Source organism: Limnohabitans sp. Hippo4 (assembly GCF_003063605.1).
In the GTDB taxonomy this organism is placed as follows: Bacteria; Pseudomonadota; Gammaproteobacteria; order Burkholderiales; family Burkholderiaceae_C; genus Limnohabitans_A.
Map to the genome: position 1 here is coordinate 114,671 of NZ_NESE01000004.1, position 55,455 is coordinate 170,125.

At 55.0% G+C, this 55,455-nt stretch carries 54 protein-coding genes and 1 pseudogene (2 of these 55 only partly in view); 27 read left to right on the plus strand and 28 right to left on the minus strand.

Annotated features, from left to right (window positions below; genetic code table 11):
• Positions 1-206: pseudogene (locus B9Z46_RS11530) on the plus strand (barstar family protein) (its annotated part extends 214 nt beyond the left edge of the window); the annotation flags it as partial.
• A gap of 253 nt (positions 207-459) precedes the next feature.
• On the opposite strand, the gene rsmA reads toward B9Z46_RS11530, so the two are convergent.
• Genes rsmA through B9Z46_RS11545 form a run of 3 tightly spaced genes read right to left on the minus strand, consistent with a single transcriptional unit; the run spans position 460 to position 5,043 of the window.
• On the minus strand, positions 460-1,227 hold the full coding sequence (gene rsmA / locus B9Z46_RS11535; RefSeq protein WP_108256631.1) for a 16S rRNA (adenine(1518)-N(6)/adenine(1519)-N(6))-dimethyltransferase RsmA: 768 nt from the start codon (positions 1,225-1,227) through the stop codon (positions 460-462).
• Positions 1,224-2,624: a peptidylprolyl isomerase gene (locus B9Z46_RS11540; RefSeq protein ID WP_108256633.1), complete on the minus strand. Its 1,401-nt coding sequence runs from the start codon at positions 2,622-2,624 to the stop codon at positions 1,224-1,226. The genes rsmA and B9Z46_RS11540 overlap by 4 nt, the downstream gene beginning before the upstream one ends.
• Positions 2,617-5,043 (minus strand): LPS-assembly protein LptD, encoded by a 2,427-nt coding sequence (locus tag B9Z46_RS11545; RefSeq protein WP_233245995.1) that lies wholly within the window; start codon positions 5,041-5,043, stop codon positions 2,617-2,619. Before B9Z46_RS11545 ends, B9Z46_RS11540 begins: the two co-directional genes overlap by 8 nt.
• A gap of 120 nt (positions 5,044-5,163) precedes the next feature.
• Here B9Z46_RS11545 and B9Z46_RS11550 point away from each other — a divergent pair, with 120 nt between their 5' ends.
• Genes B9Z46_RS11550 through B9Z46_RS11560 form a run of 3 tightly spaced genes read left to right on the plus strand, consistent with a single transcriptional unit; the run spans position 5,164 to position 8,193 of the window.
• The gene (locus B9Z46_RS11550; RefSeq protein ID WP_199220598.1) at positions 5,164-6,252 is read left to right on the plus strand and encodes an aminoglycoside phosphotransferase family protein; all 1,089 of its coding nucleotides are present in this window, start codon (positions 5,164-5,166) and stop codon (positions 6,250-6,252) included.
• Positions 6,253-6,265: 13 nt separating this feature from the next.
• A complete protein-coding gene (locus B9Z46_RS11555) occupies positions 6,266-7,012 on the plus strand; it encodes a 16S rRNA (uracil(1498)-N(3))-methyltransferase (RefSeq protein ID WP_108256878.1) in 747 nt (248 codons plus the stop codon).
• Positions 7,013-7,026: 14 nt separating this feature from the next.
• The gene (locus tag B9Z46_RS11560; protein ID WP_108256637.1) at positions 7,027-8,193 is read left to right on the plus strand and encodes an MFS transporter; all 1,167 of its coding nucleotides are present in this window, start codon (positions 7,027-7,029) and stop codon (positions 8,191-8,193) included.
• A gap of 1 nt (position 8,194) precedes the next feature.
• On the opposite strand, the gene B9Z46_RS11565 is transcribed toward B9Z46_RS11560, so the two are convergent.
• From B9Z46_RS11565 to B9Z46_RS11605, 9 genes are all read right to left on the minus strand, one after another.
• A complete protein-coding gene (locus B9Z46_RS11565) occupies positions 8,195-9,676 on the minus strand; it encodes a M20 family metallopeptidase (RefSeq protein WP_108256639.1) in 1,482 nt (493 codons plus the stop codon).
• A 16-nt stretch (positions 9,677-9,692) separates the two neighbouring features.
• Complete coding sequence (otnI, locus tag B9Z46_RS11570; protein ID WP_108256641.1) at positions 9,693-10,523, minus strand: 2-oxo-tetronate isomerase; 831 nt, start codon at positions 10,521-10,523, stop codon at positions 9,693-9,695.
• A 68-nt stretch (positions 10,524-10,591) separates the two neighbouring features.
• Positions 10,592-11,263 carry an aldolase gene (locus B9Z46_RS11575; protein ID WP_108256880.1) on the minus strand — a complete coding sequence of 224 codons (672 nt, stop codon included), beginning with the start codon at positions 11,261-11,263 and terminating at the stop codon, positions 10,592-10,594.
• 14 nt (positions 11,264-11,277) lie between these two features.
• Positions 11,278-12,558, minus strand: a complete 1,281-nt coding sequence (gene otnK / locus B9Z46_RS11580; RefSeq protein ID WP_108256643.1) for a 3-oxo-tetronate kinase — start codon at positions 12,556-12,558, stop codon at positions 11,278-11,280.
• A 24-nt stretch (positions 12,559-12,582) separates the two neighbouring features.
• Positions 12,583-13,491 carry an L-threonate dehydrogenase gene (ltnD, locus tag B9Z46_RS11585; RefSeq protein WP_108256645.1) on the minus strand — a complete coding sequence of 303 codons (909 nt, stop codon included), beginning with the start codon at positions 13,489-13,491 and terminating at the stop codon, positions 12,583-12,585.
• Between the two features lie 3 nt (positions 13,492-13,494).
• Positions 13,495-14,481, minus strand: coding sequence for an NAD(P)H-quinone oxidoreductase (locus B9Z46_RS11590; protein WP_199220605.1), 987 nt, complete (start codon positions 14,479-14,481; stop codon positions 13,495-13,497).
• Between the two features lie 49 nt (positions 14,482-14,530).
• On the minus strand, positions 14,531-15,112 hold the full coding sequence (metW, locus tag B9Z46_RS11595) for a methionine biosynthesis protein MetW (RefSeq protein ID WP_108256649.1): 582 nt from the start codon (positions 15,110-15,112) through the stop codon (positions 14,531-14,533).
• Positions 15,109-16,266 (minus strand): homoserine O-acetyltransferase, encoded by a 1,158-nt coding sequence (locus B9Z46_RS11600; protein WP_108256882.1) that lies wholly within the window; start codon positions 16,264-16,266, stop codon positions 15,109-15,111. Before B9Z46_RS11600 ends, metW begins: the two co-directional genes overlap by 4 nt.
• A gap of 183 nt (positions 16,267-16,449) precedes the next feature.
• Positions 16,450-17,070, minus strand: coding sequence for a TMEM165/GDT1 family protein (locus tag B9Z46_RS11605; RefSeq protein ID WP_108256884.1), 621 nt, complete (start codon positions 17,068-17,070; stop codon positions 16,450-16,452).
• Positions 17,071-17,191: 121 nt separating this feature from the next.
• On the opposite strand from B9Z46_RS11605, the gene B9Z46_RS11610 reads away from it, so the two are divergent.
• Positions 17,192-18,394 (plus strand): ammonium transporter, encoded by a 1,203-nt coding sequence (locus B9Z46_RS11610; protein ID WP_108256651.1) that lies wholly within the window; start codon positions 17,192-17,194, stop codon positions 18,392-18,394.
• A gap of 228 nt (positions 18,395-18,622) precedes the next feature.
• Positions 18,623-19,099, plus strand: a complete 477-nt coding sequence (locus tag B9Z46_RS11615; RefSeq protein ID WP_108256653.1) for an RNA-binding protein — start codon at positions 18,623-18,625, stop codon at positions 19,097-19,099.
• A gap of 69 nt (positions 19,100-19,168) precedes the next feature.
• Here the strand turns inward: B9Z46_RS11615 and B9Z46_RS11620 are convergent, their stop codons facing one another.
• Genes B9Z46_RS11620 through B9Z46_RS11635 form a run of 4 tightly spaced genes read right to left on the minus strand, consistent with a single transcriptional unit; the run spans position 19,169 to position 22,151 of the window.
• Complete coding sequence (locus B9Z46_RS11620) at positions 19,169-19,963, minus strand: SDR family oxidoreductase (RefSeq protein WP_108256655.1); 795 nt, start codon at positions 19,961-19,963, stop codon at positions 19,169-19,171.
• A 32-nt stretch (positions 19,964-19,995) separates the two neighbouring features.
• Complete coding sequence (gene lptC, locus B9Z46_RS11625) at positions 19,996-20,604, minus strand: LPS export ABC transporter periplasmic protein LptC (RefSeq protein WP_158268433.1); 609 nt, start codon at positions 20,602-20,604, stop codon at positions 19,996-19,998.
• Positions 20,604-21,170, minus strand: a complete 567-nt coding sequence (locus B9Z46_RS11630; protein WP_055359382.1) for an HAD family hydrolase — start codon at positions 21,168-21,170, stop codon at positions 20,604-20,606. The genes lptC and B9Z46_RS11630 overlap by 1 nt, the downstream gene beginning before the upstream one ends.
• 3 nt (positions 21,171-21,173) lie before the next feature.
• Positions 21,174-22,151: an SIS domain-containing protein gene (locus tag B9Z46_RS11635; protein ID WP_055359381.1), complete on the minus strand. Its 978-nt coding sequence runs from the start codon at positions 22,149-22,151 to the stop codon at positions 21,174-21,176.
• A gap of 81 nt (positions 22,152-22,232) precedes the next feature.
• On the opposite strand from B9Z46_RS11635, the gene B9Z46_RS11640 reads away from it, so the two are divergent.
• Positions 22,233-22,793, plus strand: coding sequence for an adenine phosphoribosyltransferase (locus B9Z46_RS11640; protein ID WP_108256659.1), 561 nt, complete (start codon positions 22,233-22,235; stop codon positions 22,791-22,793).
• A 19-nt stretch (positions 22,794-22,812) separates the two neighbouring features.
• Here the strand turns inward: B9Z46_RS11640 and B9Z46_RS11645 are convergent, their stop codons facing one another.
• From B9Z46_RS11645 to rpmH, 6 genes are all read right to left on the minus strand, one after another.
• Positions 22,813-24,600 carry an ABC transporter transmembrane domain-containing protein gene (locus B9Z46_RS11645; protein ID WP_108256661.1) on the minus strand — a complete coding sequence of 596 codons (1,788 nt, stop codon included), beginning with the start codon at positions 24,598-24,600 and terminating at the stop codon, positions 22,813-22,815.
• Between the two features lie 4 nt (positions 24,601-24,604).
• Entirely contained in the window at positions 24,605-26,062 is a 1,458-nt protein-coding gene (gene mnmE, locus B9Z46_RS11650) for a tRNA uridine-5-carboxymethylaminomethyl(34) synthesis GTPase MnmE (protein ID WP_108256663.1), read from the minus strand.
• Positions 26,063-26,157: 95 nt separating this feature from the next.
• Positions 26,158-27,843: a membrane protein insertase YidC gene (yidC, locus tag B9Z46_RS11655; RefSeq protein ID WP_108256665.1), complete on the minus strand. Its 1,686-nt coding sequence runs from the start codon at positions 27,841-27,843 to the stop codon at positions 26,158-26,160.
• Positions 27,840-28,124 (minus strand): membrane protein insertion efficiency factor YidD, encoded by a 285-nt coding sequence (gene yidD, locus B9Z46_RS11660; protein WP_108256667.1) that lies wholly within the window; start codon positions 28,122-28,124, stop codon positions 27,840-27,842. The genes yidC and yidD overlap by 4 nt, the downstream gene beginning before the upstream one ends.
• Complete coding sequence (locus B9Z46_RS11665) at positions 28,121-28,528, minus strand: ribonuclease P protein component (protein ID WP_108256669.1); 408 nt, start codon at positions 28,526-28,528, stop codon at positions 28,121-28,123. The genes yidD and B9Z46_RS11665 overlap by 4 nt, the downstream gene beginning before the upstream one ends.
• A gap of 76 nt (positions 28,529-28,604) precedes the next feature.
• On the minus strand, positions 28,605-28,739 hold the full coding sequence (gene rpmH, locus B9Z46_RS11670; protein WP_028820859.1) for a 50S ribosomal protein L34: 135 nt from the start codon (positions 28,737-28,739) through the stop codon (positions 28,605-28,607).
• 249 nt (positions 28,740-28,988) lie between these two features.
• On the opposite strand from rpmH, the gene dnaA reads away from it, so the two are divergent.
• The 3 genes from dnaA to gyrB all read left to right on the plus strand — a co-directional run bounded on the left by dnaA (position 28,989) and on the right by gyrB (position 34,380).
• Entirely contained in the window at positions 28,989-30,389 is a 1,401-nt protein-coding gene (gene dnaA, locus B9Z46_RS11675) for a chromosomal replication initiator protein DnaA (protein WP_108256671.1), read from the plus strand.
• Positions 30,390-30,561: 172 nt separating this feature from the next.
• Positions 30,562-31,671 (plus strand): DNA polymerase III subunit beta, encoded by a 1,110-nt coding sequence (dnaN, locus tag B9Z46_RS11680; RefSeq protein WP_055359373.1) that lies wholly within the window; start codon positions 30,562-30,564, stop codon positions 31,669-31,671.
• Positions 31,672-31,776: 105 nt separating this feature from the next.
• Positions 31,777-34,380 (plus strand): DNA topoisomerase (ATP-hydrolyzing) subunit B, encoded by a 2,604-nt coding sequence (gyrB, locus tag B9Z46_RS11685; RefSeq protein ID WP_108256673.1) that lies wholly within the window; start codon positions 31,777-31,779, stop codon positions 34,378-34,380.
• A gap of 9 nt (positions 34,381-34,389) precedes the next feature.
• Here gyrB and B9Z46_RS11690 read toward each other — a convergent pair whose 3' ends face one another.
• Entirely contained in the window at positions 34,390-35,259 is an 870-nt protein-coding gene (locus B9Z46_RS11690) for a DMT family transporter (protein WP_335337954.1), read from the minus strand.
• A gap of 63 nt (positions 35,260-35,322) precedes the next feature.
• Between B9Z46_RS11690 and B9Z46_RS11695 the strand changes: the two genes are divergently transcribed.
• On the plus strand, positions 35,323-35,733 hold the full coding sequence (locus tag B9Z46_RS11695) for a low affinity iron permease family protein (RefSeq protein WP_055359370.1): 411 nt from the start codon (positions 35,323-35,325) through the stop codon (positions 35,731-35,733).
• Here the strand turns inward: B9Z46_RS11695 and B9Z46_RS11700 are convergent.
• Genes B9Z46_RS11700 through nthA form a run of 3 tightly spaced genes read right to left on the minus strand, consistent with a single transcriptional unit; the run spans position 35,703 to position 37,424 of the window.
• Positions 35,703-36,113, minus strand: a complete 411-nt coding sequence (locus B9Z46_RS11700) for a nitrile hydratase accessory protein (RefSeq protein WP_369907446.1) — start codon at positions 36,111-36,113, stop codon at positions 35,703-35,705. The two genes, B9Z46_RS11695 and B9Z46_RS11700, sit on opposite strands and share 31 nt — an antisense overlap.
• 34 nt (positions 36,114-36,147) lie before the next feature.
• Positions 36,148-36,822 (minus strand): nitrile hydratase subunit beta, encoded by a 675-nt coding sequence (gene nthB / locus B9Z46_RS11705; protein WP_108256675.1) that lies wholly within the window; start codon positions 36,820-36,822, stop codon positions 36,148-36,150.
• Complete coding sequence (nthA, locus tag B9Z46_RS11710) at positions 36,819-37,424, minus strand: nitrile hydratase subunit alpha (RefSeq protein WP_055359367.1); 606 nt, start codon at positions 37,422-37,424, stop codon at positions 36,819-36,821. The genes nthB and nthA overlap by 4 nt, the downstream gene beginning before the upstream one ends.
• A 131-nt stretch (positions 37,425-37,555) precedes the next feature.
• Here nthA and yajC point away from each other — a divergent pair, with 131 nt between their 5' ends.
• From yajC to secF, 3 genes are all read left to right on the plus strand, one after another.
• Positions 37,556-37,891, plus strand: coding sequence for a preprotein translocase subunit YajC (gene yajC, locus B9Z46_RS11715; RefSeq protein WP_055361763.1), 336 nt, complete (start codon positions 37,556-37,558; stop codon positions 37,889-37,891).
• 77 nt (positions 37,892-37,968) lie between these two features.
• The gene (gene secD, locus B9Z46_RS11720) at positions 37,969-39,861 is read left to right on the plus strand and encodes a protein translocase subunit SecD (protein ID WP_108256677.1); all 1,893 of its coding nucleotides are present in this window, start codon (positions 37,969-37,971) and stop codon (positions 39,859-39,861) included.
• Between the two features lie 14 nt (positions 39,862-39,875).
• Entirely contained in the window at positions 39,876-40,829 is a 954-nt protein-coding gene (secF, locus tag B9Z46_RS11725; RefSeq protein WP_055359365.1) for a protein translocase subunit SecF, read from the plus strand.
• Positions 40,830-40,923: 94 nt separating this feature from the next.
• Here secF and dprA read toward each other — a convergent pair whose 3' ends face one another.
• Positions 40,924-42,168, minus strand: coding sequence for a DNA-processing protein DprA (gene dprA, locus B9Z46_RS11730; RefSeq protein ID WP_108256679.1), 1,245 nt, complete (start codon positions 42,166-42,168; stop codon positions 40,924-40,926).
• Positions 42,169-42,284: 116 nt separating this feature from the next.
• Here dprA and def point away from each other — a divergent pair, with 116 nt between their 5' ends.
• The 5 genes from def to B9Z46_RS11755 all read left to right on the plus strand — a co-directional run bounded on the left by def (position 42,285) and on the right by B9Z46_RS11755 (position 46,156).
• Positions 42,285-42,791, plus strand: a complete 507-nt coding sequence (def, locus tag B9Z46_RS11735) for a peptide deformylase (RefSeq protein ID WP_055359363.1) — start codon at positions 42,285-42,287, stop codon at positions 42,789-42,791.
• Positions 42,792-42,814: 23 nt separating this feature from the next.
• On the plus strand, positions 42,815-43,777 hold the full coding sequence (gene fmt / locus B9Z46_RS11740; RefSeq protein ID WP_108256681.1) for a methionyl-tRNA formyltransferase: 963 nt from the start codon (positions 42,815-42,817) through the stop codon (positions 43,775-43,777).
• Complete coding sequence (locus tag B9Z46_RS11745) at positions 43,761-44,495, plus strand: AzlC family ABC transporter permease (RefSeq protein ID WP_055359361.1); 735 nt, start codon at positions 43,761-43,763, stop codon at positions 44,493-44,495. Before fmt ends, B9Z46_RS11745 begins: the two co-directional genes overlap by 17 nt.
• Entirely contained in the window at positions 44,492-44,836 is a 345-nt protein-coding gene (locus tag B9Z46_RS11750) for an AzlD domain-containing protein (protein ID WP_055359360.1), read from the plus strand. The genes B9Z46_RS11745 and B9Z46_RS11750 overlap by 4 nt, the downstream gene beginning before the upstream one ends.
• Positions 44,837-44,965: 129 nt before the next feature.
• On the plus strand, positions 44,966-46,156 hold the full coding sequence (locus tag B9Z46_RS11755; RefSeq protein WP_108256683.1) for a phosphoglycerate kinase: 1,191 nt from the start codon (positions 44,966-44,968) through the stop codon (positions 46,154-46,156).
• Between the two features lie 104 nt (positions 46,157-46,260).
• On the opposite strand, the gene B9Z46_RS11760 is transcribed toward B9Z46_RS11755, so the two are convergent.
• Positions 46,261-47,367 (minus strand): fatty acid desaturase, encoded by a 1,107-nt coding sequence (locus B9Z46_RS11760; RefSeq protein WP_108256685.1) that lies wholly within the window; start codon positions 47,365-47,367, stop codon positions 46,261-46,263.
• A 288-nt stretch (positions 47,368-47,655) separates the two neighbouring features.
• Here B9Z46_RS11760 and B9Z46_RS11765 point away from each other — a divergent pair, with 288 nt between their 5' ends.
• The 8 genes from B9Z46_RS11765 to B9Z46_RS11800 form a co-directional block, all read left to right on the plus strand.
• Positions 47,656-49,032 carry an MmgE/PrpD family protein gene (locus B9Z46_RS11765; protein ID WP_108256687.1) on the plus strand — a complete coding sequence of 459 codons (1,377 nt, stop codon included), beginning with the start codon at positions 47,656-47,658 and terminating at the stop codon, positions 49,030-49,032.
• Between the two features lie 63 nt (positions 49,033-49,095).
• Positions 49,096-50,067, plus strand: a complete 972-nt coding sequence (locus B9Z46_RS11770; protein WP_233245996.1) for a tripartite tricarboxylate transporter substrate binding protein — start codon at positions 49,096-49,098, stop codon at positions 50,065-50,067.
• Positions 50,064-50,558 carry a tripartite tricarboxylate transporter TctB family protein gene (locus B9Z46_RS11775; protein ID WP_108256689.1) on the plus strand — a complete coding sequence of 165 codons (495 nt, stop codon included), beginning with the start codon at positions 50,064-50,066 and terminating at the stop codon, positions 50,556-50,558. The genes B9Z46_RS11770 and B9Z46_RS11775 overlap by 4 nt, the downstream gene beginning before the upstream one ends.
• 3 nt (positions 50,559-50,561) lie before the next feature.
• Positions 50,562-52,046, plus strand: coding sequence for a tripartite tricarboxylate transporter permease (locus B9Z46_RS11780; RefSeq protein ID WP_108256691.1), 1,485 nt, complete (start codon positions 50,562-50,564; stop codon positions 52,044-52,046).
• Entirely contained in the window at positions 52,043-53,437 is a 1,395-nt protein-coding gene (locus B9Z46_RS11785; protein ID WP_108256693.1) for an MmgE/PrpD family protein, read from the plus strand. Before B9Z46_RS11780 ends, B9Z46_RS11785 begins: the two co-directional genes overlap by 4 nt.
• A gap of 43 nt (positions 53,438-53,480) precedes the next feature.
• Positions 53,481-54,239: an SDR family NAD(P)-dependent oxidoreductase gene (locus B9Z46_RS11790; RefSeq protein ID WP_108256695.1), complete on the plus strand. Its 759-nt coding sequence runs from the start codon at positions 53,481-53,483 to the stop codon at positions 54,237-54,239.
• A complete protein-coding gene (locus B9Z46_RS11795) occupies positions 54,239-55,285 on the plus strand; it encodes an AbrB family transcriptional regulator (RefSeq protein ID WP_108256697.1) in 1,047 nt (348 codons plus the stop codon). The genes B9Z46_RS11790 and B9Z46_RS11795 overlap by 1 nt, the downstream gene beginning before the upstream one ends.
• 124 nt (positions 55,286-55,409) lie before the next feature.
• Positions 55,410-55,455, plus strand: the 5' end (the start) of a protein-coding gene (locus tag B9Z46_RS11800) for a tripartite tricarboxylate transporter substrate binding protein (protein WP_158268434.1). 962 nt of this gene lie beyond the right edge of the window; 46 of the gene's 1,008 nt are visible here — the first part of the coding sequence; the start codon lies at positions 55,410-55,412; the stop codon falls past the right edge of the window.

Consider the following 55,455-nt stretch of genomic DNA (forward strand, 5'->3'; position numbering starts at 1 on the left):
GCAAAAACTTTGATGCCTTGTACGACTGCATGACAGACCCCCTGCACAAGTCAGGCCCTCAGCCTGGTTTCATTGTGGTCTTGGAGCAAATTCCTGCCAATGCCAAGTTTGACAAAGAAGCACGCGAACAGCTTTTGGACATCTTCCGCGACACAGCCGATTACTGGGGTGACCGCAAGGTGCCATTCCGCTGCTTCTATTCTTTCTCAGTCGCTCGCGCTGCCACGGCAGGCGGCGAAAAATTGCCCGAGCCCACCCCAGAGCTCGACGCAGAAGGTGTGGAAATGCTGGCCGAAGAAGGCGAGAAAATGCCAACAGACAAGTTGGTCGACGTATCGCCTTTGGCCTTGCGCATGAGCAGCCCCTTCAATGCAGGTTACTGGTTGGCCGCGGCGTAACGTCCAAGCCTTCTGAACCTCAAGCGCTGCAGGCTTTCAAGCTTGCAGCGTTTTTTTCATTTCATGGCGACGCTTCACGCTGCAGTGCCAACGCCAAGTTGAGGTATTCCTCAACCGGTACTTCTTCGGCTCTGCGTTGGACATCAAAGGTGCCCGAAAAGTTTCTTTCAGTCAACCAAGCACCCAAGGTGTGACGCATCAATTTTCGACGTTGACTGAAGGCAACCTGTACCAATTTTTCTAAGAGTTTGGGCTCGATGGCGGCCGGCGTTGCGCGTGGCACCATTCGGACCACCGCACTGTCAACGCGTGGCGGTGGGTCAAAACTTTCGGGCGGCACAAACAACACATTTTCCATGGCGTAGCGCCATTGCAGCATGACCGACAAACGACCGTAATCTGAGGTTGCGGGAAGTGCCACCATGCGATCGATCACTTCTTTTTGCAGCATGAAGTGCTGGTCTTCTATGACGGCAACATGTTCAAGCAAGTGAAATAAGATGGGCGTGGAAATGTTGTAGGGCAAGTTGCCCACCACGCGCAGTTTTTGGCCTGCAGCCAATGCGGTGAAATCAACTTTCAAAACATCCGATTCCACCACGGTGAGTTGTTTGTGCAGACGCAGGCGCAAGGCCAGATCGCGATCTAACTCGATCACAGTGAGATGACCCAGGCGCTCTACCAAGGGCTGAGTGAGTGCTGCCAGGCCAGGGCCAATTTCAACCATGGGTTGGCCAGCTTGCGGGCCAATGGCGTCGACGATGGCATCAATGATGCCGCCGTCAGCTAAAAAATGCTGGCCAAATCGCTTGCGTGGGATGTGTTTCATTGCGGTGGATCACGCAATTCAACATAGGCGCGGCCGCGCAATTCGTCCACCCATGCCGCGTACATTTCTTCCATTTTCTTTTCGCGCAACTGGTTGCGAACCATCTCACGTTGCTCGCGCAAAGTCAGCGGCACTTCACGGCGTTCCATCACTTGTATCAAGTGAACGCCAAAGCGTGAAACCAATGGCTCGCTGACTTGTCCGGGGCGCAGGCGCGCCATCACTTCTTCAAACTCAGGGACGAATTGACCCGGGCTGGCCCAACCCAAGTCGCCCCCGGTTTGCGCACTGCCGTCTTGTGAGAACTGACGCGCCAGGTCTGCAAAATCAGAACCTGCTTGGATGCGCTGTTTGTAAGTTAGCAAGCGATTGCGCGCCGCAGTTTCATTGAGCTCGTTGGAAACGCGCAGCAATATATGACGCGCGCGTGTCTGAACAATGGTGGTGTTGCTGAGTTCGGTTTGTTTTTTATCAAGCACTTTCAAGATGTGAAAGCCAGCGCCAGAGCGAACGGGCTCCGAGATGTCACCTTTGGTCAAACTCCGTGTGCTGTCGACAAACAAGGTGGGATAACGATCGGCCGGGCGCAAACCCATCTCGCCGCCGTTGGCACCTTTGTCGCTCGCCTGAGAGAAAGTGCTTGCCAGCGTTGCAAAGTTCTCACCCGCTTTGGCACGCTTTGAAATTTGCAAGGCCTTGGCTTGTAATTCAGCGACTTCTTTGTCGGAAGCGGTTTCTGGAACCGCCACCAAGATCATGCCCAGATTCAAATCATAGGAAAGACCCGTTGAGGGCTTGCCGGCTTGCTGTGTTTGAATGAATTGCTCGACATCTGTGTCTGAGACGCGAGCGCGGTTGTCAACCTCGCGTTCGCGCAAACGACTGATCATGAGTTGACTGCGAAGCTGCTCACGGAAGGCCGTGACACTCAAACCCTCGGTCGCCACGCGTTTGTAGAGCTCTTCTTTGCTCACTTGGTTTTGTCGTGCGATGGTGGCCTCAGCTTGATCCACTTCGGTGTCGTCGATGCGAATGCCATTGTCGCGTGCCTGTTGCAATTGGGCTTTCTCGTTGATCAATTGATCGAGGGCTTGCTGGGTCAGGGTTTTGGCGTCTGGCACCGGACTGCCAGGAACAACTTGTTTTGCCAAACGGAGTTTGAGATTTTGAACTTCGTTGTTGGTGATGGGTTCAGAGTTCACAACCGCCACAATGTAATCAGCAGGGCGCACTTTGACCGGGCCTTGTGCGAGCACGTGATTGGCGTGCCCGCCTATGGCCAAGAGGCCCATGCACCATCCCACGCCAAGCAGTGCTTGTTTCAATTGGCGAAGGGTCGCGGTGAGGTGCAAGCCAGTTTGCGACTTGGTTGCGTTCAAAGAGAAAGAGTTAGTCATAAGAGGTGAATCTGCTGGTGGGCGCCAAGTCTTCTCGGAGGTATTGGTAACGAGGGATATTGTCGCGCAATGTTTTCAGTGGGCTTGAACCGACGCGCGCCAAACCCACAAATTCAAGCTGGAACAAAATTCGGCTGCGTGAGGTGCTGGTGGTACTTTGCAAGCGCTCATAAACCACGCGGCCCAACCAACAGCCAGCGTCGTACTCAAAGCCCAGCAGGGTGTCGACCATTTTGCGGTCTTTCAGGCTGAAGTTCATGCGCCCTACACTGTACCAACGGTCGGCGCCTAAGCCTTGTCCTGGCGCTAATGCTTGGCCTGCTGCTGGCGCTTCGTCAGTGCCCCAAGCAAAGTCACGCAAGGGCCATTGCCAGCCTAAGTCAATTTGCTCGCTTTGATCGCGGGTCAGGCGATAGGCGGTGTTGAACACGCGGTAAGGGCTGGGGTTGAAGCGCGTTGTGAGTGTGGTGCGTGTGGTGCGATGGGTTTGGGCATCGAATTGCAAAGTGGAGTCGAAGGTCCACCGGTTGTCCCAACGCACACCTGCCCCCAACAAAATGTCGCTAAAGCCAGAAGACACAGGCAACTCACCCGGCAGTCGAACCAATTGGTCCGAAAAACGATAGCGCTGTGCCACGCCAAACCGCGCCAATTCAGCCCCCGTGTTGTTGTCAAACAATCGGCTGTTCACACCCAAGGTAACCAAGTTGTTGTCGGCAATGCGGTCTTGACCCACGTAGGGGTTTTCGGAGTAGACCGTGGTCAGGTTGAAGTCGGTGGCACCGCTGTCGTAGCTGGGCAGTTGGCTTTGATCTTTGTAAGGTGTTCTGACAAAAAATGCGCGAGGCTCGAGCGTTTGGCGAAGTCCTCGGCCAAAGAAGGAGGCATCGCGTTCGTAAACCAAACCCGTGTCCAGGCTGAAAGTGGGCAACAAACGGTTGACTTCCGATTGGCCAGTGGCCAATGGCGTGTCCAGCTGGTAGCGCGTGCCGTGCAGTTGAATTTTAGGAATCACAAAGCCCCAAGGCTTGAGCCAAGGGTGACTGATTTGGGCGGCCGCATAACTGCGCTGGCCATTTCTCAAAATGGCACTGGTGCCACCTGGAATTTGACTGTAATCGGCCTCAAAGCGCGTGGTGTCAGCGGTGAAGCCGACATCGAAGCCCTGAACGTCCCACTTGTTGTAGCGGGCCACCATTTGAGGTGACCGGTCGTAAGGCGGCGTGATGGGTGAGCTGATGTCTTGCAGGGTTTGGAATTTCAAGACCTGGGTCATCAGGGTCCAATCGCCTTGTCCCCAATACACACTGCCCGAGGCGGGCAACAGACGTTGCGTCAAAGACAAGCCTGCACGTGGAAAATCCCGCCAATAGTTGTCATCGCTAACGCGGTTTAAATTCACATTGACACCCAATCGGCCCAACACACTGTTGCCAGTTTCAATGCCGCCGATGTGCTGTGCCGACAAACCCCAGCGCGATTGTTGGCGCAAGCTGTCGTTGGGCATCACGTTCAAACGTGCTTGTCCTTGACTGTCTGTTTCCAAATAACGAAATTCAGAATCAAGTGCCACGCCGCGTTTGCTCATGACCGTGGTGCTCAGCGTGGCATCTCGGTTTGGCGCAATGTTCCAGTAATACGGCGAGGACACCTCAATGCCGCTCACGCTGTCAATGCCAATCAACGGGGCCAAAAGGCCTGATTGTCTGGCGCTGTTCAATGGAAACGTCAGCGACGGCGCCGCCAAGATGGGCACATCTTTGAAGCGCAGTTGCATGTCTTTGGCTTGGACGGTGTTGTCCTCTTCATTCACCTGCAAGCTGGCGGCCTTGAGAACCCACTCTGGCAACCAGCTGGGGCCTGGCACACGCGAACATGTGGTGTAAGTGGCATTGCGCACCGTAGCCCGCTGTGCATCGATGAATTCAATTTCAGCCGCTTCGCCATGGCCCCCACCTTTCAGCAAAGAATAGGTGGGTTGTTGAAATTTGCCTTGAAATGAATCGGCTTGCAGCTGGAGTGAAGGGCCTTCAAACACATTGCCCTCGCGCATGATCCGCACTTGGCCCTGTGCCTTGAGGGTGTCTTGCGATTGGTCGTATTCAATGCGTTGCGCGCGAACGCTCAGGCCTTGTTTTCGCAAGCTGGCATCGCCTTCAATCACCAAGTCCAAGTCTGGCCGCGCATCGATCCGCTGACCGGAGACGAACACAGGCGACTGTTTTCTTTCTAAATCGGAGATTTTTTCTTCCAAGCGAAGGCTGTTTTGGAGAACCACGCTGGCGGACGGTTTCGCTGGGGGGGGCGATGCGGCAGGCCCCTTTTCTTGGGCGACACTGGGCAGCTGCCACAGCAACACGCCACACAAAGTCAGGGCTTGTGCAAGCTTTTGTTTCTGAAATGTGTGGGTGGTCTTCAAGGGGCGGTCATCTGCAAGGACGGGTGTTTGTAGAATGGATTATCCATGAGTGCCGCCTCTGTGGCCTCCACAATGTGAAGCGGCACCCTTTGCCGTCGTTTTTTGACTTGGAATGAGACTTTGAACTCGGATCAGACATCTACCGCTACAGTGCCTTGGGCAGACCCGCAACGCCAATTGGCCTGTGAGGCGTGGCTTCAATCCTTGGCGGCCACACACGGGGTGCTGCCGTCAAGCTTGCGCATCGCTTCTGCGGATGCCAGCTTTCGCCGGTATTTGCGGGTGGACCAGCAGCAGGGCGCCAGTTTGATCGTGATGGACGCCCCGCCCGACAAAGAAAATTGCGAGCCCTTCGTCAAAGTGGCCAAGCTCATGCAAGCGGCGGGCTTGAAAGCGCCAGAGGTTTTGGCGTGGGACGCACCTCAAGGCTTCATGTTGCTCACCGACTTGGGTGACCAAACCATGATGGCCGCCATTGACAAGCAAAACCCTCAGGCCAACCATGGCCTGTACATGCAGGCCGTCGATGCCCTGATTGCGTGGCAGTTGTCTTCCAAACCTGGTGTGTTGCCCCCCTACGATGAAGCCCTGCTTCAGCGCGAGCTGAGCTTGTTTCCCGATTGGTACCTGACACAGCACCGCGGCCTGAAAGTCGAAGGCAAAATGCGCAGCACCTTGGACAGCACCTTCCAGACTTTGGTGGCGCGCAATTTGGCCGCGCCCTCGGTGTTTGTGCACCGCGACTTCATGCCGCGTAATTTGATGATGCCCACTGGGCAGGATAGTGCCTTGGGCGTTTTGGATTTTCAAGATGCGGTCTACGGCCCCGTTACCTACGATGTGGCCAGCCTCATGCGCGACGCCTTCCTCACATGGGAAGAAGACTTTGTGCTCGATGTCACCATTCGCTATTGGGAAAAAGCCCGCAAAGCAGGCTTGCTCGATTTTGAAGATTGGCACCAAGACTTTGGCGCCTTCTACCGCGCGGTGGAGTGGATGGGCTTGCAGCGGCACCTCAAAGTGGCGGGCATCTTTGCACGCCTCACCTTGCGCGATGGCAAAGACAAGTACCTCGCTGATGCGCCGCGATTCATTGCCTACATTCGCGCTACAGCGTCTCGCTACATTGAGCTCAAGCCTTTGCTGCGTTTGATCGAAGAGGTCGAAGGCACCGACGGCGTCACTGGCTTTGCGTTTGGCCGAATGTAAAGCCATGTCGCAACTGCCCCGCTTTCACTGCCCCGCAGCCCTTCATCCTGGCGACGAATTGGACTTGCCCGCAGGCACTGCGCGGCACGTTCAAGTTCGCAGAATGCAGCCCGGTGACGAGATCACCTTGTTCAACGGTGAGGGCGGTGAATGTGTGGCCGTCATCACGCGCATGGGTCGCAGTGATGTGGGCGTTCGTGTGACGCAACGCATCGACATAGAGCGCGAGTTGGATGTGCGCATCCATTTGTGGTCGGGCATCACCGCCAACGAACGCATGGACTGGTTGCTTGAAAAAGCCACCGAATTGGGCGCCAGCACGCTCTTGCCGATCACGGCCGAGCGCAGTGTCTTGAAACTCAAAGGCGAGCGGGCCGACAAAAAATTGGCGCACTGGCAAGCCATTGCTGTGGCTGCCAGCGAACAATGTGGTCGCAACCGTGTCTTGCAAGTAGCGACGCCACTGACTTTGTCGCAAGCCATCACTGCGTCGGCGCAGCAGTCCAACTGCACACGTTGGATCTTGTCCTTGGCCGATGGTACGAAAAGCTTGCAGGAGGCGCTGCAAGCCTTGCCGACCCAAGCGGCAGGCCAAGCACTTGAGCTCATTCTTTTGAGTGGCCCCGAAGGCGGCCTCAGCCCTGATGAGGAAGCACAAGCCTTGGCTGCAGGCTTCTTGCCTGTGAGTTTGGGTCAACGGGTCTTGAGAGCCGAAACAGCCCCTGTCGCCGTTTTGTCTGCCTTGGGCTTGCTGACCTAGATACACTCGGGTGTATGAACCCCAATCTTTTCTTATTGGCTTTGTGCCAAGGCCTGTTTCTCACCAACAACGTGACCTTCATTGCCATCAATGGCTTGGTGGGCTTGAGCCTGGCGCCGGTGGGCTGGATGGCCACCTTGCCTGTGATGGGCTACGTGGTGGGCGGCGCGCTGTCCACTGGGCTGGTGGCCAAATCACAAGCCAAGTGGGGACGGCGCGTGTCGTTTCAGTTGGGGCTGCTGGTGGGCTTGTTGTCTGCGGTCTTGTGCGCCTATGCGGCCTACACCCACAACTTCGCATTGCTCACAGTCGCCACATTGATCGCCGGTTATTACAGTGCCAATGGTCAGTTGTATCGTTTTGCTGCGGCTGAGTTGGCAGAGCCCTCTTTTCGTGAGAAGGCCGTCTCGTGGGTGATGGCCGGTGGATTGATTGGCGCCATCGTGGGCCCCAATCTGGCCTCCAAAAGCAAGGGCTGGTTTGAGACGCCGTTCATGGGGGCCTATGTGGCCCTCACCGTGGTGGCGGTGTTGGGCATGGTGCTGATGCACTTTGTGAAGTTTCCCCCTGTGGTTGAAAAGGCCAAAGGCAGCTCAGACGGTCGACCCTTGTCCGAGATCATGAAGCAACCGGTCTTCATCGTGGCGGCGGTGTCCTCGGCCATGAGTTATGGCGTGATGAACTTGTTGATGGCCGCCACACCTTTGGCCATGCAAGTGTGCGGTTACCAATTCAGTGACGCTGCGCTGGTGCTGGAATGGCATGTGATCGGCATGTTTGCGCCCGGCTTCTTCACGGGTCACTTGATCAAGAAATTTGGCACCTTGCAAATCATGGGCGTGGGCGTGCTCTTGAATTTTGTTTGCATTGCCGTGGCATTGTCGGGCACCGACTTGAATCAGTTCTTGGTGGCCCTCTTCTTGTTGGGCGTCGGTTGGAACTTTGTGTTCACGGGCAGCACCACCTTGTCGATGACGGCATGGCGCCCTGAAGAAAAAGACCGCGGTCAAGCCGCGATCAATTTCTGCGTGTTTGCCACCATGGCCGTCACGTCGTTTGCTTCAGGCGCTTTGGTGACTACACAAGGATGGACGTGGTTGAACTACGGCTCACTGATCCCCGTGGCCTTGATTGCCTTGTCTTTGGCATGGATGGTTTGGGTTCGCAAACAAAGCACCTGACTTAAGGCAACGACGCCATCACCTCGGCCACGGAGGCCGTGAGTTTTTTCGCATAGGGCACATGCAAGAACTCGTTGGGGCCGTGGGCATTGCTCTTGGGGCCCAGTACGCCACACACCATCATTTGCGCTGTTGGGAAACCTTGGCTGAGCATGTTCATCAAGGGGATGGTGCCCCCTTGACCGATGTAACCCACCGACGCACCAAAGTGCGATTGGCTGGCGGTTTGCAGGGCCTTTTCAAACCAAGGTGTGCTGCTGGGAGCGTTCCAACCCGTGGCGCCGCCATTGGATTCAAACGTGACGCGGGCTTGGTAGGGGGCGTTGTCTTCCAGCAAGGTTTTCATTTCTGCCACGGCAGAGGCTGCATCGACCAGCGGTGGCAAACGCAAGCTGAGCTTGAACGCGGTGTAGGGACGCAGAACGTTGCCTGCATTCTCCAAAGTAGGGAAACCTTCCGCACCGGTTACGCTCAAGGTGGGTGTCCATGTGCGATTGAGCAAAGCTTGCAGCGGATCGGTGGTGGTGGGCAGTGCAAAGGTGGTGGAACCACCGCAGTCGTAATGCGCCCATGGAAAACGTTTGTAAACCTCTTCGCCCAAGATGCTGGCCGTGGCTTTGGCTTGTGCCAAGCGGTCGGCTGGCACTTCGCAGTGAAAGCTGTCGGGCAGTAAGCGACCTGACTTGCTGTCTTCCAGGCGGTCAAGCACTTGGCGCATGATGCGGAAACTGGAAGGCACCAAGCCTGATGCATCGCCCGAGTGAATGCCTTCGGTCAGAATTTCAACCTTCAAGGTGCCACTGGCCATGCCGCGCAGGCTGGTGGTGAGCCACAACTGGTCATAGTTGCCTGCGCCACTGTCCAAGCAAATGACCAGACCCACATCGCCCAAACGGGGACGCAAGCTGTCGATGTAAGGCAACAAATCGTAAGAGCCAGACTCTTCGCAAGTTTCAATCAAACCCACGATGCGTGGATGGGGTGTGTTTTGATTTTTGAGCGCCTGGACGGCGGCAATGCTGGCGTAAGCAGCGTAGCCATCGTCGGCGCCGCCGCGCCCATACAACTTGCCTTCTTCGTATTTGGGTGTCCACGGACCCAAATCGTTGCGCCAGCCGCTGAACTCGGGTTGTTTATCCAAGTGGCCGTACATCAACACGGTTTGGCCAGAGCCTTTCGATTGCGCGCGTGTGGCGGGAATGTCGAAGTACAAAACCGGCGTGCGGCCTGGCAAGCGAATGATCTCCAAGGTGAGACCCGCCACCTTTTGCGCTTCAATCCATGCAGCTGTTTGGCGCAGCACCGTGTCGAGATAGCCATTGGCTTCCCAGTTGGCATCAAAGGAAGGCGACTTGGCAGGAATTTCAATGTACTGCGTGAGTTCTTTCAAAATCTTGGAATCCCAAGCCTGTGTGACGTCGCGCAAAGCGGTTTCTGCATTGAGCAAACCAGCGGGCATTTCTTTGTGAAGAGGTGCGTTCATGAGGGACTCCAAAAATTCAAACAGATTTCAACCACGACAAACCGCGTGAGGTGCCACCCTGGGTGATGTCTGCGGGCACATACTCGCAGCCCACCCAACCTTGCCAATCACATTCTGCCGACAGACGGTCAATCAGGTCAAACAGATAGGGCCAGTTCAATTCACCGGTGCCAGGTTCATGGCGCAAAGGCACATCGGCAATTTGAAAGTGACCGACCTTGCCTGTGGGCAAATAGCGCTCAATTTTGGTGGTGACGTCGCCTTCCACAATTTGGCAGTGGAACAAATCCATCTGCACTTTCAGATTGGGCTCGTTCACCTCGGCCAAGATCTCGTGGGCATGGTCTTGGCGATTGACAAAAAATCCGGGAATGCCGCGGGGGTTGATGGGTTCCAGCAAAACGTCCAAGCCAGCTGTTTTGGCCTGTTGGCAGGCCCACTTCAAATTGGCCACCAAGGTTTTTTGCGCTTGCTCACGCGAGACGCCCGTTGGCAACACGCCGGCCATGGAGTGAATGCGGGGGCAACCCAACACCTCTGCATAACGCATGGCACGGTGCACGCCGGCTTGGTACTCAGCTTCGCGACCGGGACTGCATGCTGTGCCGCGATCACCTTTGTCCCAGGCGCTCAAGGTGCTGGCGTCATCGATGCCGCCAGGCGGCATGTTGAACAAGACTTGTTGCAGGCCGTTGTTTTTGAGGCGAGCAGCCAGTTCTTCGGCGGCATACGCGTAGGGGAACAAATACTCAACCGCCTTGAAACCATCCTTGGCCGCTGCTTCGAAACGGTCCAGAAAATCCATGTCGGGGTACATCATGGACAGGTTGGCGGCAAATTGAGGCATGAGAAGCTTTCAAGAAAATCGCAGGTGCGATGTGCACTGTTTGTGTTGTGTGGGTGCTCAGTGCAAGATCACCAAGCGGCTCCAAAATTCTGACGCAATTCTTCAATCTGTGCATCCGATAAATTTTCGGGCAGATGAGGTGCCAGGTTTTGAACCAGTTTCGCGGTTTCTTCTAACTCTTCCAGGGTGGCCATGGCCTGCGTTAAATCTTGGTGCCATACATTGGGCCCCAAACGCGACAACATGACGGCGCGAATGGGTGTGTCGACTTTGGCATAGTGAAGAATGGCATCGGCCACCGCATCAGCCGCCAGCACATCACCCGGACGGAAATACGGAATCAAGGGCACGTGGCCGACCTTCATCACAAAGTAAGGCGTGATGGGGGGCAACAGCTCAGGCCCTTTGGCGCGCAAACTGAGACCCACGCAGTGGGTGCTGTGGGTGTGAATGACGCAGTGGGCTGGCCAGCTGCCGGGTGCGTGATCGGAGGCTTCGTAAATTTTGCGGTGCAAGGCAATGGTTTTGCTGGCGCGGTTGCCGCTCAGTTGGTGACCATCGTGATCCAGCAAGGCCAGATCTGCTGGATCTAAAAATCCCAAGCAGGCATCTGTGGGGGTGATTAAAAAACCGTGGTCCAAACGCACGCTGATGTTGCCAGCGGTAGCATGCACATAGCCTCGTTGAAATAGGCTTTCACCCACACGGCAAATTTCTTCTCGCGCCTGGGCTTCGCTCATGTTCAAAACGGCGGTCATGCGGCGGTCTCCGCCAACACCTTCAGGGCCTTTGTGAAAAAGTCGGGTGTGCCAAAGTTGCCAGACTTTAAAGTGAGGTGACCTGCCATGTGTTGCGGCGCAAAGCACCATGGTACGCCCGGATCAATTTGCGGGCCGATTTGCATTTGCGTGATGTTCAAAGCTTGCACACAGGCGCCCGAGGTTTCGCCTCCAGCAATCACCCATTGCTTGACCCCCATTGCTTGGAGACCGAGACAAACTTGTGCCAAGGCCGACTCCATCCATTCGCCGGCTTGTTCGCGTCCAAATTGGGCTTGCACTTGTTGCAAGGTGTCGGCATCGGTGGTGGCATACACCAGCACTGGGCCTTGCGCCAACAAAGGCTTGGCCCATGCCAATGCAGCGTCTACATCCGCTTTGATTTGTGCAGGCACATCATGCGGTGACCAATTCAGAGGCTTGAATTGCCAACTGGGCAGGCCCGTTGAAATGTAGTTCGCCACTTGCGCTTGTGTGGCCAACGAACAGCTGCCCGACACAATGGCTTGGAAGCCAGTGGGTGCCGGCAAGGCGGCCGCTTGCGCAGAAGATTCCAAGCCCCAGTTGCCAGGCAGGCCAATGGCCACGCCGGAGCCAGCTGTCAACAAGGGCATGCCTTTGAGCGCAGGGCCCAAGGTTTTCAAATCCTCGTTGCTGGTGGCGTCCACAATAGCGACACCCACACCGTCGGCTTCAAGTTGTTTGATTTTGTCGGCAATGGCCTGTGTGCCTTTGGCTAGGACGGTGTGATCGATCAAGCCCACCTTGCGTTGGGTTTGCGCTTGCATCACGCGCACCAAGTTGGCATCGGTCATGGGCGTGAGTGGATGGTTTTGCATGCCGCTTTCATTCAACAGCACCGCGCCAGCAAACAAATAGCCCTTGAACACCGTGCGACCGTTGTCGGGGAAAGCGGGTGTGGCGATGGTGAACTTGCAGTTAAGCGCGTCCATCAAAGCTTCTGTGACGGGACCAATGTTGCCTTCAGGTGTGCTGTCAAACGTCGAGCAGTATTTGAAATAAATTTGTTCAGCGCCTTGTGCTTGTAACCATTTCAAGGCATCCAAAGATTGTGCAATGGCGTCCTGTGCAGGAATGGTGCGAGACTTTAAAGCGACCACCACGGCATCAACATCGGAGGACAGTGGCGCTGTCGGCACGCCAAAGGTTTGCATCACCCGCATACCCGAGCGAACCAAGTTGTTGGCCAGGTCGGTGGCACCTGTGAAGTCGTCCGCAATGCAACCTAATTTCATGGTGAATGCTCTCAGGTTTGGGTTTTACTTTGCTTTGGGCAATTCAATGCCAGGGAAAATCTTGATCACCGCACTGTCATCTTCTTTGGCAAAGCCGGCCGTGCTGGCTTGCATGAACATTTGATGCGCGGTGCTGGAAAGCGGCAATGGAAATTTGCTGGCGCGTGCCATGTCCAAAACCAAGCCCAAATCTTTCACAAAAATATCGACAGCAGAAAGAGGTGTGTAGTCAGCTGCAAGCACATGGGCCATGCGGTTCTCAAACATCCAACTGTTGCCAGCGCTGTGCGTGATCACTTCATAAAGCGCATCGGGATCAACGCCTTCACGCAAACCCAGCGCCATGGCTTCTGCGGCCGCAGCAATGTGCACGCCTGCTAAAAGCTGGTTGATGATTTTCACTTTGCTGCCCGCGCCAGCACTGTCACCCAGTTTGTAAACCTTGGCAGCCATTGCATTCAAGAAGGGCTCGGCTTTGGCGTACGCTTCGGGCGTGCCAGCGGTCATCATCGTCATCTGACCAGAAGCTGCTTTGGCTGCACCACCAGAGATGGGGGCGTCGATGTAGAGCAAGCCTTTGGCATTGAGAGTTTTTTCTAAGCCCACAGAAAATGCGGGATCGACCGTGGAGCACATCACAAACACACTGCCAGGTTTGAGGTGATGGATACAACCAGACTGCGCAGTACCGTCGCCCATCAACACCGATTCAGTTTGTGCGGCATTGACCACCACCGACACCAAGACATCGGACGCCTTGGCAATGTCTGCCAAACTGGCGCATGCCACGCCGCCTTCAGCGGCAAATTTTTGCGCCACTTCGGCGCGCACATCAAACACATTGACCACATGGCCGGCACGTCGCAAAGACTGCGCCATGCCCATGCCCATGGCACCCAAGCCAATGACGCCTACGCTAAGTGTGTTGCTCATGAATTATTCTCCTGCGACGGTGAGCATGATCTTGCCAATGTGCTGTGAGGATTCCATCAGCGCATGGGCTTGTGCAGCCTCGTTCAAATCAAACACTTTGTAAATCACGGGGGCTACCGTGCCTGCGGCCAGTAAAGGCCAAACCTGCGCATGAAGTTCGTTGGCAATTTGCGCTTTGTCGGCGGCACTGCGTGGCCGCAATGTGGAGCCTGTAAAGGTTAGCCGCTTGGCCATCAAAGAGACCCAATCGACTTCGACCTTGGAAGGTTGCAAAAACGCAATTTGCAACAAGCGACCTTCAATGGCCAGCGCTCTCAAATTGCGCTGCATGTAACTGCCGCCCACCATGTCCAAAATGGCGTTGACACCTTTTTGATCCGTGAACTTCAAGACTTCTTCAACATAGTCTTGTGTTTTGTAATCAATGGCCACATCAGCGCCCACCTTCTTGCAAGCGGCCACTTTGTCTGCATTGCCTACTGTGCAAAAAACTTTGGCGCCAAAGGCATGCGCCAACTGAATGGCTGTCAGACCAATGCCAGAAGAGCCGCCGTGAATCAAAATGCTTTCACCTGCTTTTAACTTGCCTCGCTGAAACACATTGGTCCACACGGTGAAGTAGTTTTCTGGCAAGGCAGCTGCTTGCAACATTGAGTAGCCCGAGGGGATGGGCAGTGCTTGCCCTTCTGGCACCGTGACGTATTCGGCGTAGGCACCCCCATTGGTCAGCGCGCAAATTTTGTCGCCCAATTTCCAACGCGTCGCACCTTCACCCAAGGCCACCACTTCGCCAGAAACTTCCAAGCCCACGATGGACGACGCACCGGGCGGTGGTGGGTATTTGCCACTGCGTTGCAAACAGTCGGGTCGATTGACGCCGGCAAACGCCACCTTGACCAAGACCTCGCCTGCTTGTGGCGTCGGCAGCGCGCAGGTGCTGGGGCGTAAAACCTCTGGCCCCCCGCCAGTGCCATGGTCAACAAATTTCATGGTGGATGGAAGCGTCATGGAAGTCCTTTGAGTGGCTGATGAAACAGCGTTAACGTTGTAGCTTGAAAACCGCTGTGCCTGCCATCAGGTTAGGCCAGCCTCTGACTTCTTGACCTTCTTGCAAGCCAAAGCTGTCGATGATTTTCAATTGATTTTGTGTGGCCAGTTGCGCAAAATCTGCGTAGGTGCCGACCCGAATGTTGGGGGTGTCGTACCACTGATAAGGCAAGCGTTTGGTGACAGGCATGCGTCCTGTGAGGATGCTCAAGCGATTGGGCCAGTGTGCAAAATTGGGAAAGGCCAAAATGCCCGTGCGACCGACGCGCACCGTTTCGCGCAACATCACTTCGGCATTGCGCAAGTGCTGAAGCGTGTCAATTTGCAAGACCACGTCAAAGGACTGGTCTGCAAACATGGTGAGACCTTCATCCAAGTTAAGTTGAATGACATTCACGCCGCGTTTCACGCAAGCTTGAATGTTGGCGTCATCCAACTCAACGCCGTAGCCTGTGCAGCCTCTGTTCTTTTGCAAGTAATCTAAGAGTGCGCCATCACCACAGCCCAAGTCCAAGACGCGCGCACCTTGAGGGACCAAGCGGGCGATGGCCTGCAAGTTGACATGCTCACTCATGCGGCACCTCCCGCTGGCAAGGTCTTGGCAATGTTGTCGAAATACGAGCTCACCACATTCATATAGCGTGCGTCGTTGAGCAAAAAGGCGTCGTGCCCATGTGGCGCATCGATTTCTGCATAGCTGACATCACGTTTGTTGTCGAGCAACGCACGAACCATTTCGCGACTGCGCGCAGGTGAAAAGCGCCAGTCGGTGGTGAAACTGACCAGCAAAAATTTGCACGTAGCATGCGACAGTGCCGCAGTCAGGTCGCCGCCCAACGTGCGTGCAGGATCAAAATAATCCAAAGCCCTTGTGATCAAGAGATACGTGTTGGCATCAAAGTATTCGCTGAATTTGTCGCCTTGATATCGCAAGTAACTTTCAATTTGAAATTCAACTTCCTGAGTTGAGTAACGATAGCCCGTTGCATTGTGTGTAACCGCATCACGCAGTTCGCGGCCAAATTTTTCATTCATGACGTCATCACTGAGGTAGGTGATGTGCCCAATCATGCGTGCGATGCGCAAGCCGCGCTGGGGCACCACGCCATGCTTGTAAAAATGGCCCCCATGAAAATCAGGATCGGTGACGATGGCGCGACGCGCCACTTCGTTGAAGGCGATGTTCTCCGCCGTGAGGTTGGGTGCGCTGGCTACCACCACCGCATGCGCCACGCGGTCTGGGTAGCGCAAAGTCCAAGACAAGGCTTGCATGCCGCCCAAGCTGCCGCCCATGACAGCGGCCAGGGTTTGAATGCCCAAGGCATCTAGCAAGCGCGCTTGTGCATCGACCCAGTCTTCAACGGTGACCACTGGAAAATCAGCGCCATAGATTTCACCCGTGTCAGGGTTGGCATGCATGGGTCCAGTGGAGCCAAAGCAAGAGCCCAAGTTGTTGACGCCAATGACGAAGAAGCGGTTGGTGTCGACGGCTTTGCCTGGACCAATCATGTTGTCCCACCAGCCCTCGCTTTTGTCTTGACCTTCATAAACACCCGCCACATGGTGCGATGCATTCAATGCATGGCAAATCAGCACGGCGTTGGACTTGTCGGCATTCAAGGTGCCGTAGGTTTCATAGGCCAGGTGATAGGCGCGAATGGCGGCGCCACTTTGCAAGGCAAGCGGTGCTTCAAAAAACATCGACTGTGGCGTAGCGATCAAAGGCATGAATCCATCAAGCTGAAATGAGCCCAAATTGAACCCGAAAAAAAACCGGTTCAGCTTCAAAAGCAAAACCGGTAGACCAGGTTCTCTCTTTAGCTGAATTTACAAACCCAGAGGTTTGCGCGCCCGCAAGCTGGAGCAAATCGGCGCAGGCACAGTATAAAGGCTCTGCAATTAAAAAGTCACTCAAGTCGTCGCAGCTGTCAAGGGTTTGTCTTCAAGGGGTGCCTTGGGTGCTTCATCTTGAGGGCCGCCCCACAAAGCCAAGAGTCCCAAAATGGCAAAAATGACGGCAGAAATTCGGTGCACCCAGGTCAGTGAAATTTTGCGCGTGATGGCGTCGCCCAGCCAAACGACAGGGGCGTTGGCCAGCATCATGCCCAAGGTGGTACCAGCCACCACCCAAAACCAGCTTTGAAATTGTGCGGCCAACATCACCGTGGCAATTTGCGTCTTATCCCCCATTTCGGCCAAGAAGAAGGCGACCACGGTGGTGGCAAAGATGCCCCAGCGTGGGTTGGCTTGCTCGTCTTCATCGTCCAATTTGTCGGGGATCAAAATCCAAACCGCCATGCCGAGGAAAGAGCCGCCCAAGACCCATCGCAAAGCTTCGGGGCCGAGTTGGGTAGTGACCCAGCTGCCCACTGCACCTGCCAAGCCGTGATTGACCAGCGTGGCCACCAAGATGCCCCAAACGATGGGCCAAGGTTTGCGAAAACGTGCGGCCAACACCAAAGACAGCAGCTGGGTTTTGTCTCCCATTTCGGCGAGAGCCACAATACCTGTTGAGACGAGAAATGCTTCCATGCCCCCGATCATAGTCGGGCATGACTTGTAAATTTGGCGTGTTTTTTGCTTGCTTTTGGTGCGCAACGCCCAATGATGGATTTTGCGCACCAAATTAATTCAAAAATAAGCAGAGATAGACATGGAAGCACTAAAACAGGGCGCGGATGCGCTCTTTATTTTGTTGGGCGGCATCATGGTTTTGGCCATGCACGCGGGTTTCGCCTTCTTGGAGTTGGGTACGGTTCGCAAGAAAAACCAAGTCAATGCCTTGGTCAAAATCTTGGTGGACTTTTCCGTGTCCACTGTGGTTTATTTTGTGGTGGGCTACACCGTGGCCTATGGCACAGGATTTTTTGTCGGCGCCGAAACCTTGGCTGCCAAAAATGGTTACGACCTGGTGAAGTTTTTCTTTTTACTCACCTTTGCCGCGGCCATTCCAGCTATCGTTTCTGGCGGTATTGCCGAACGCGCCAAGTTTTGGCCTCAGCTGATCGCCACCGCGTGTATTGTGGGCTTTGTGTACCCCTTCTTTGAGGGCATTGCTTGGAACCAGCACTTTGGCGTGCAGGCTTGGATCAAAGCCACCACTGGCGAAGAGTTCCACGATTTTGCAGGTTCGGTGGTGGTCCACGCCATGGGTGGCTGGATCGCATTGCCAGCCGTCATTTTGTTGGGCGCACGTTACAACCGTTATCGCAAAGATGGCGCTGTGTCCGCACACCCACCCTCCAACATTCCCTTTTTGGCCTTAGGCGCATGGATTTTGATTGTGGGTTGGTTCGGCTTTAACGTAATGAGCGCCCAAACGCTCGACAAGATTTCTGGCTTGGTGGCCGTGAACTCTTTGATGGCCATGGTGGGCGGCACCTTGACCGCTTTGCTCTTGGGCAAGAACGACCCCGGCTTTGTGCACAACGGCCCTTTGGCGGGTTTGGTGGCCGTGTGCGCAGGTTCTGATTTGATGCATCCCTTTGGCGCCTTGGCTGTGGGTGCCGTTGCAGGCGCTTTGTTTGTGGTGATGTTTACCTTGACCCAAAACAAGTGGCAGATCGATGACGTGTTGGGTGTTTGGCCACTGCACGGTTTGTGTGGTGCCTGGGGCGGTGTTGCAGCTGGCATCTTTGGCTTGCAATCCTTCGGTGGCTTGGGTGGTGTGTCTTTCACAGCCCAACTCATTGGCACCTTCATGGGCATTGCATGGGCCTTGTTGGGCGGCATCGTGGTCTACGGCGCGTTGAAGTTGACCGTGGGTTTGAAGATGAGCCCCGAAGAAGAATACGAAGGCGCGGATCTGACAGTTCACAAAATCAGCGCAACGCCAGACCGCGAAGTCAGTTGGTAAAGAGACAAATACACGTCGAATATCAAGTATTTAAAGGGCTTTCAAAGAATTAACTTGCCAAACCCTTTGTTTTATGGCCCATAATGGCTTAACACACGTTCCAAGAGCGTGTGTTTAGTTCGCGGTGTACAGGTGTCAGTTTCGCTTCCTTCCAGAGTTTTTTAGGTTTGTTGATGCGTTTTTGGGGCTCCATCGCTTTTGTTTCTGTGTTTAGAGGAGTCCCTTTCAATGGGCAAAAAACTATACGTCGGCAACCTGCCGTACTCGGTTCGTGACGGTGATTTAGAGCAGGCTTTCGGCCAGTTCGGTTCCGTGACCAGCGCTAAAGTCATGATGGAACGCGACACAGGTCGCTCCAAAGGCTTTGGCTTTGTGGAAATGGGCACTGATGAAGAAGCTCAATCTGCCATCAACGGCATGAACGGCCAGCCTTTGGGCGGTCGCAGTGTTGTTGTGAACGAAGCACGTCCCATGGAAGAGCGTCCTCCCCGTTCCGGTGGCGGTGGCTTCGGTGGCGGCGGTCGTCGTGAAGGCGGCGGCGGTTACGGCGGCGGCGGTGGCGGCTACGGCGGTGGTGGTGGTCGTCGCGAAGGCGGTGGCGAGTCCGGTTTCCGCAGCCCTTACGGCTCTGGCCCACGTGGCGGCGGTAACGGTGGTGGCGGTCGTCGCGAAGGCGGCGGCGGTGGCTACGGCGGCGGTTATTAATCGCTTTCCCACCTCACTGGCACTCTAGGGTGTCAGTCAAAAAAGAAGCCCTGCATTGCAGGGCTTTTTTCATGGGGCGCGGTGTTTACGGGGTTGGTTCTTAAAGGCCCTGTCGAGTAAAGCATCGGGCAAGATGCGCAGCAAGCGTGTCACCCATGCCATCTGCCAGGGGATCACCTGAAAGCTGGTGCCCCTCTCAATGGCTTTCAAGGCTTGGTCTGCAAACGCATCAGCCGTCATTAAAAAGGGCATCGGAAATTTGTTCTTTTGCGTCAAAGGCGTCTTGATGTAACCCGGTGCCAAGGTCACCACTTTGAAGCCCTGCGGATTGAGTTCACCGCGCAAGCTTTCGCAATAACTGATGGTGGCCGCTTTGCTGGCGCAGTAAGCTGCGTGCCCAGGCAGACCGCGAATGCCCGCCACACTGGCAATGCCGACCAAGGTGCCCACATGGCCATTGCGCATCGACGTGATGTCGCGCGACTTCATGGCTTCAATGAAGGGATGAAAGGTGGCCGCCATGCCGATCACATTGGTGCTCATCACTTGGTCAAACACGTCCAAGTCGTTGCGCACGCTGGTGTCCATGCCAATGCTGATGCCTGCGTTGGCAATCACCACATGGGGCACACCTTGCGCGGCCATGCAGGCCTGCGCTGCTGCGATGATGCTGTTGGCCTCACTGACGTCGGCGCTGTAACACTGTGCATCATCGCTGCCAATGCCTTGCGCGGCCAGCCACGTTTGCATCTCTGCTTGTCTGCGCGCTGCCAGCGCCAAACGCCAACCAGCTTGGTGAAATTTCAAGGCCAGTGCTTGACCAATGCCACTGGAGGCACCGGTGATGAAAACCAAGGGACGCATAAAAACTTTCGAAGGTGTTGTGGCGCGAAGGTTTAACGCTTTGCAGGATTGACCACGCCGCGAACTTTGCCGCTCAACTCGTATTCACCTGTTTTGCTGTTCATCGCCATGCGCTCAGCAGTGAACACATCTTGACCTCGGCGAATTTCAACAGGCACGTGGCTGACCAAACGCTCTTCTTTGACAAAGGCCTGAATTTCTTGACTGCGCAATTCGATAGCGGCTTGAGGTTTGTCAGCCTTCATGCTGGCTGGTTGTGTGAATTGAACATTGCCGATGAACGTGACCAGCGAGCCATCGCCTTTTGCAATGGCGCGATCGGAGCGCGCTATGACGCGTTTGCCTTCTTGATTTTGTCCACGCATTTGCACTTGACTGATATCGAGCGTGTCGATGTCAGGGAAATGCTGTGCACGATCGCCACTGAGTTCGCGCGTGAGGCGGCCGGTGCTGTCGAAGGATTTCACGGAAAATCCTGAAAGAAAGTAGTCGGGTTCGTACCGAACTTGTTTGCTCTTAGGCTCTGCTAACAAACTGGGCAGGCTGCGCACCAGCCACCAACTGCCCAAGGCAAAAAGCGCCATCAACACAGCTGGCAGGTAGAGTGCCAAGCGGTCTAGCAGGCGCCGAATGCCATTCATCATGCAGCGGAAGAAGAACCAACACGAGCCAACAGTTGGCCGTAGTGGCCGCTGGCCACCACCAACAAATCGCAGAGCTCACGCGCAGCGCCGTCGCCGCCCTGGCGCGCAGTCACGTAATGTGCCAGTGCCAATGCTTGCGCATGGGCATTGCGCGGCGCGCATGCAAAAGCTGCGCGTTGCATCACAGGCAAATCGGGCCAGTCATCGCCCATGGCCGCGGCTTGATGCCAACCCAGCCCTAAGCTTTTTAAATAGTCTTCTGCCGCGGGTAACTTGTCTTCTGTGCCAAAACGCGCATGCTCTATGCCTAAGGCTTTGAGTCGCACGCGCAGAGGTGCCGAGTCACGGCCAGTGATGATGACGGGCGTGATGCCTGCATGCTTCAAGAGTTTCAAGCCGTGACCATCCAAGGTGCTGAAACGCTTGAGGGTTTCGCCCTGTTCAGAAAAGTACAAACCACCATCCGTGAGCACCCCATCAACATCCAAGAACGCCACTTTCACACCTTGCGCTTGGAGCAGCAACTCGGGTGGAAAATTCAAGGCGGGTTCAATGGGTCGCATGGCTTAAATCACTTTGGCGCGCATCAAGTCATTGCTGTTCAGTGCGCCACTCAAGAGGCCTTGCGCATTGACCACCAGCACGCTGGTAATTTTGAATTGCTCCATGAGCTCGGCGGCTTCAACTGCCAAGGCATCTTCGTTGACGGTGCGTGGATTGGCGTGCATCACATCTTTGGCCAACAAGGCGCGCAGGTCCACGCCTTTCTCAATCAGTCGGCGCAGATCGCCGTCGGTGAAGATGCCCAGAATGTGACGCTGTTCATCCACGATGGCCGAGGCGCCCAAGCCTTTGTGGCTCATCTCGCGCATCAGTTCAGAGAAGCTGGCGTTGGCAGACACGTGGGGCACTTGATCGCCTTTGCGCATCACATCGCTGACATGGGTGAGCAAACGACGGCCCAAGGAACCGCCCGGGTGCGAGCGCGCAAAGTCTTCGGCTTTGAAGCCGCGAGCATCCAGCAGGGCAACGGCCAATGCATCACCCAAGGCCAGTTGCGCCGTGGTGCTGGCCGTGGGTGCCAAGTTCAAAGGACATGCTTCTTTTTCAACACTGCTGTCGAGCACCACATCGGCATGCTTGGCCAACGCAGAACTCATGCCGCCCGTCATGGCGATGAGGGGCACACCCTGACGCTTAAGCACGGGCAAGATGGACACCAATTCATCGCTCTCGCCACTGTTGGAGATGGCCAAGACGACGTCAACCGCTTTGATCATGCCCAAATCGCCGTGGCTGGCTTCCCCTGGATGCACAAACATGGCGGGGGTGCCTGTCGACGCCAAGGTGGCGGCAATTTTGGAGCCGATGTGCCCGCTCTTGCCCATGCCGGTGACAACCACGCGGCCTTTGACGTTGAGCATCATTTGAACGGCTTGTGTGAAACGAGCGTCCAAGCGAGATTTGAGGCCCACCAGGGCAGCCGCTTCAATGTCCAAAGTCTCGCGTGCGAGTTGGAGGGCTTGTTCAGGGTTGAATGACATGGGGCTTATTTTAGCGAGGGAAGGCAGAAAGCGTGACTATGATGACGATCTAAGTCAGAAAGCCCGATGGGAGTTGTCGAAATGAGCGAAGTTGCTTTGTCCGTGAACGATTATTTGAAAAACAACATTCGCACAGTGCCCGATTGGCCCGCCGCTGGGGTTCAGTTTCGTGACATCACGCCTTTGCTGCAAAACCCCAGGGTTTTTCGTGTGCTGATTGATGCGTTTGTCCACCGCTACATGGCGCCGGAGATGCGACCAGATGTGGTGGCGGGCCTGGATGCGCGAGGCTTCATTCTGGGTGCGGTGGTCGCTTATGAATTGAATGTGGGTTTTGTGCCCATTCGCAAAAAAGGCAAACTGCCCTTCACCACGGTCGAAGAGACTTATGAACTGGAATACGGCACAGCCACCGTCGAGTTGCACACCGATGCCGTCAAACCGGGTCAAAAGGTGCTGTTGATCGATGACTTGATTGCCACGGGCGGCACCATGATGGCGGGCATGAAGCTGTTGGAAAAACTGGGCGCCCAAGTGATTGAAGGCGCCGCCATTGTTGACTTGCCCGAGTTGGGCGGCTCTGCCAAATTACGCGATGCAGGTTTGCCGCTGTTCACCTTGGTGAACTTTGACGGTCATTGAGACTTGCACCGCGGTGTGCTTAGGCGTTGAATTGCAGCGCAGCCAAACCGGCGTAGACGCCGCCCATTTGCACCAATTCGGCATGCTTGCCTTGCTCGACCAAGCGGCCGTGCTCGAGCACCAAAATTTGATCGGCTTGTTGCACGGTGGCCAAGCGGTGCGCAATGACCAGCGTGGTGCGACCGCGCATGGCCGATTCAAGCGCCGCTTGCACCATGCGCTCGCTGTGTGCATCCAGCGCACTGGTGGCCTCGTCGAGTAGCAACAAGGGAGGGTTTTTGAGCATGGCGCGCGCAATCGCAATGCGTTGACGTTGGCCGCCTGACAAGCGCACACCCCGCTCACCTAAGAAGGTGTTGTAGCCTTCCGGCAAATCCACAATGAATTCTTCTGCAAACGCAGCGCGTGCTGCTGCGCGTACTTCTTCATCGGTGGCGTCGGGCTTGCCATAGCGAATGTTGTCCATGGCGCTGCTAGAGAACAGCACGGGCTCTTGCGGCACGATGCCGATGCGTTGTCTTAAATCATGCAGGCTGAGGTTTTGGATGGGCACACCGTCCAGCACAATTTGCCCATGCTGTGGATCGTAGTAGCGCAGCAACAAGCCAAACAAGGTGGTTTTGCCAGCACCGCTGGGGCCCACCAAGGCCACTGTTTGACCCGCTTGAATTTGGACCGAGAAGTTTTCTAAAGCAGCTTGAAGCGGCCGCGAAGGGTAATGAAACTGAAGGCCTTCAAATGCCACGGTGCTGCCAGTCGCTGGTGGAACAGAAGTGACGGGATGCGCAGGCGATTGAACGGGCGATGTGCTGCCCAGCAATTCCATCAGGCGTTCGGTTGCGCCTGCCGCGCGCAGCAAGTCACCGTAGGTTTCGCCCAACACTGCCACTGCGCCTGCAAAAATAATCACGTACAAAACAGCTTGGCCCAATTGGCCGGCTGACAGCTCACCGGCGATCACGGCTTGTGTGCCTTGGTACAAGCCCCACAACAAGAATGCCGCATTGGCAATGATGATGAAAGCTACCAGTACGGAGCGCGCACGCGTGCGGCGAATGGCTGTTTGGAAACCTTGTTCTGTAGCGCTGGCAAAGCGGCCAGCTTCGCGTGCTTCGGCGGTGTAGCTTTGCACCACGGGCATGGCGTTGAGGATTTCAGTGGCGATGCTGCTGGCATCGGCCACACGGTCTTGGCTGGCGCGCGACAAGCGGCGCACGCGGCGGCCATACATCGTGGCAGGCCAAACCACCAAGACCACCGTGACGACCAATTGCAGCATGACGGTGGGATGAGCCCACACCAACATGGCCAAGGCGCCCACGCCCATCACCGCATTGCGAAGACCCATCGACAAAGAACTGCCCACCACCGTTTGAACCAGGGTGGTGTCGGCGACCAATCGGCTGATCACTTCGCCAGTGGGTGTGGTTTCAAAGAAGGCCGGGCTTTGTTGCAGGACGTGGCTGTAAACGGCATTGCGCAAGTCGGTGGTGACACGTTCACCCAGCCAACTGACCGTGTAAAAACGTGCGGCTGAAAACAAGCCCAGAGCCACCGCCACGCCAAACAGCATGAGGAAGTTGCCACGCAGTGCCATGGCTTGTGCGCCGGGATCGGGGTGCTGCAAACCGTTGTCGATCAACTGTCGCAAAGCCACTGGAAACACCAAGGTCGAGGCTGCCGCCATCACCAAAAACACAAAAGCCAAACCAATTTGCAAACGGTAAGGTTTTAAGAATGGCAACAGGCCGCTCAAAGATTTAGGGCTTTGAGGTGCAGGTCGATCGATGACAGCGGACTTGGCCATGGGTTTATTTACCGATACAAAAGCTAGAGAAAATAACGCCGAGCAAATCGTCAGCGCTGAATTCGCCGGTGATCTCGTTCAAGGCCGATTGAGACAAGCGCAACTCTTCCGCCAACAAATCAAGAGATTGTGCTTGTGCACGCAAATGTGCGTCGGCCACTTCGAGATGCGACTGCACCCGCTTGAGTGCTTGAACGTGGCGCTCACGCGCCAAGTACAAACCTTCAGTGGCAGGTTGCCAACCTGCGGCGGCCAGCAATTGTGCACGCAGCACATCAATGCCTTGCCCTGTTTTGGCTGACAAGTGAATGTCATGTTGCACCTTGCGTACATCGGATGTGGCGGCTCTGGTTTGTGCACTGATGGGCTCAGCGACTTGCGCCAGATCGCACTTGTTCCAAACGTGAATCAAGGTAACACCTGCTGGCAATTGAGTAGACAAGGCGTTTTGAATTTGTAAGTCGGCCTGCGCGTATTCAGGCAAGTGTTGCCGTGTGAGGTCGTGTAAAAACAAAACGGCATCGGCGGCGGCAATTTGGTCCCAAGCGCGTTGAATGCCGATTTTTTCCACCTCATCAATGCCATCGCCTTCGCGCAAACCAGCGGTGTCGATAACATGCACAGGCACGCCTTCAATTTGGATGGTTTGTTGCACCACATCGCGTGTGGTGCCGGCAATGGGCGTGACGATGGCCAACTCTGCGCCGGCCAAGGCATTGAGCAGCGAGCTCTTGCCAGCGTTGGGCTGGCCCGCAATCACCACTTTGATGCCTTCGCGCAGCAAGGCGCCTTGTTGTGTGCGCTCGAGTACTTTGGACAGCTGCGATTGCAAGCGCTCAAGCTGTCCTTGTGCATCGGCTTTTTGCAAGAAGTCAATTTCTTCTTCTGGAAAATCCAGCGTGGCTTCGACCAGCATGCGCAGGTGAATCAGCTTGTCGCGTAAGACGTGAATCTCTTTGGAGAAGTCTCCCGCCAAGGATCTGCTGGCGCTTCGGGCTGCAGCACCCGTAGAGGCATCGATCAAATCAGCGATGGCCTCGGCTTGGGCCAAATCAATTTTGTCGTTCAGAAATGCGCGCTGGGTGAACTCGCCCGGTGCGGCCAAACGCAAACCTTGCAACAACGGCATGCCTGTTGCGGTGTCCAGTTGACTGGCTGCTTGCATGCAACGCGCCAACAACAGTTGCAGCACCACAGGGCCACCGTGCGCTTGCAACTCGAGCACGTCTTCGCCCGTGTAGGAGTGGGGTCCTGGAAAAAAGATGGCCAAACCTTGGTCGATGGGCTCACCTTGGTCGTCCTTGAATGGCAAGTAATGGGCTTGTCGCGCTTGTAAATTTTTTCCGCACAACATGTCGGCCCATGCTTTGAGCTTAGGGCCTGAAATGCGCACGATGCCAACCGCGCCTCGGCCAGGGGCCGTCGCAATGGCAATGATGGGATCCTGGTGGCGCGACAACATGGTGGTGCAGGTTTGTTTTCAAAGCAACAGGGCCGCATGCGCGGCCCTGTTGTGGATGGTTTAACTCAGCATGGGCTCAGTTAAGTTGAATGGGCTCAATTGAATTTTGGCAGATTGAACTGCGGCGGTACACCCATGCGTGTATTGATCACCCATTGCTGTGCAATCGACAAGATGTTGTTGGTAATCCAATACAGCACCAAGCCAGATGGGAAGAAGAAGAACATCACGCTGAAGATGAGCGGCATGAACCACATCATCTTGGCCTGCAAGGGATCTGGTGGTGCGGGGTTGAGCGCCGTTTGCAGCAAGGTGGACAGTGTCATGACCACGGGCAAGATGAAGTAAGGATCGGGCGCTGACAAATCGTGAATCCAACCGATCCAAGGTGCGTTGCGCATTTCAACAGAAGACAACAGCACCCAGTACAAAGCAATGAACACTGGAATTTGAACCATGATGGGGAAGCAACCACCCATTGGGTTGACTTTCTCTTCGCGGTAAATGCGCATCATCTCTTGCTGCATTTGCTGTGGGTTGTCTTTGAGGCGTTCGCGCATCTCCATGATTTTGGGATTGATGGCTTTCATTTTGGCCATGCTCGCATAGGCCTTGGCATTGAGCCAGTAGAAGGCGAGCTTCAGCAAGACCACCAAGGCGACGATGGACCAACCCCAGTTGTGCAAGAAGCCGAACAGGCGGTCAAGCAGCCAGTACAAAGGCTTGGCCAAAACCGTGAGCCAGCCGTAATCTTTGACCAACTCAAGGCCAGGCGTGATCACTTCCAGCATTTTTTCTTCTTGAGGACCCACAAACAAAGTGGCGTCCAATGTTTTGGTTTGACCTGGGGCCACTTCGCTGAAGGGTGTGATCATGCCAACGGCGTACAAGTTGTTGTCGACTTTGCGTGCAAAGTTTTCTCGAGCTGTGTTGGCAGGCAAGACCCATGCAGATGCAAAGTAATGCTGAACCATGGCCACATAGCCTTGTTGCGTGGTTTTCTCGAAGTCAGCTTTGTTCTTTTCGATGTCAGTGAATTCGATTTTTTGATACTTCTTGGCATCGGTGTAAATCGCAGGACCCGTGAAGGTGGAGTAAAAAGAGGACTCGCCTTCTGGCTTGTTGCCATCGCGGACCAACTGAACGTAAAGCTGTGGCGATGCGGCCACGCTGCCTGTGTTGATGACTTGATGCGCCACTTTCACCGCATAGCTGCCACGGGTGAGGGTGTAAGTTTTGACCAACTTGAAACCGCCCACATCGCCAGATTCAAACTTCAAGGCCAATTCGTTTTGACCTTCTTTCAGCGCGCGCTCGCCTGTGAATTTCATAGGCGTTTTGTGTGATGCAAAGGCGCCGCCGATCAAACCAGTTTGAGCGACATACACGCGGGCTTTGCTTTCGTCGAGCAAAACGAACGGTTTTTTGTCGTCTTGGATGTCACCAAATTTGACGAATTCAGAACGCACCAAGCTGCCACCTTCTGTGTCGAAGCTGAGCTTCAGGACATCGGTGCTGACATCAATGCGTTCACGCGCTGAGTCCGCAACAGGCGCTGTGACGCCAGGAACTTGCGCGGGGCCTGCGGGTGCAGCGGCTGCCGGTGTGCTGGCCACAGGGACACCATCAGGTGCTGCCGCATTCACTGCAGGTGCGGTGGCCGTTGTGGGTTTAGGGAAGAAGGTGGCTTTGTGGCCGTTGTAAATTTGCCATTGGTCCCAAAGCAGAACCATGGAGAAGCCAAAGATGACCCATAAAAAGGTGCGGCGAATATCGTTCATGAAGACTTCTTCGAAGAGGTGTGAGTTAACGGGTGTTGCAACAAACGGGAAAGCCACTGGGGTGCCTGTTCGGGCACCGGATCGTGGCCGCCATTGCACCAAGGGTGGCAACGGCCTAAGCGTTTGAGAGTGAGGTAGCTGCCAACGCCTGCGCCATGCTGCTGGAGGGCATCCAATGCATAAACAGAGCAGGTGGGCTCAAACCGACATGCCGATCCTAACCAAGGGCTGAGAAAAAGGCGATAACCTTTCACAATGCCGATCAATAGTTGTTGGATCATGGCTTGTTGGCTGCGCGCTCAAACAATTGCTCAAGTTCTTGCCGAACGGCCAGTTTGAGCATCGGTGAGGTGGCGCTGATGAATTGTTGGCGATCAAAGCCCGAGCGCAAGCGAACCACGTGCGCAGCGCAAGGCAAGCGCACTTCAAATTGTGCGCTGACGTTGTAGATTTGGCGTTTGATGGCGTTGCGCGTGACGGCACGCTTGGCCCACCGTTTGGGGACCATGGCGCCAAGCCAAACTTCTTGGGTCTGAAAGAGGGGTGCGATGTGCGAGTCTTCGGCCGAGGCCAAGGGCTTGGCTTCGGGCAGGTTAAGACGGTGCAAAGCGAAATGCGGGGTGCGAGAAACCGTGCCGCCGGCAAGGGCGGCCTGGAATTGAGGGCGGGTTTTTAAACGCTGCACACCACTGCCGAGTCATGGAATTGCTCAGCAGCCAAGCCATTGAGGGGCTGGGCTCACGCGGCTGCTCTCGCTTAAATTAAGCTGCCAGGCGTTTACGGCCTTTGGCGCGGCGTGCGTTGATCACAGCACGGCCGCCGCGAGTTTTCATGCGAACCAAAAAGCCGTGAGTACGTGCGCGGCGTGTTTTAGAAGGTTGGTATGTGCGTTTCATTTTTGACGTTCCTGATGACAGACCCTCCAAAACCACATGGTTATTTTTGGAGGAAACCGGCGATTATCGCAAACTTTCTGGGGGCTGGCAAACCCTAAGTCTGGCGCTTCTTGAAAAAAACCAAGTTTCAGTTCAAATTTTCTGGTTTATGATGCCCCAAACCCATCTTTTTGGATGTGGATAAACTCTTGATAAAGTTATTTTGAACGTCATGATTCTTCAAACTGTCCACACCCAAGGCATGCCCGCATGAGCAATGGACAGCACCCCCACGACGGCGACGAAGCAGGCCAAGCACTTTGGCAAGTTTGCCTTGATGAACTCTCGCAGGAAATGCCCGAGCAGCAGTTCAATACGTGGATCAAACCCCTCACCGCGCAGGTCTCGGAAGACTTCTCCAAGGTCACTTTGTACGTGGCCAACCGTTTCAAATTGGATTGGATTCGTGCGCAATACAGTGCCAAGCTGGCCGATGTTTTGTCGCGCTTGCACGGACAAAAAATTCAAATTGAGTTAGCGCTTGCTACCAGAGAATCTCAAGGAAAAACAGCATTTTCAATGGCCAAGGCCGCCTTGGAGGCGCGACCAGAACCAGCAGACTTGCCCGACGAAGCGCCCAGCGATGGCCATCGCCACCGCTTGAACACGGCCTTGACGTTTGATACCTTGGTGGAAGGTTCCGCCAACCGCATGGCCCGCGCAGCGGCCATGCACGTGGCCACCATGCCCGGGCATCTCTACAACCCCTTGTTCATTTATGGTGGCGTGGGTTTGGGCAAGACTCACCTGGTGCATGCGGTAGGCAATAAATTGCTGGCCGATCGCCCCGATGCCAAAGTTCTCTACATTCACGCCGAACAATTTGTGTCAGATGTGGTTAAGGCCTACCAGCGCAAAACTTTTGATGAATTCAAGCATCGCTACCACTCGCTGGATTTGCTGTTGATTGACGATGTGCAGTTCTTTGCCAACAAAGACCGCACCCAAGAAGAGTTCTTCAATGCCTTCGAAGCTTTGCTGGCCAAAAAATCACACATCGTGATGACCAGCGACACCTATCCCAAAGGCTTGGCCGACATTCACGAACGCTTGGTCTCGCGTTTTGATTCAGGCCTGACGGTGGCCATCGAGCCCCCTGAACTTGAAATGCGGGTGGCCATTTTGATCAACAAAGCCATCAGCGAGGGCAGCGTCATGCCCGAAGAAGTGGCCTTCTTTGTTGCCAAGAATGTGCGCTCCAACGTGCGCGAACTGGAAGGCGCCTTGCGCAAAATCTTGGCTTATTCGCGCTTTAACCAGAAAGAAATCTCCATCCAACTGGCGCGTGAGGCCCTGCGCGACTTGCTGTCCATCCAAAACCGACAGATCAGCGTTGAAAACATCCAAAAAACGGTGGCTGATTACTACAAGATCAAGGTCGCCGACATGTATTCCAAAAAGCGCCCGGCCAGCATTGCGCGGCCACGCCAAATTGCCATGTACTTGGCCAAAGAGTTGACCCAAAAAAGCTTGCCCGAAATTGGGGAATTGTTCGGCGGGCGTGACCACACCACAGTGTTGCATGCCGTGCGCAAAATCAGTGCCGAACGCCAACAACTGACCGAGCTGAACCAGCAATTGCACGTTCTGGAGCAAACCCTCAAGGGCTAAGCCTTCTGGCTCAACAAACAGCCTTTGAAATGGGCGCCAACCAGGGGGTGGGCAAGCCCCCCCAAAGAATGCTGAATTAAGGCGGCCCGAAGCGCAATTTAGGGCTAAAAATCAGCGAAAATCTAGGGGCTCCCAAATTCCAAATTGGGGCCCCCCGAAAACAGAGGAAGACATGATCGTACTGAAGGCCACCCAAGACAAATTGCTGTCTGTTTTGCAATCCGTTTCTGGCATTGTGGAACGTCGTCACACATTGCCTGTTTTGGCCAATGTGTTGATTCGCAAAACTGGCAAAGCATTGCAGTTGACCACCAGCGATCTTGAAATTCAAATTCGCACCACCGCTGAAATGGATGGCGATGCTGGCGACTTCACCACCACGGTGGGCGCACGCAAACTGATCGACATTTTGCGCACCATGCCTTCCGATCAAACTGTGAGCTTGGAATCCAGCCAAAGCAAATTGATTTTGAAGGGTGGCAAATCCAAATTCACTTTGCAAACTTTGCCCGCCGAAGATTTTCCTTTGGTGCAAGAGGCCGCCAGCTTTGGCCCTGTGTTCAGCATTCCACAAAAGACCTTGAAGCAACTGCTCAGTCAAGTTTCTTTTGCCATGGCCGTGCACGACATTCGTTACTACCTCAACGGCATATTGTTTGTGGCTGAAGGCAAGCAGTTGTCTTTGGTCTCCACCGATGGTCACCGTTTGGCATTTGCTTCTGCCACTTTGGACACCGATGTGCCCAACAAACAAGAAGTCATCTTGCCGCGTAAAACGGTGCTCGAAATGCAGCGCTTGCTCAGCGACGCCGAAGGCGCCATCGACATGCAGTTTGCCAACAACCAAGCCAAGTTCAGTTTTGGTGGCATGGAGTTTGTGACCAAACTCGTTGAAGGCAAGTTCCCAGATTACAACCGTGTCATCCCCAAAGGCCATCGCAACAATTTGACGCTGGGTCGTCAAGCTTTGTTGTCATGCTTGCAGCGCACCGCAATTTTGACCAGCGACAAATTCAAAGGCGTCCGCCTCAATTTGGATCCTGGCACATTGCGTGTGGCGTCGACCAATGCCGAGCAAGAAGAAGCCGTGGACGAGCTCGACATTGATTACGGCGGTGACAGCATTGAAATTGGCTTCAACGTGACCTACATCATCGATGTGCTCACCAACATGGGCCAAGACATGGTGCGCATTGATTTGGCCGATGCCAACAGCTCTGCACTCATCACCATTCCAGAAAACGACCAGTTCAAATACGTGGTGATGCCCATGCGCATTTAAGGCCTGAACTGATTGACGGTGACCTAAAAACACCCCAAGTACAGCCTTTCGAAACCCGCGTTGATTCGCGGGTTTCGGCCATTCGAGAGATTGAGAAAAGTAAAAATGACCGAAGAAAACAAGCCAAGCGCCGAAGAGTTCACAACCATTCAGCCCATCATCGACACCAACCAAGCCGGCGCCTCTGAGGGTTATGGCGAAGGTTCGATTCAAATTTTGGAAGGCTTAGAAGCGGTTCGCAAGCGCCCTGGTATGTACATCGGCGATACGTCCGATGGCACCGGCTTGCACCACTTGGTGTTTGAGGTGGTCGACAACTCCATCGACGAAGCTTTGGCCGGTCATTGCGATGACATCGTGGTGACCATTCACTCCGACAACTCCATCAGCGTGACCGACAACGGCCGCGGCATTCCCACCGGTGTGAAGATGGACGACAAGCACGAGCCCAAGCGTTCGGCTTCAGAAATTGCTTTGACAGAATTGCACGCAGGCGGCAAGTTCAACCAAAACAGCTACAAAGTGTCCGGTGGTTTGCACGGCGTGGGCGTAAGCTGCGTGAACGCACTCAGCAAATGGTTGCGCCTCACGGTGCGCCGCGAAGGCAAAGTGCATCAAATCGAATTTGCCAAAGGCTTTGTACAAAACCGTTTGCTCGAAATGGTGGACGGTGTTGAAGTGTCGCCCATGAAGATCACGGGTGCCACCGAAAAGCGCGGTACCGAAGTTCACTTCTTGCCCGACACCGACATCTTCACGCAGAACAACGATTTCCATTACGAAATTTTGGCCAAGCGTTTGCGCGAACTGAGCTTCTTGAACAACGGTGTGCGCATTCGTTTGAAAGACGAACGCACAGGCAAAGAGGACGACTTCTCTGGCGCTGGTGGCGTGAAGGGCTTCGTTGATTTCATCAACGCCAACAAAAAAGTCTTGCACCCTAATGCGTTCATCGCCATGGGCGAGCGCCCTGCCGATTCCTACGGCGGCATTCCCGGCACCAGCATCGGTGTGGAAGTGGCCATGCAGTGGAACGATGGTTACAACGAAAGCGTTTTGTGCTTCACCAACAACATTCCACAACGTGATGGCGGCACTCACCTCACAGGTTTGCGTGCGGCCATGACACGTGTCATTGGCAAGTACATCGAGAAAAACGAAATTGCCAAAAAGCAAAAAGTCGAAGTCAGTGGCGACGACATGCGCGAAGGTTTGTGCTGCGTGCTCAGCGTCAAAGTGCCCGAGCCAAAGTTCTCTAGCCAGACCAAAGACAAGTTGGTTTCTAGCGAGGTGCGTGCACCCGTAGAGGACATCGTGGCCAAAGCCTTGGGTGACTTTTTGGAAGAGCGCCCCAACGACGCCAAAATTTTGTGCGGCAAGATTGTCGAGGCTGCACGTGCTCGTGAAGCTGCGCGCAAAGCTCGCGAAATGACACGTCGCAAAGGTGTGCTCGATGGCATGGGCTTGCCAGGCAAGTTGGCCGACTGCCAAGAAAAAGATCCTGCGCTGTGCGAAATCTACATCGTGGAGGGTGACTCCGCCGGTGGTTCTGCCAAGCAGGGCCGCGACCGCAAATTCCAAGCCATCTTGCCACTGCGCGGCAAGATCTTGAACGTTGAAAAAGCACGTTACGAAAAATTGCTCACCAGCAACGAAATCGTCACGCTCATCACAGCGCTTGGGACGGGTATTGGCAAAGCTTCTGCCGAATCGGGCAAGAGCGGTACCGATGACTTCAACGTCGACAAATTGCGATACCACCGCATCATCATCATGACCGACGCCGACGTGGACGGCGCGCACATTCGCACCTTGCTGCTCACGTTCTTCTATCGTCAAATGCCCGACCTGGTTGAACGCGGCCACATCTACATTGCGCAGCCACCCCTCTACAAAGTGAAGGCTGGCAAAGAAGAGTTGTATTTGAAAGATGCGCCCGCACTTGATGGCTTCTTGCTCCGCATCGCTTTGAAAGACGCCAGCATTGCCACCGGTGGTGCATCACCTCAGGTGCTCAGTGGCGACACACTCGAGTCTTTGGCGCGTAAGCACCAAGTGGCCGAAGCCGTCATTCACCGCTTGTCCAATTTCATGGATGCCGAAGCATTGCGCGCCATTGCCGATGGTGTGGCCCTCAACCTCGACAACCTCGACAACGCCGCTGAATGCGCGCCTGCTTTGCAAGCCAAACTGCGCGAACTCAACACCACTGGTGTGCCTGCCGAAGTGACCGCAGAGTTTGATGCGCGCACCGACAAGCCCTTGCTTCGCATCAGCCGTCGCCACCATGGCAACATCAAGAGCAGCGTGATCACGCAAGACTTTGTGCACGGTGCGGATTACGGCGCATTGGCCGAGGCGGCCAATACCTTCCGCGGTTTGCTCGGCGAAGGTGCCAAGGTCATGCGCGGTGAAGGCGACAAGCAAAAAGAAGAGAAGACCAACGACTTCCGCCAAGCCATGCAGTGGCTCATTGGCGAAGCCGAGCGCACCACCAGCCGCCAGCGTTACAAAGGCTTGGGCGAGATGAACCCTGCACAGCTTTGGGAAACCACCATGGACCCCACTGTTCGCCGTTTGTTGCGTGTGCAAATTGACGACGCCATTGAAGCCGATCGCGTGTTCACCATGTTGATGGGCGACGAGGTCGAACCACGCCGTAACTTCATTGAAGGCAATGCGCTGCGCGCTGGCAACATCGACATTTGATGTACCGAATCAATCCTTGATGTTTCTTTGACCAGCGGTCATGGCGCTTCCCATCGAAGCGGCCATGATCAGTCCGATGGCACTGAGTTGCTGTGCAGTCAGTTGCTCAGACAGCACCAACCAACCTGCCAAAGCTCCCACGGCTGGCTCCAAACTCAACAAGATGCTGAAAGTTTGTTTGGGCAAGTGTTTGAGCGAATACATTTCCAAGCTGTAGGGGATGGCGCTTGACAGCAAGGCAATGCCCAAACCTGTCAGCATCCATTCCACATTCAACAAAGAAGTACCGGCCACGCTGATACCAAAAGGCGTGACCACCATGGCCGCCACCAACATGCCCATGGGGGTGGCAAAGGCACCAATGCGATCGGCCACACGCTGACCCAACACGATGTACATGGCCCAGCAGAATCCAGCGCCCAAAGCGAAGGCAATGCCGACCGGGTCCAGTGCGCTTGCGCTGCCCGCGTCCATGGTTTGGGACAAAGGCAAGATCAAACCCATTCCCACGACGGCCAACACAATCCAAACAAAATCAAGCGGCTTTTTGGAAGACCACAAGGCGACGGCCAAGGGGCCCGTGAATTCAATGGCAATGGCCAATCCAAAGGGCACAGTTTTGATGGCGCTGTAAAACAGCAAGTTCATGACCCCCAAGGTGGCGCCAAACATCACCAAGGGTGGTGCATCGGCCCAGGTCCAGGCGCGCCGCCAAGGCCGCCAAAAGGCCATCAGCAACAGCGTGGAAAAAATCAGTCGGTAGGTGGTGGTGCCTTCGGCGCCTACAAATGGAAACAAGCTTTTGGCCAGCGATGTGCCTGCGCACAAGGTGATCAAACTGCCCATGAGGGCGGCAACAGGTAGAAATGGAAATCGCAAGTTTTATTTTCCGAAAGATGGGGGCATCATAACGGGGTGTTAGTTTTTTGAAAGTTCAAAGCCATGTTGCAAAACAATGCCTATGCCAATTTCGCCAAAAAAGTGGCGCACATCTGCGGCAAGCCGCGCACGTTTTCTTTGGCCGTGGCCGTGATCGTGGTGTGGATTCTCACGGGGCCTTTGTTTGCCTTCAGCGACACGTGGCAATTGGTCATCAACACAGGGACCACCATCGTCACGTTTCTCATGGTGTTCTTGATTCAAAACACACAGAACCGCGACACGGAAGCCATTCAGTTGAAGTTGGACGAATTGATCAGGGCCACGCAAGGAGCCCACAATGCCTTGCTGGATTTGGAAGAGTTAGAGGAAGACAACCTCGATGCGTTCAAGCGCAAGTACCAAGCCCTCGCCGAATTGGCACGGCAGCAACTGGTGCGGGGTCAGTTGGACACCGATACACCCGAGCCTTGAACGTCCAAAACGATGGGCTGTCCGTGCGGCGTGCGCGCCGCGGCATCTTCCCAAGCATGTTCCAGGTCATGAATCTGCTCGGCTGTGCCCAATTGCTTGGTCAGCACCATGGCCTCCAATGCATTGAGCCAATGGGTGTAATAAGTGGCGCCGGTGTCGGCGTCGCCTGCCGCTTGGGCATTGCGAATTTCCTGCGTCAGGGCCGCGGCCCATTCGGGCCATGTGAACAAACCTTTTTCGTGCAATTGCAAAGTCATGGCAAAAGCATGCGCTTGCCAAGGCTCTGAAAACACCGCCCCTTGGCTGTCTTGCACTGGCAGCGGCATTTGACCGCCGCAGAGTTGGGCAATCTCTTCAAGTGTCAGGTGGGTGTTTTGCATACTGCTTGTGTTCAGGTGGGTGCTTGCAAAGGCTTTAGGCCACGGCTTCTAAATAAGACTCCCATGCGTCCACCGTCACCTCCACGCTGGTATCGCTCTGCTCGCCCCACAGGGTGGTGCCCTTAAACACCACGGTGTACAGCCATTGCACGGGCACGTTGAAAGGCGGGGTGGCGCGCAAGGTGTGACCATCGGGGAAGACATGGCCGCCATGCACGCGGACCACTGTCCCTGTGTGGCCACGAACATAGCGAGGCAAGCGGGTATGACCCTGGGGGTGCATGTTGCGTGCGCGAACTTGTTGGCCCACCTTGAACAAGGCAGCTTGGTCGATGGGCCGCTCGGTGGGGCTACCTGCTTTCAATGCGGCATCGACGGTGTCTCGGGTGAGGACGCGGTTCACTTTGACGGGCGCTTGGGTCATCTGACCACTGACAAGCTCTGCTTGCGTCACCATGCCGCGCGCCAGCATGAGTTGCTCCAGGGCCCGAATCCATATTTCGTAATAGCTGCTGGACAAGTAGACGGCCGGTGGCAAGGATTCGCGTGCCGAGCGGCTCAGGTCAATGTTCCACTGACCGCTGGCGCCCATGGCCACTGTGACTGCCATGGCCCGGCTTTCCCAGTCAGCGTGAAAAAGGGGCTCGTTTTTTTCGACGTGTACGGGGCCAAAGCCTTGTTGGCCACCCATGTCATGGACGCCGTTCATACCAGTGCCGTCCCAATCATGGCGTCGCGCGTGACCATCTTGGTCAATTCTGCTTGCGACAAATTCTCCGTTCCTGCGGGGCGTCGGGGCAAGACCAAATAGCGGACTTCAGCGGTGGAATCCCAAACCCGTATGCGGGTGCTTTGGGGCAATGTCACGCCAAAGTCGGCCAAGACTTTGCGCGGCTCCAGCACGGCACGCGACCGATAAGCCGCACTTTTGTACCAAACCGGTGGCAAGCCCAAGACCGTCCAGGGGTAGCAACTGCACAGGGTGCAAACCACCATGTTGTGCAGCTCGGGGGTGTTTTCAACAGCCACCATGTGTTCGCCTTGGCGACCTGTAAAGCCCAATGAGGCGATGGCCGCCGTGGCATCTTCCAGCAGCCAGGCTTTGAAGTCTGGCTCGGCCCAAGCCTTGGCCACCACTTGGGCGCCGTTGTGAGGGCCAACTTCGGTTTCGTACGTTTCGATGATGCGGTCAATGGCCGCCGTGTCGATGTAGCCTTTTTGGGTCAGCAAGGTTTCGAGGGCCCGAACTCTGACGTCCATCTCACTGAGGGTGGAATGGTCGTGATCGTGATCATGAGAATGGCTGGCCATGGTCGTCTCCCGAGTTGGACAAGGTCTTTGGGCCTCATCATAGCCCCGCATACAATCCATGGTTGGCCCAAATGGCTGCTTTCATGCCGCCATCAAGGGATTTTTTATTGATAGATCAGTGGAGTTCGATGATGTTCATTTCATCCGCATTTGCCCAAACCGCCCCAGCAGCTGCCGCAGCTGGTGGAGACATGCAATCTTCTTTGATGAGCATGCTGCCCTTGCTCTTGATGTTTGTGGTGCTGTATTTCGTCATGATTCGCCCCCAAATGAAGAAGCAAAAAGAACACAAGGCCATGATCGATGCGCTCGCCAAGGGCGATGAAATCATCACAGCCGGCGGCTTTTTGGGCAAAGTCAGCAAGCTGGGCGACAGCTTTTTGAGCATTGAGATTGCCAATGGCGTGGAAGTTCAAATGCAACGTTCCGCCGTGGTGCAAGTCTTGCCTAAAGGCACGATCAAGTAAGGGTCCGAAAGGCTCAAGCGCGGGCCCTCGGTACTTTCCTTCAGTGCTTTCTTTTCTTCTTTGAAGCGGCTGCCATCATGAACCGTTATCCGGTGTGGAAATTTGCGATCATCGTGATCGCTTTGTTGTTGGGCGTGGTCTACACATTGCCCAACTTTTTTGGTGAAGCACCGGCGGTGCAGGTGTCATCGTCCAAGATGAGCGCCAAAGTTGACGACGCCACTTTGGCGCGCGTTGCCGAGGCGATCAAAGCCGCCAATGTGCCGGCAGCAGCTTTAACGCTGGAAGGCAACTCCATCAAGGCTCGATTTGAAAGCACCGAACAACAACTCAAAGCCAAGGACGCCATTCAAAAGGCGCTGATTCCAGAAGGCACAGAGAATGGTTATGTGGTGGCTTTGAATTTGCTGTCACGCTCGCCAGCTTGGCTCACGTCCTTGCATGCAGCGCCCATGTATTTGGGCTTGGACTTGCGCGGTGGTGTGCACTTCATGTTGCAAGTCGACATGAAAGCAGCCCTCACACAAAAAACCGATTCATTGGCCGGCGACATCCGCACCGCTCTGCGTGAAAAAGATGTGCGTCATGGCGGCATTGCACGCAATGGGCAAAGCATTGAGATTCGCATGCGCGATCAAGCGCAGTTGAATGCGGCGCGCCGCGTGCTGACCGATCAATTTGCAGATTTGCAAGCGGTGGATGCGGCCGAAGGCACTGAGTTCAAAATCACAGCCACCATCAAACCTGAAGCTGCACGCCGCGTGCAAGAGCAGGCCTTGAAACAAAACATCACCACCCTGCACAACCGCATCAATGAATTGGGTGTGGCCGAGCCTGTGATTCAGCAGCAAGGTTTGGACCGCATTGTGGTTCAGTTGCCAGGCGTGCAAGACACGGCCAAAGCCAAAGACATTTTGGGCCGCACGGCCACCTTGGAAGTGCGCTTGGTCGACGAGAGCAGCGAAGCCCGTTCAGCTGAGCAAACCAATGGCATGGTGCCTTTTGGTTCTGAGCGTTATTTAGAACGCAACGGGCAGCCTGTGATTGTGAAGAAGCAAGTGATTTTGACGGGTGACAACCTGACAGATGCACAGCCTGGCTTTGACAATCAAACTCAAGAGCCCGTCGTCAACTTGTCACTCGATGGCAAAGGCGCACGCATCTTCAAAGATGTGACTCGTGAAAACGTGGGCAAGCGCATGGCCATTTTGCTGTTTGAAAAAGGCAAAGGCGAAGTGGTGACAGCACCTGTCATCCGCACTGAAATTGGCGGCGGTCGCGTGCAAATCTCGGGTCGCATGACCACCAGCGAAGCCAACGACACCGCTTTGTTGTTGCGTGCAGGTTCTCTGGCTGCGCCCATGGAAATCATTGAAGAGCGCACCATTGGCCCAAGCCTTGGCGCAGAAAACATTGCCAAAGGCTTCAACAGCGTCACTTGGGGTTTCTTGGTGATCGTGGCGTTCATGTGCATTTATTACATGGTGTTTGGCGTTTTCTCCAGCATCGCCCTGGGTGTGAACTTGTTGCTGTTGGTGGCTGTTCTCTCGATGTTGCAAGCCACCCTGACCTTGCCTGGCATGGCCGCGATGGCCTTGGCGCTGGGCATGGCCATTGACTCCAACGTGCTGATCAATGAGCGTGTGCGTGAAGAGTTGCGCTTGGGTGCTTCACCGCAAGCCGCCATTCATGCAGGCTACGACCGTGCATGGGCCACCATCTTGGACTCCAACATCACCACCCTGATTGCAGGTGTGGCCTTGTTGGCATTTGGTTCTGGCCCTGTGCGTGGTTTTGCGGTGGTGCATTGCTTGGGCATTTTGACCAGCATGTTCTCTGCCGTGTTCTTCTCACGTGGCTTGGTCAACCTTTGGTATGGCCGTCAAAAGAAACTCAAATCGGTGTCGATTGGCACGGTCTGGCGCCCTGAAGGTGCGGCAGTGCCTGCCACAACCGACGACAAAGCATAAAGCGGAGCAGCATCATGGAATTTTTCAAAATCCGCAAAGACATTCCCTTCATGAAGCACGCGTTGATCTTCAACGTGATCTCGCTCGTGACTTTCTTGTTGGCCGTGTTCTTTTTGTTCAGCCGCGGTTTGCATTTGTCGGTGGAGTTCACCGGCGGTACCGTGATGGAAGTGAGCTACAGCCAACCCGCCGACTTGAAGCAAGTGCGCAGTGTCGTTTCGGGTTTGGGCTACACCGATGTGCAAGTGCAAAACTTTGGCACCGCACGCGATGTGATGATTCGCTTGCCAGCGCAAAAGGGCGTGAGTTCTGCGCAGCAAAGCGACACCTTGATGGCCGCGTTGAAAACGCAAAACGCTGAAGCCACTTTGCGCCGCACAGAATTTGTGGGCCCGCAGGTCGGTGAAGAATTGGCAGCCGATGGCCTGAAGGCTTTGGCCTTTGTGGTGGCCGGCATCATGCTTTATTTGGCAGTGCGCTTCGAGTGGAAATTCTCGGTGGCAGCCATCATTGCAAACTTGCACGACGTCATCATCATCTTGGGCTTCTTTGCATTCTTCCAGTGGGAGTTTTCATTGGCGGTGTTGGCTGCTGTGCTGGCCGTGTTGGGGTATTCGGTGAACGAATCGGTGGTGATTTTTGACCGAATTCGCGAGAACTTCCGCCGCTACCGCAAGATGAACACGGTTGAAATCATCGACAACGCCATCACCTCCACCATCAGCCGGACCATCATCACGCACGGTTCAACGCAGATCATGGTGCTCTCCATGCTCTTGTTTGGTGGCGAGACCTTGCACTACTTCGCCATGGCCCTGACCATCGGCATTTTGTTTGGCATTTATTCGTCGGTGTTTGTGGCAGCCGCCATTGCCATGTGGTTGGGCATTCAGCGCGAAGACCTGATCAAAGCCGCACCCAAAAAAGACGAAGACCCAGACGACCCCAACGCTGGCGCTGTGGTCTAAAACAAAGTGGCAGGCACGCTGGCTAAGCTAGCCACGCGTGCCCTGCCTGCTCAGTTGCTAATCAGTGGTGGCTTAGTTGTGGCTCAGTTGAGGTTCACTTCCTAGTCAGTTGCTGGTAGAGGCCGCCAGGCAATCGCCCCAAGGTGCCCGCCAATTCCATTTGAAACAATTCTGCTTGCAGTTGCGAGGTGGGCAAGCCACTTCGACGCTGCAACTCGTCTAAGCCAACGGGCACATGGTCCAAGTGCACTGCGATGGCTTGTGCATGGGACGGGCTTGAATGGCGGCGGTCTTTGTTGTCTGTGGCAGATGTGGCGATATCACTTGGGCTAGATTTATTTAAAGCCATGCTTGGGCTGGGCAAGTCTTTCATTTCTTCCAAGATGTCGTGTGCACTGTCAACCAGCTTGGCGCCTTGTTTGATGAGGTCATGGCATCCTTTGGCCACCGTGGTGTGAATGGAGCCTGGAATGGCAAACACCTCCTTGCCCATGTCGACGGCTTGCTTGGCGGTGATGAGTGAGCCAGAGCGCAGGGCTGCTTCGACCACCAAGCACCCTTGGGACAAACCAGCAATGAGGCGATTGCGCTTTGGAAAGTTGGCCATCACGGGCGGCGTGTTCAAGGGGTACTCGCTGAGCAACAAGCCTTGTTGTGCAATGTGCTGCGCCAAGGCATGGTTTTGATGCGGGTACACACGGTCAAGGCCCGTGCCGACCACGGCCACGGTGTGCAAAGGGTTGGCCAAAGTGCCACCCGCCAACGCGCCCTTGTGGGCCGCTGTGTCAATGCCCAGCGCCAGGCCGGAGATGACGGTGAGGCCGGCTTGAGACAGACTGTGTGCAAAGTCTTGTGCGTTCAAACTGCCTTGGGGGGTGGGGTTGCGGCTGCCCACAATGGCCACAGCACGCGGGGCTTGCAAGGGTGGTGGGCTGAGCCAATGCAGGTGCTGCGTTTGGCCCATGGCATACAACATCAAGGGTGGATCGGGGGTGAGCATGAGGCTTTGGGGGTAGTCTGGGTCGGCCAGCGTCAGCAGCCTTTTGCCGATGACAACGCCTTCGGTTTGCCGGGGCTTGTAAGAGGCCATGCGCAAAGGTGCCTGTGTGTTCAGCCATTCCCATGTGACATCGAGCAAGGCTTCCAATTCAGCGGGCAAGGTACACAATTGCTGGCTGATGGCGGGGCTGACCAGGGTTTGCAGTTTGGCGGGGCTTTGCTGAAAAATACGTTCAGGCAAGCCAAAGCCCTGCAGCAGAGCGCGTGCCGTCGTGTTGCCAACCCCTGGCGTGAGGCTGAGGCGCAGCCAAGCTTGCAAACTTTCGCGCGTAGAAACCATGGCTTATCCTTGAGGCAGAGGGTTGGACAATGGCTTGATTTTGAGAACCTACCGCTGACTTCGGCAAGGCTTCTTTAAATTGGCGAAAATAGAGGTATTGCTGAATACAGATCACCATGGCACTTTTAAACATTCTTTGCTATCCCGACCCCCGCCTGCACAAGGTGGCCAAACCCGTCACCGAGTTTGATGACAAGTTGCGCGCACTGATCGCAGACATGCTCGAAACCATGTACGAGTCGCAGGGTGTGGGCCTGGCTGCCACCCAAGTGGATGTGCACCAACGCTTGGTGGTGATGGACACGTCAGAAGAACGCAACCAGCCCGTGGTCTTGATCAATCCTGAAATCACCTGGTTCAGTGAAGAGCGCGTGAAGGGCGAAGAGGGCTGCTTGTCCGTGCCCGGCATTTACGATGGTGTGGAGCGTGCGGTTGCAGTGAAAGTCAAAGCGGCAGACGCGCAGGGTCAGGTGCGTGAGTTGGAAGCAGAAGGTTTGATGGCGGTTTGCGTTCAGCACGAATTGGACCACTTGATGGGCAAAGTGTTTGTGGAATATTTGTCCCCCTTGAAACGCAACCGCATCAAAACCAAAATGCTCAAAGCGCAAAGAGACGACGCTTAATTGTTCCAACAGAAAGAAGTTCCATGCGCGTGATTTTTGCGGGCACTCCCGAATTTGCCCGCAGCGCATTGGCTGCTTTGCATGCAGCGGGCCATGAGATCGTGGGCGTTTTCACGCAGCCTGATCGTCCAGCCGGCCGCGGCATGAAGTTGCAGGCCTCCGCTGTCAAACAATTTGCACTCGCGCACAACTTGCCGGTGGTGCAGCCGCACAGTTTGAAGCTGGATGGCAAATACCCCGAAGAAGCCGCTGCAGCACAAGCCTTCATTGCGCAAGCGCAAGCCGTTGTGATGGTGGTGGCGGCTTATGGTTTGATCTTGCCGCAATGGGTGCTCGATGCACCCAAGCACGGTTGCCTCAACATTCACGCCTCCTTGTTGCCTCGCTGGCGCGGCGCAGCCCCCATTCACCGCGCCATTGAGGCGGGTGATGCACAAACAGGCGTCACCATCATGCAGATGGATGCGGGCTTGGACACGGGCGACATGTTGCTCGAAGAAACATTGCCCATCTTGACGCAAGACACGACAGCCTCCTTGCACGACAAGCTGGCCACCATGGGCGCCGCTTTGATTGTCAAAGCGCTCACACAAGTGGGCCAGTTCAAACCTGTGGCGCAGCCCACTGAAGGCGTGACGTACGCACACAAAATTGAAAAAGCCGAAGCGGCCATCGACTGGACATTGAGTGCGCAACAGCTGTCACAACGCATTCGAGCCTTCGACCCATTTCCTGGCATGACTGCTCAGATGGCCGGTGAAACGGTCAAGGTGTGGCAAGCCCATGTGCTTGCAGATGTGTCTGTTCATGCAAGCCTTGCCAAGCCAGGAACCTTGCTGGCCATCGATGAGTCTGGCTTGCAGGTAGCTTGTGGCGCAGGTGTGCTGTGCCTCACGCAATTGCAAAAACCAGGCGGTAAGCGTCAACCGGTGGCCGATTTCGTTCGCCATTTCAAGGGCACGGTGGGCGATGTTTTTCAAAGCTGAAAATTACCGTCACCCTGCCTTCATGGAAGGCCTGCGCGATTTGGCACCGCAAGCACCGGGTGTTGCCGCTTGGGGTTTGATGACGGGCGTGGCCATGGTCAACTCGGGCATGAGTGTGTTCGAGGCCATTGCCATGACACTCTTTGTGTATGCCGGCAGTTCGCAATTGGCGGCATTGCCTTTGATTGTGGCGGGTGCGCCGGTCTGGGTGATTTTGGCCACCGGCTTTTGCGTCAACTTGCGCTTCATGGTGTTCAGTCTGCACTTGCGTCCTTACTTGATGCATTTGCCACGTCTTGAACGAATGGTGCACGGGTATCTGACCACCGACATCAGTTATGTGTTGTTCACCCGCCGATTTGCCAAACCGAGTGAAGAGCCGGCAGAGCAAATGACGCAAGCTGCATCCTTGGCGGGCAACACCTTCATCGTGTGGGTGAGTTGGATGGTGGCCAGTTTCTTTGGCATCTTTTTGGCCAAGATCATTCCAACGTCTTGGGGCTTGGGCTTTGCTGGCACCTTGTGCTTGGTGGGCATTTTGTGCTCTTTGGCCAGCACACGGATGCGCATCTTTGCAGCAGCTGTGGCTGCGGCAACGGCCATCATGGCCTATCACTTGCCGTTGAAGTTGAACATTGTGTTGGCGATCGGTGTGGCCGTGGTGTTGAGCATGTCGCTTGAAAGCTTTCAATCAAAACGTGCAGGAGCGCCGGCATGAATTTCTTTGAAGGCACCGATCTGTGGACCTTGGCTGTGATTGTGGGTTTGACTGGCGTGACCATTTTGACGCGCAGTTTCTTTTTCTTCTCAAGTGAAGAATGGGCCTTGCCCGATTGGGCGCAGCGGGGTTTGCAATATGCGCCCATTGCGGCCATGGCGGCTGTGGTCTTGCCTGAAATTTTGATGCAACAAGGCGAGTTTTTGCACACCTGGATGGACGCCCGGTGGATGGGCGCCGCAGTGGGCGCCGCCGTTTACTTTTGGCGCCGCAACGTGCTCTTGACCATTGTGGTGGGCATGCTGACTTTCTTGCCCTTGCACTTGCTCGCAGGTTGGTAAGTCACGCCTTGTTACAAAAGCGGTGGTTAGGTTTGCGCAAGCTTGCCCGACTAAAATTCTGTTTGTTGTGAAAAGTCTCTGAGGGATCAGAAGACGGCTCATTCATTTTTGTTATTCAAGAGAATTTCCATGAACGTCATTCGTTTTTCTGATTTGTGCCAACAAGGCAAAGTCAAAGGCCAACGTGTTTTCATCCGTGCCGATTTGAACGTGCCGCAAAACGATGCGGGCGACATCACCGAAGACACGCGCATCCGGGCCTCTGTGCCTTGCATTCAAATGGCACTCGATGCTGGCGCTGCCGTCATGGTCACCAGTCATTTGGGTCGTCCCACCGAAGGCGAATTCAAGGCCGAAGATTCTTTGGCGCCCGTTGCCAAACGCTTGGCTGAATTGCTGGACCGTGATGTGGTGCTCAAAGCCAATTGGGTGGACGGTGTGGACGTGGCGGCAGGCCAATTGGTGCTGCTTGAAAACTGCCGCGTGAACAAAGGCGAGAAAAAGAACAACCCCGAGTTGGCGCAAAAAATGGCCGCACTTTGCGACATTTTTGTGAACGATGCGTTTGGCACGGCGCACCGCGCAGAAGGCACCACCTACGGCATTGCCGAATACGCCAAAGTGGCGTGCGCAGGCCCTTTGTTGGCAGCCGAAATTGACGCCATTAACAAAGCCTTGGCCCATCCTGCACGTCCCTTGGCCGCCATTGTGGCGGGCAGCAAAGTGTCGACCAAGCTCACCATTTTGAAGAGCTTGGCCGACAAGGTGGACCAACTGATTGTGGGCGGCGGCATTGCCAACACCTTCATGCTGGCCGCTGGTTTGAAAATAGGCAAGAGCTTGGCTGAACCCGATTTGTTGGCAGAAGCCAAAGCCGTGATCGACATCATGAAAGCGCGCGGCGCCGAAGTGCCGATCCCCACCGATGTTGTCACCGCCAAAACTTTTTCAGCGGATGCCGTGGCCACCGTAAAGAAAGCGACTGACGTGGCCGATGACGATTTGATTTTGGACATTGGCCCAGAGACGGCGGCCAAATTGGCCACGCAACTCAAAGCGGCGGGCACCATTGTGTGGAATGGCCCCGTTGGCGTGTTTGAGTTTGACGCGTTTGCAAACGGCACACGCGTCATTGCACAGGCCATTGCCGAATCGAAAGCTTTCAGCATTGCGGGCGGTGGTGACACCTTGGCTGCCATTGCCAAGTACGGCATTGAGAAACAAGTGGGCTACATCTCGACTGGTGGCGGCGCTTTCTTGGAAATGCTGGAAGGCAAGACTTTGCCAGCATTGGAAATTTTGACGAAGCGCGCGCAGTAAACACCGCTTGCCCCAGCCCGCGCAATGCGGTCGGCACCACAAAAAAGGCCGCTGATGTCAGCGGCCTTTTTGCTTGCGCGGTTGGAGCAGATGCTCGGACAGCTTTAAGTTTTGGCGGGCAAATTGCCGCGAACAGGGCTCGTCATCTGTCCTTGAAAGTCAGTCCAGCATTCACGTGTGAAGTCGTAAAGCTTGCAGGCCTTGGCTGTTTTGAAATACCAGCTCCAAGAGAAGGGCTGAACAATGATGCGACCTGGCAGCATTTCTTCCAGCTTAGCTTGCGCTTGCTTCAAGCGGTAAAGCGGAATGCTCATGTCCACGTGGTGCGCGGTGTGCTCCATGATGTGGTGAACCATGTTGCCAATTTTCATGGGGAAGGTGAGGTGCACGGTGGTGGACACAAAGGGTTGTGCTTTGGTCCAAGCCGATTTTTCGTTGTGCCAAGACACACGCACATGGGTGTGGTGAACATAGACCACAAAACCAATCATGGTGTTCCAGAACAAGAAAGGCACCAGCACGCCCATCAGCAATGTGAGCCAGACGGACTGGCCTGTGGCGCCTGCTGCATAGGCCATCACACCGACCCACAAGACACCAAACACGGTGACCAACAAACTGTCCTTGAAGAAAATAGGACGGCGTGTGGGCATGTGTGTTTTGTTGGGGAAAAATTCACGCTTCCACCAAATTTCAATCAGGTAGTACAGACCGGGCGCCCATCCACTGCGATAAAGGTATTGCAGCAAACGATCTATGGGGCCGAGTGCTGCAAACTCTTCGGCTGTGAGGGGCGTCCAGACAAAGTCAACGCCCTTCAAGTTGGTGTAACCGTGGTGCACCACGTTGTGACCGGTGTCCCACAAGCTGTAGGGCGTGAGCGAGTACAAGAATGCGTAACGGCCAATCCATTTGTTCAACTCGCGGTGGGGCGTGAGGCTTTGGTGGCATGCGTCATGGCCAATGATGAAGAGGCGGCCAATGACAAAACCAGCCGCCAAGCCGCAGAGCAACTTAAGCCATACAGACTCAAGCGCAACCGTGCCTGCGATCAGCCCAACAAACAGAGCCGTGTCAATCAACAACAGCACGAACGCGCGCAAGGTAGAGCGCTCAGACAAAGGCAACAGCCATTGGCGGATGACTTTGCGGTGCGGCATTTCTTGATCCAGAGGGATCGGGGCGTTTTCAGGTGTGGTTTGTGTAGTCATAAACAGGGCGCAGCAGCAGTGCTGGTTGGCCATCAAATCGAATACCCCGAGTCTAAACCGAGAGACTTTTCCTGTGACTGACATGGGTCAATGAGTCACTGAACGTCGGGCCCAAGCCACACCCAGGCTCAGGCGCCAAATAATGTGAGGAAATCTCTAGCAAGAATGTGCGCATTAGGCGCTTTTCGCTATGTACTCTGTGAGCAAGTCTGCGAAAAATTCTCGATTCACCTATGATCAGCTCTCCATTTGATTTCCCTAATTTGAGGCGAAAAGCCCTTTTTTGACATGACTGCACGCAATACGACCGTCGTTGCCGACGCCAACGCCCCCGCCATTACCCAACTGCTGGCCGAATTTGTGGCCAACCACCCCTCCAAGGGCTGGTCGGACGCGGTTGAAGCCCAAGCCCACCGCACCTTTGCCAACTGGGCGGGCTGTGCTGTGGGTCCAAGCACCCATGAAACCATTGAAGCCGCCTTGGGCGCCGTGAAAGAGTTGGCCCCTTCTGCGCAAGCCTCCGTCTTGGGCCGCAGCGATCGCGTTGACATGGCCAATGCCGCTTTGCTCAATGGCATCAGCTCGCACACCTTTGACTTTGATGACACGCACCTGAAAACCATCATTCACCCCGCCGGTCCTGTGGCTTCTGCCATCTTGGCTTTGGGTGAGCATTTGGGCTCTACCGGCCGTCAATTGATCGACGCCTTGGTGATTGGTGTGGAAGTGTCTTGCCGAGTGGGCAATGCGGTGTACCCCAACCACTACGACCGCGGTTGGCACATCACGGGTTCGACCGGCATGTTGGGCAGTGCGGCTGCCTGCTCTCGTTTGCTCGGCCTGAATGCCAAACAAACGCAAATGGCTTTGGGCATTGCCGCGTCACAACCTGTGGGCCTGCGTGAACAATTTGGCACCATGACCAAGCCTTTCCACCCCGGTGGTGCAGCCAAAGTGGGCCTGATGTCTGCTTTGATGGCCAAGCACGGTTACACCGCATCACCCCGCGCTTTGGAAGCACCGCGCGGTTTGATGCAAGTGTTCTCTGACAAAACCGATTGGAAAGAAGTCACGGAGAACCTGGGCAAGTCTTGGGAAATTGAACTCAACACGTACAAGCCATTTGCTTGCGGCATCGTGATTCACCCCGCCATCGACGCGTGCGTGCAATTGCGTGAGAAGCACAACTTGAAGCCCGAACAAGTGGCCAAAGTGACTTTGAAGGCGCACCCCTTGGTGCAAGAACTCACGGGAAAGAAAACACCGACCGATGGCTTGTTGGCCAAGTTCAGTGTCTTTCATTCATGCGCCGTGGCATTGATCTACGGCCGCGCCGGCGAACACGAGTACGCCGACGACGTGGTGCGCTCACCGCTGGTGATTGGCGTGCGCGACAAAGTGGAATTGATTGTGGACCGCAGCATCCACGAAGCTTCTGTCGATGTGACCTTGGAAACCACCGACGGCCAAAAGCACCACATCTACATTGAGCGCGCCATTGGCAGTTTGGAAAAGCCCATGAGCAACGAGCAACTCAAGGCCAAGTTTGTCGATCAAAGCACGCCTATTTTGGGCGCCGCCAAAACGGAAGAGGCTTGGAACTTGTGCATGAGCTTGGCGGCGCAAAAAGATTTGAAAGCCTTGCTCAAGAGCATGACGCAGTAAGTTGGCAAAACCCCCATCCCGAAGGTGCAAACCTCGGGATTTTTTCATCAAACGGAGACTCACATGAACCGCAAATTTGTTTTGAAAAACGTCTTGGCATTGGGCATGGTCATGGTTGGCCTCAGCAGTGCAGTGGCACAAACCACGCAGGCTTATCCCGTCAACCGAGTGACCTTGGTGACGCACTCTAGCCCTGGTGGTGGCTCCGATGTGTTTTTGCGTGACTTGGCCAAGTACATCTCGCCCATCATGAAAACAAATTTGGCGGTAGAAAACATTCGCGGCGGCAGTGGTGCCAAAGCGGTGGCGCATGTGGCCAAAGGGCCAACAGATGGCTCGATGTTTTATGGCACAACGCCCACTTACATTCAAACCACGCTGTTGTCTAAGCCTTCTGTGGGCTATGACGGCTTAGACCCGATGCTGATCGTCTTCATTGACCCTGAGGTTATTTTCACGCGCGCCGATTCACCCTTCAAGTCATTGCAAGATGTGATGGCGCATGCCAAAGCCAATCCAGGAAAATCACGTTGGGGCGCTTCAAATCCAGCGTCACTAGAGCGCATTGGCATGGAAAAATTGGCGCGAGCTGCAGGCGTCAAAGTGCCCATCGTTAGCCATGAAGGCGGCGGCGATCAAATGATTGGTGTGTTGAACGGCACCTACGACATTGGCATTGGTGAAATTCAAGAGTTGCAAGGACAACTAGAGGCCGGCAAGGTGCGGTTGTTGGCCACGCTGTCAGAAAACCGTTTGGCCGGTTTGCCGCAGTTGCCCACAGCCAAAGAGCAAGGCTACAACGTGGTAATTCGCAAGTTCAGAGGCTTGGCCAGCCCCAAGGGTGTGCCAGACAATATTGCCAAAGCTTGGGAAGATGCAGCTCGCAAAGCGCTGGAGTTGCCAGCCTACAAAAGCGAGTACACCAAGGATCACCTGACGCCCATGTTGCTGGGCCGTGAAGCGGCACGCAAGTTCATTCAAGAGGTTGCCCAAGAAACAGCACAAGATTTTAAAGAGATGGGCCTGATTAAATGAACGCCCAACAAACAGATCGTTTAACGGGCTTGTTGGGAATGGCCGTCTCCAGCGTCTATGTGTACCAAGCCAGTTTGATTGAAGACAGTTTGCTGGCCGATGCGGTGGGCGTTGCCGGTGTGCCCATTGGCATCGGCTACCTGATGTGCTTGGCCTCGGCGTTGCTGTTCATGAAGTCTTGGTTGAAATCAAAAGCGGAAGCAAGTGCTGAAGTAGAAGAAGTCGAGCCCGGTGGCAGTGCGCATCCGCACTGGAAGGCGATGGGTTTGTTGGCGCTGTTGCTTGGCTTTTTGTTGTTGGTGACTATTTTTGGTTTCATTGTCTCGATTGGCGTCATGGTGGCCGCTGTGGCCTATTTTGGTGGCGCTCGGCAACTCAAAACTTTGCTTTGGTGCGCTTTGATCACCGGCCCCGCCTTGTGGCTGTCGTTTGACTACGCCTTGGAAATTCACTTGCCAACGGGTATGTGGTCACAGTGGATTGGAAAATAAATCATGGAAAGTTTTTTGTTAGCACTTTCCAACCTGGCCTCTGGCTGGGTTATTTTGTGTGCGTTTGCAGGTGTGTTGTGGGGGATCTTTGGCGGCGCTTTGCCTGGCATTTCGCCCTCTATTGCAATGGCCTTGCTCTTGCCTTTCACGGTTGGCATGGAAGCCACCAATGCATTGGTCTTGTTGGCCAGTGTGTACGTAGGCGCTGAATACGGCGGCTCGATTCCTGCCATCTTGATTCGAACCCCAGGTACCAACTCTGCATCCGCCACGGTGATCGATGGCAACGAAATGGCCAAGCGCGGTCAAGCGGGCGAAGCCTTGGGCATTTCTTTGATGTCGGGTCTCTATGGTGGTTTATTTGGCTTAGTGGTCTTGGTGCTGTGCACAGAAAGCTTGGCGCAAGTTGCGCTCGCTTTCACGCCTGCAGCTTACTTCTCCTTGGGCATCTTGGGCTTGTCTGTCATTGCCGGCCTGTCCGGTGGTTCTTTGTTGCGTGGTTTGATTGCTGCGTGCATGGGCTTGATGATTGCGTTCATCGGCAGCGATCCTGTCTCGGGTGTTCAGCGCTTTACCTTTGGATCAGAAGACTTGCTCGATGGGGTCAAACCTATTTTGGTCATGGTGGGCTTGTTTGCGGTCACAGAAATGTTGGTTCAAATTGGGGAGCCGCCATGGGCTCGTGGCGGCAGTGGTTCAACACGGTTGAAATTACCCAACTGGGCCATGAGCAAACGGTTGTTCAAGCCTCAAGCCATTGGCGCTGCCATTGGTACTTTTGAAGGTGTGACGCCAGGTGCCGGCGGTACTGTTGCTGCGTTCATGGCTTACACAGAAGCCAAGCGTTGGTCTAAGCATCCAGAAGAATTTGGCAAGGGCTCGCCAGAGGGTGTGGCGGCACCTGAAGCTGCCAACAATGTGGTCACAGCAACCGCCTTGGTGCCGCTGCTCAGTTTGGGCATTCCCGGCTCTAACTCTGCCGCCATTTTGCTCGGCGGATTTTTGATTCATGGTTTGCAGCCCGGCCCCATGCTGTTTCAAAAAGCACCTGAAGTGGTTTATGGTCTTTATGGGGGCTTGTTGATTGCCAACATTGCCATGTTGCTCATTGGCCTCGTGATCTTGTCGCCCTGCATGTGGCTGGTCAATCGACCCAAGCCCTATTTGATTGCCTTTATTTTGGCCTTGGTCATGGCGGGTGTGTTCGCAATTCATCAGAGTTTGTTTGACTGTGGCTTGGTGTTGCTCATTGGTTTGTTGGGCTATGTCATGCGCTTGTTGAAGCTGCCCGTTTTGCCCATGGTCTTGGGCATGGTTTTGGGTTACATGGTGGAGTCAAATTACCGCCGCAGTCTGTTGATCTCTGGCGGCGATCACAGCATTTTTGTCACTGACACGGTGTCTGCCATTTTGTTGGGGTTGTCGGCAGCCTTGTCGGCTTATTCTCTTTGGAAAGAAATTTCGGATCGTCGAAAGTCTGCGAAATGAAACAAGAACAAACTTCGTCCAGCGTGACAGTTGCCCAACAATTGGCGCATGGCATTGTCAATGCTCGACCAGAGAAAGAGGCACTTGGCCAACAAGTTGGCCAGCGATTGATCACCGATGTGCTTGGCATTTGCATTGCCGCACGCCATGAGTTTTATGTGAAAGCAGCCCTTAGCGCTTTCGAGCAAGAAGGCAATTGCACAGTCTTCGGTTTCGAGCAAAAGTGTGGGGTTGAGGGTGCTGCATTTGTGAACGGCATTGCGGCTCACGGCGAAGACTTCGACGACACTTACGAAGGTGGTCCTGTGCATGCTGGCGTGGTCATTGTGCCGGCTTTGCTAGCTGCCGCCGAGCGTCACGCTTTGTCGGGCGAAGATGTGTTGCGTGGTGTGGCCATTGGCGTTGAAGTGATGTGCCGTTTGTGTGCCGTGGCACCAACGCGCGTGCACAAAGCGGGCTTTCACCCAACCGCTGTGTTTGGTGTGATGGGCGGTGTGGCCGGCTTAGGCGCTGCGCTTAAGTTGACTGAACAACAATTGGTCAACGCCTTTGGCATTGCAGGCAGTATGGCTGGCGGCATCATTGAATATTTGGCCGACGGTTCATGGACCAAGCGCATGCACCCAGGTTGGGCTGCGCAGTCAGCATATCGCGCGGTGCGCATGGCGCAAGCCGGCTTCAAAGGACCTGCCACTGTGTTTGAAGGCCACCATGGTTTGTTCCATGGTTTTGCAAACACCACCGACGGCAACTTTGACGCCATGCTCAAAGATTTTGGCCAAGCTTGGATTTGGACCACCATTGCATTCAAGCCCTATGCTTGCGGCACCATGGCGCACCCCTTCATTGATTGCGCCCGACTGATTCGTCAGGACCTGACTGCGCAAGGTGTGGCCCTGACAGAGATCGATCGCATTGAGTGCGATACCGCAGAGGGCATCGTGCATCGTTTGTGGGAGCCTTTGTCGCTCAAGCATTCACCGCCCAATGCCTATGCTGCCAAGTTCAGCATTCCCTATGCCATTGCTGCAGGTTTGATGTTGGACGATGCCGGCCTCGAGGCCTATACCGAAGAGGTGGTGCAAGGCGCAGACATTCGTGCGTTGGCCGCCAAGGTCCGCTACATCGTCGATCCTCAGAACCCTTACCCCAAGCAGTTCACAGGCCATGTTCGTGTGCACCTGAAAAACGGCCAAGTGCTAGAGCAGCGACAAGGCTTTTTCAAAGGCGGTGTGGACCATCCTATGTCGGATGCCGACCTGTTGCAAAAGTTCAAAGCCAATTGCAAGTTCGGTGGCTTGGATGCCGAGCAAACGCAAAGCATTTTGGCGCAGGTGCAGGGCCTGTTCAAAGCCAGCAAGGTGTCTTTGAGCAGCTTGTCAGTGAAGTAAGCCACCCACGGCAATCTCAATCAAGAAGTAGCAGAAGTTCAACATGACAACTCTCAAGCCAGATCAAAAAGTGGCGCTGGTCACTGGCGCAGGCCGCAACATTGGCCGTGGTATTGCGCACACTTTGGCCAAGCAAGGTTTTGCTTTGGCCATCAATGTGCGTGCATCAGTCAGTGAAGGCCAAGCAGTGGTTGATGAATTGCTGGCGCTGGGCACACCGGCTTTGTTGTGTGTGGCCGATGTGACCGACAGGCAGCGTGTTCAGGGCATGATGGATTTGATTCAGTCGACATGGGGCCGTCTGGATGTGTTGGTCAACAACGCGGCCATTCGGCGCGAAGCACCCATTGAAGAAGTGTCGGTAGAAGATTGGCGCAACACTTTGGCCGTGGTGTTGGACGGCGCGTTTTATTGCAGCCAAGCCGCACTGCCCATGTTGCGTCAGTCGCCTATGGGGGCCGTCATCAACATAGGCGGTCTGACCGCGCACACAGGCGCCATGAACCGTCCCCATGTGGTCACAGCCAAATCAGGATTGGTCGGCTTGACGCGTGCGTTGGCCCACGACTTGGCGCCCGGCATCACCGTCAACTGTGTCTCGCCAGGCATGATTTCAACCAACCGCAACAACAGTGCCGCTTCTGCAGAGCCCAACCACCACGCCAAGCGTCATCCCCTGATTGAACGTCGTGGCACGGTGGATGAAGTGGCTGCCATGGTGGCGTTTTTGGCAAGCGATCAGGCCAGGTTTGTGACGGGCCAAGTGATGCACGTCAACGGCGGCACTTATTTAGGTTCTTGATGGCCTTTGATCTCGATCGATGGGGCCGCTTGGCACTGACCATTGGCTTTGCCGTGCTCGGCGGTTGGGGTGCGTTTCATTTGCACGTGCCGCTGCCTTGGGTGTTGGGTCCGATGGTGGCGGTGGCTTGTGTCAGCATGGCCAACCGCGTTCACAAACAACCAGTGTTGGCACGCAAGTCGGCGCAAATCTACATTGGTGCTTCGATTGGCTTGTATTTCACGCCTGCCGTCTTGGCCATGATTGGTGGCTTGGCGCCGTGGATGGTGTTGGGTGCGTTTGTCGGCATTTTCATGTCGGTGATGTCGGCCAGGGCTTTGCAAATGCTGGCCAAAGTGGACGGACCCACCGCCATCTATTCTGTGGCGCTTGGCGCTTCCTCTGAAATGTCGGTGCAGGCGCAGCGTGCAGGGGCAGACGGTGCTGTGGTGGCTTCTGCACATGCTGTGCGCATCATGATGGTCACTTCCACCGCGTCTTACATTGCTTGGGCCAGTGGTGCAACGCCCATCATGCCAACGCCAGGTGTGGGCGTATTGAGCTGGCCTTTAACTTTGGGTTTGCTAGGGACGGCCACAGTGGTGGGTTGGTGTTTTCAAAAAATGCGCACCCCCAATCCGTGGGTTTTAGGGGCCTTGTTGATTGCTGCAATTTGCGCCAACAACGATGTGACTGGACGTTTGCCAGATTTGGGCTTGATTGCGGCGCAGGTCGTCATTGGTTGGGGCTTGGGTCAGCACATCAACCGTGCTTTCTTCACGCGCGCGCCACGCACCTTGGCCTCTGTGGCAGTTGTCACTTTGGGCATCTTGAGTGTTTGCATGGTGGCGGCTTGGTTCATTTCGCAAGGCGCCAACATTGCCATCATGACGGCATTCCTGTCGATGGCGCCTGGCGGCATGACCGAGATGGGCATCTTGTCCAAGGCCTTTGGTTTGGGCGCACCGATCGTGACCGCGTTTCATTTGACGCGCATTCTGACCACCATCTTTTTGACCAAACCGGTGTCAGAAAAAATGATGTCTTCGGGTTGGGTCAAGCCATGAGCTAACGCGCTGTGAGAATTGCTCGTTCCCACATAAGGAACGGCGGTTCTCTATGCTTGACAGGGCCAAGTGTTTCGAAGACAGTTCGGGGCATTCACACATCTGCATTAAGAGGGACTTGAACTTGAAACGCTTTTCTTTGATTCACAGAATCATCCAGACACACAGCC

What these genes read in the sequence shown, in the direction of transcription:
- rsmA (WP_108256631.1), bottom strand. Translation starts at nt 1,227, where the DNA reads ATGAAACACATCCCACGCAAGCGATTTGGCCAGCATTTTTTAGCTGAC.
- B9Z46_RS11540 (WP_108256633.1), bottom strand. Translation starts at nt 2,624, where the DNA reads ATGACTAACTCTTTCTCTTTGAACGCAACCAAGTCGCAAACTGGCTTG.
- B9Z46_RS11560 (WP_108256637.1), top strand. Translation starts at nt 7,027, where the DNA reads ATGAACCCCAATCTTTTCTTATTGGCTTTGTGCCAAGGCCTGTTTCTC.
- B9Z46_RS11565 (WP_108256639.1), bottom strand. Translation starts at nt 9,676, where the DNA reads ATGAACGCACCTCTTCACAAAGAAATGCCCGCTGGTTTGCTCAATGCA.
- otnI (WP_108256641.1), bottom strand. Translation starts at nt 10,523, where the DNA reads ATGCCTCAATTTGCCGCCAACCTGTCCATGATGTACCCCGACATGGAT.
- B9Z46_RS11575 (WP_108256880.1), bottom strand. Translation starts at nt 11,263, where the DNA reads ATGAGCGAAGCCCAGGCGCGAGAAGAAATTTGCCGTGTGGGTGAAAGC.
- otnK (WP_108256643.1), bottom strand. Translation starts at nt 12,558, where the DNA reads ATGAAATTAGGTTGCATTGCGGACGACTTCACAGGTGCCACCGACCTG.
- ltnD (WP_108256645.1), bottom strand. Translation starts at nt 13,491, where the DNA reads ATGAGCAACACACTTAGCGTAGGCGTCATTGGCTTGGGTGCCATGGGC.
- B9Z46_RS11590 (WP_199220605.1), bottom strand. Translation starts at nt 14,481, where the DNA reads ATGAAATTTGTTGACCATGGCACTGGCGGGGGGCCAGAGGTTTTACGC.
- metW (WP_108256649.1), bottom strand. Translation starts at nt 15,112, where the DNA reads ATGAGTGAGCATGTCAACTTGCAGGCCATCGCCCGCTTGGTCCCTCAA.
- B9Z46_RS11600 (WP_108256882.1), bottom strand. Translation starts at nt 16,266, where the DNA reads ATGCCTTTGATCGCTACGCCACAGTCGATGTTTTTTGAAGCACCGCTT.
- B9Z46_RS11605 (WP_108256884.1), bottom strand. Translation starts at nt 17,070, where the DNA reads ATGGAAGCATTTCTCGTCTCAACAGGTATTGTGGCTCTCGCCGAAATG.
- B9Z46_RS11610 (WP_108256651.1), top strand. Translation starts at nt 17,192, where the DNA reads ATGGAAGCACTAAAACAGGGCGCGGATGCGCTCTTTATTTTGTTGGGC.
- B9Z46_RS11615 (WP_108256653.1), top strand. Translation starts at nt 18,623, where the DNA reads ATGGGCAAAAAACTATACGTCGGCAACCTGCCGTACTCGGTTCGTGAC.
- B9Z46_RS11620 (WP_108256655.1), bottom strand. Translation starts at nt 19,963, where the DNA reads ATGCGTCCCTTGGTTTTCATCACCGGTGCCTCCAGTGGCATTGGTCAA.
- lptC (WP_158268433.1), bottom strand. Translation starts at nt 20,604, where the DNA reads ATGAATGGCATTCGGCGCCTGCTAGACCGCTTGGCACTCTACCTGCCA.
- B9Z46_RS11630 (WP_055359382.1), bottom strand. Translation starts at nt 21,170, where the DNA reads ATGCGACCCATTGAACCCGCCTTGAATTTTCCACCCGAGTTGCTGCTC.
- B9Z46_RS11635 (WP_055359381.1), bottom strand. Translation starts at nt 22,151, where the DNA reads ATGTCATTCAACCCTGAACAAGCCCTCCAACTCGCACGCGAGACTTTG.
- B9Z46_RS11640 (WP_108256659.1), top strand. Translation starts at nt 22,233, where the DNA reads ATGAGCGAAGTTGCTTTGTCCGTGAACGATTATTTGAAAAACAACATT.
- B9Z46_RS11645 (WP_108256661.1), bottom strand. Translation starts at nt 24,600, where the DNA reads ATGGCCAAGTCCGCTGTCATCGATCGACCTGCACCTCAAAGCCCTAAA.
- mnmE (WP_108256663.1), bottom strand. Translation starts at nt 26,062, where the DNA reads ATGTTGTCGCGCCACCAGGATCCCATCATTGCCATTGCGACGGCCCCT.
- yidC (WP_108256665.1), bottom strand. Translation starts at nt 27,843, where the DNA reads ATGAACGATATTCGCCGCACCTTTTTATGGGTCATCTTTGGCTTCTCC.
- yidD (WP_108256667.1), bottom strand. Translation starts at nt 28,124, where the DNA reads ATGATCCAACAACTATTGATCGGCATTGTGAAAGGTTATCGCCTTTTT.
- rpmH (WP_028820859.1), bottom strand. Translation starts at nt 28,739, where the DNA reads ATGAAACGCACATACCAACCTTCTAAAACACGCCGCGCACGTACTCAC.
- dnaA (WP_108256671.1), top strand. Translation starts at nt 28,989, where the DNA reads ATGAGCAATGGACAGCACCCCCACGACGGCGACGAAGCAGGCCAAGCA.
- dnaN (WP_055359373.1), top strand. Translation starts at nt 30,562, where the DNA reads ATGATCGTACTGAAGGCCACCCAAGACAAATTGCTGTCTGTTTTGCAA.
- gyrB (WP_108256673.1), top strand. Translation starts at nt 31,777, where the DNA reads ATGACCGAAGAAAACAAGCCAAGCGCCGAAGAGTTCACAACCATTCAG.
- B9Z46_RS11695 (WP_055359370.1), top strand. Translation starts at nt 35,323, where the DNA reads ATGTTGCAAAACAATGCCTATGCCAATTTCGCCAAAAAAGTGGCGCAC.
- B9Z46_RS11700 (WP_369907446.1), bottom strand. Translation starts at nt 36,113, where the DNA reads ATGCAAAACACCCACCTGACACTTGAAGAGATTGCCCAACTCTGCGGC.
- nthB (WP_108256675.1), bottom strand. Translation starts at nt 36,822, where the DNA reads ATGAACGGCGTCCATGACATGGGTGGCCAACAAGGCTTTGGCCCCGTA.
- nthA (WP_055359367.1), bottom strand. Translation starts at nt 37,424, where the DNA reads ATGGCCAGCCATTCTCATGATCACGATCACGACCATTCCACCCTCAGT.
- yajC (WP_055361763.1), top strand. Translation starts at nt 37,556, where the DNA reads ATGTTCATTTCATCCGCATTTGCCCAAACCGCCCCAGCAGCTGCCGCA.
- secD (WP_108256677.1), top strand. Translation starts at nt 37,969, where the DNA reads ATGAACCGTTATCCGGTGTGGAAATTTGCGATCATCGTGATCGCTTTG.
- secF (WP_055359365.1), top strand. Translation starts at nt 39,876, where the DNA reads ATGGAATTTTTCAAAATCCGCAAAGACATTCCCTTCATGAAGCACGCG.
- dprA (WP_108256679.1), bottom strand. Translation starts at nt 42,168, where the DNA reads ATGGTTTCTACGCGCGAAAGTTTGCAAGCTTGGCTGCGCCTCAGCCTC.
- def (WP_055359363.1), top strand. Translation starts at nt 42,285, where the DNA reads ATGGCACTTTTAAACATTCTTTGCTATCCCGACCCCCGCCTGCACAAG.
- fmt (WP_108256681.1), top strand. Translation starts at nt 42,815, where the DNA reads ATGCGCGTGATTTTTGCGGGCACTCCCGAATTTGCCCGCAGCGCATTG.
- B9Z46_RS11745 (WP_055359361.1), top strand. Translation starts at nt 43,761, where the DNA reads ATGTTTTTCAAAGCTGAAAATTACCGTCACCCTGCCTTCATGGAAGGC.
- B9Z46_RS11750 (WP_055359360.1), top strand. Translation starts at nt 44,492, where the DNA reads ATGAATTTCTTTGAAGGCACCGATCTGTGGACCTTGGCTGTGATTGTG.
- B9Z46_RS11755 (WP_108256683.1), top strand. Translation starts at nt 44,966, where the DNA reads ATGAACGTCATTCGTTTTTCTGATTTGTGCCAACAAGGCAAAGTCAAA.
- B9Z46_RS11760 (WP_108256685.1), bottom strand. Translation starts at nt 47,367, where the DNA reads ATGACTACACAAACCACACCTGAAAACGCCCCGATCCCTCTGGATCAA.
- B9Z46_RS11765 (WP_108256687.1), top strand. Translation starts at nt 47,656, where the DNA reads ATGACTGCACGCAATACGACCGTCGTTGCCGACGCCAACGCCCCCGCC.
- B9Z46_RS11770 (WP_233245996.1), top strand. Translation starts at nt 49,096, where the DNA reads ATGAACCGCAAATTTGTTTTGAAAAACGTCTTGGCATTGGGCATGGTC.
- B9Z46_RS11775 (WP_108256689.1), top strand. Translation starts at nt 50,064, where the DNA reads ATGAACGCCCAACAAACAGATCGTTTAACGGGCTTGTTGGGAATGGCC.
- B9Z46_RS11780 (WP_108256691.1), top strand. Translation starts at nt 50,562, where the DNA reads ATGGAAAGTTTTTTGTTAGCACTTTCCAACCTGGCCTCTGGCTGGGTT.
- B9Z46_RS11785 (WP_108256693.1), top strand. Translation starts at nt 52,043, where the DNA reads ATGAAACAAGAACAAACTTCGTCCAGCGTGACAGTTGCCCAACAATTG.
- B9Z46_RS11790 (WP_108256695.1), top strand. Translation starts at nt 53,481, where the DNA reads ATGACAACTCTCAAGCCAGATCAAAAAGTGGCGCTGGTCACTGGCGCA.
- B9Z46_RS11795 (WP_108256697.1), top strand. Translation starts at nt 54,239, where the DNA reads ATGGCCTTTGATCTCGATCGATGGGGCCGCTTGGCACTGACCATTGGC.